Genomic DNA, 57671 nt, shown 5'->3' on the forward strand with positions numbered 1-57671 from the left:
CATCCAACCCCATTCCCCCCAGCCACGCGTTGAACCGTCCAACCTCCCGCTGGAGCAGTCCGATGCCCCTCGTCCGCCGCGTGATTCCATCCGTACTGGCCCTGCTGCTCTGCGCTGTCGCCGGGGTTGCCCAGGCGCAGTCCACCAGGGCCCTCCGGCCCGTCCGGTCGGTGCCACTACTGCAGGTGGCCGGCGCCGAGCAGCCCATCGCGCTGCGCGAGGCCCGCATCGAAGGCGACATCCAGGCCGGCATCGCCCAGACCCGCATCACCCTGGAGTTCCACAACCCGAACCGTCGGGTGCTGGAAGGGGAGTTGCAGTTCCCATTGGCCGAGGGCCAGCAGATCACCGGGTTTGCCCTGGATATCGGCGGCGAACTGCGCGAGGCGGTGCCGGTGCCCAAGGATCGCGGCCGCCAGGTCTTCGAGGAGATCGCCCGCCGTGGCGTCGACCCCGGCCTGCTGGAACAGACGGCGGGCAACCAGTTCCGCCTGCGCATCTACCCGCTGCCGGCCGGTGGCAGTCGCCGCGTGCAGCTGGTGCTGCGCGAGCCGCTGGCCTTCTCGGGCCAGGGTTGGCAGTGGACGCTGCCGCTGCAGTTCGCCGCAGGTGCCGCCTCCGTTGCAGTGAAGGTGCAGGCGCCGGGGGTGATGGCCGCAGGCACCGCACCGTTCCAGATCACGGCGGGCCAGCTGCAATGGCAGGGCCAAGGTTCGCAGCTGCCGCCGCAGCTGCAATGGAACCTTCCGGCCGAAAGAAAGCCGCAGGTGCAGGTGGCGCCGTGGCAGGACGGACACTATCTGCTGGCGCAGGTGCCGGTGCCGGCCAGCAGTACTCCCCGCACGCCGCCGAGCGAGGTTGGCCTGCTGTGGGACGGTTCGGGCTCCTCCGGCCAGCGCGACCGCGCGCGTGAGTTCGCGCTGCTGGATCGTTACTTCGCCGCGATGGGCAATGGCACGGTCGCGCTGACCGTGCTGCGCGACCGTGCCGAGCCGGTGCGCCGCTTCCGTATCCGCGCAGGCAACTGGAGCGAGCTGCGCGCGGCTCTGCAGGCGGTGCGCCCGGACGGTGCCAGTGCGCTGGCCCAGTGGCAGCCGCAGCCGAGCGTGAAGGAGTACCTGCTGGTCAGCGACGGCCTGCTGACGTACGGGCCGGAACAGCTGCCAGCGATGGCGCCGGACCAGCGCCTGTTTGCGGTCAGCAGCGCCGGTGCCCGCACCGACAGCACGCGCCTGCGCAGCTGGAGTGAAGCGCACGGTGGCCGCTTCGTCGCCCTGGAAGCCGACGTCGATGCCGCCGCGCGTGCACTGCTGTCTTCGCCGCTGGATGTGCAGGTCGACGCGGGGCGTGGCGTGCAGGACGTGGTGATCGACCGCCGCAGTGAAGCCGAAGGCTGGCTGTGGCTGCACGCGCGGCTGGCGGCGGAGGGTGTGCCGATGCGGGTGCGCGTTGGCGGTGGTGAGTGGCTGGCGCTGCCGGCCACGCAGAAGAGCGACGACGGTGAACTGCTCGCCGGCTTGTGGGTGCAGGCGCGCCTGCAGCAGCTGGCGGCCGACCGTCGCGGCAACCGCGAGGCGATGCAGCGCCTGTCGCAGCAGTTCGGTCTGGTCGGGCCGGATACCTCGCTGATCGTGCTGGAAACGCTGGAGGATTACCTGCGCTACGCGATCCGTCCGGCGGGCAAGCTGCGCGCCGAGTACGACGCCCGCTTCGCGCGCCAGGTGAGCGACCGCGCCGCTGCCGATCGCCGCCGTCTGGACGACGTGGCCGCACGCTGGAAGGAGCGCCAGCAGTGGTGGAGCCGCAGCTGGCCGAAGAATGCGCCGCCGCAGTTGAAGGGCAGGGCGCTGGAAGTGGCGTCTGCAGATGCTGCGATGGAATCGGCGCCGGTGGCGATGCTGGCGGCCCCCGCTCCGGCAGCCCCGCCTGCGCCGATGGCAGCGGCGGCCGAGCAACGCAGGGAAGCGGGCAGCGCGCGTGCACGTCGCTCGGTGTCCGCGGCGAACCAGGTGCTCGACGCGGTGGTGGTTACCGGTTCGGCGATTGATCAAGCCGGGGCCGCCAACGAGGGCGAGCTCGGCATCCAGCTGGCCGCGTGGCAGCCGGATTCGGCCATCGCCCGGCGCCTGCGCCAAGGGCCTGCATCGCAGTTGTACGACCGTTACCTCGCCGAGCGCGATGCGCATGCCGACAGCAGTGCGTTCTTCCTTGACGTGGCCGACCTGCTGTTGGAGCAGGGCCAGCGCGAGCTGGCGCTGCGTGTACTGTCGAACCTGGCGGAGATGGACCTGGACAACCGCCACCTGCTGCGCGTGCTTGGCTACCGGCTGATGCAGGCCGATGCCCCGGCGCTGGCGGTGCCGGTGTTCGAGCAGGTGTTGGCAATGGGCCAGGAAGAGCCGCAGAGCTTCCGTGACCTCGGCCTGGCGCTGGCCGCCGCCGGGAAGCCGCAGCAGGCGCTGGGGCCGCTGTACCAGGTGGTGGTGCGGCCATGGGACAGCCGCTTCGATGGCATCGCCCTGATCGCGCTGGATGAACTGACCAACCTGGTTGCACGCAGCACGCCCAGGCTCGATACCCGCAGCATTGACCCGCGCCTGCTGCAGGCGATGCCGCTGGACCTGCGCGTGGTGTTGTCGTGGGATGCCGACAACAGCGACATGGACCTGTGGGTGACCGACCCGAATGGCGAGCGCGCGTACTACGGCAACCGCCTGACCTATCAGGGCGGGCAGATGTCGCAGGACTTCACCGGTGGCTATGGGCCCGAGCAGTTCTCGCTGCGCAACGCCAAGCCCGGCAGGTACAAGGTGGAAGCGAACTACTTCGGCAGCCGCCAGCAGCTGGTGACCGGGGCGACCACGCTGATGCTGCGCCTGACCACCCATTGGGGCACGCCGAAGCAGAAGGACCAGAGCGTCACGCTGCGGTTGAAGGACCGCGCCGAGACCGTGCTGGTGGGCGAGTTCGAGGTGAAGTAGAGCCACGCCATGCGTGGCCGTCGCAGGGTCGGGAACGGTCTATCCACGCATGGCGTGGATCTACCGGGGGCCGTCTGGCATCGGCCGGCGTTGGCGCGGAATCCACCGCGCCAGCGCCACGCCGCCACCGAGGACCAACAGCGTGCCGACGGTCTGCCACAGCAGTTCGGTTGCCGGGGCATTGGGCAGCGGGTTGCTGTCAGCCAGCCAATCAATGACCGGTCGCGCCAGCAGGTAGATCACCACCACGCCGACCACGCGTGCTACCGGCCGCACAACGCCCCGTGGATCGACCGGCCAGCCGCGCCACTGCAGCCACGCCACCAGCAGGCCCAGTGCGAGCAGCCGCCCGGCCTCACCTACTGGCACGTAGCGCGTGGTTGCTGCCGCCCAGGCCAGCAGCGTGCCCAGGCCCAGCAGAAGCGGCAACTGCCATCGCCGCGCCGCACGCAGCCCCGGCATCAGCTGCCAGGCCAGCACGGCTACAGTGATGCCGATCAGCCAGCCGGCCAGTACGTCGGCGAGGAAATGCCGGCCCAGGTACATGCGTGACAGCGCCATCAGCAGTGGCCAGCCCAGCGCCAGGGCCCAGCGCAGCCAGCGGCGGCGGATGCCGAAGGCCAGCAGCAGGCCAACGCAGGCGGCGGTGGCCACACCGACGTGGCCGCTGTTGAAACCGTAATCGGCATCAGGTTGCGCGCGCAGCATCGCCGTGGCCTGCGCGTCGGGCAGTGACCAGAACGTATGGCCACCGCCATCCACCACGAACGGATGCGACGGTATCCCTTTATCCAGCACGCGTGCGTCCACGTCCGAAGGGCGGGGCAGGGCGGCACCCTGCTTGAACGCGTGGGTGGCGCAGGCCATCAGCAGCACCGCCAGCATCACGCATAGCCCGGCACGCAGGCGCGCACCGAACGCGCACAGCAGGATCAGCGCGGTATAGGCCATTTCGTAACCGAGCAGGCTGATGAACTGCATCAGCGACAACATCCATCCGCTGTCGAAGGTCTGCTGCAACCACAGGTGCCAATGCGTCTGGAACATCCGTTGTCCTGATTGTCTATCGGTGGGTGAATGGGTAGAGCCGAAACCGCGCGGTGCGTCTGATCAGCGATGCCATGCGCGCAGCCGTCGACAATAGCGGATTGTCGGTGGGTGGACCGGTAGAGCCGAGCCTATGCTCGGCTCATGGCAGACGCAGCCGAGCGTGGGCTCGGCCCTGCATCGGCGCGCAGCCCGAACAGCGGCCGCAGCCAGCGCGTGCGGCGGATCAGCAGTTCGTGGATCAACAGGCAGCCAGCCACCGTGCCGCCCAGCAGCAGGGTCGGCTCCAGCCACGGCCCCAGCTGCAGTGGCTTGAGCCAGAACAGCAGCGCGATGATCAGGCTCTGGTGCAGCATGTACCAGGGGTAGATCGCCTCGGTGCAGTACGGCAGCCAGCGGAAGGGGCGGTCGAGCAGCACCTTGCCCCAGCCGAGGATGGCCAGCAGCGCGGTCCACACATACAGCGACTGGGTGGTCCTGACCTGAAGATCCCAGAACGGTTCGGGCCACTGCCTCAGCGGTGAATCGTCAGGCAGCAGCTGGCCGAGGATGCGCAGGCCCATGTACCAGCCCACCGCCGCCAGGGCCAGCCACAGCGTGGTGCGGCGCAGGGCGACCACCCGTTCCCAGAACATCGGCTCGCGCGCCAGCAGGTAGCCGGCCAGGAACACCGTGGCGTACTTGGCGTGCTGGTACCAGTCGCCCACCAGCGTATTGGTGGACGGGTAGATCGGCTCCAGCCAGATCACCCAGGTCAGCAGCAGGGCGAACGGGATGCCGATCAGCAGGGTCGGCGAGGTAGCCACGCCGGCCACGGCCCTGCGCACCCTGGCCAGGCCCAGCACCGGCATCAACAGCGCCAGCGCCAGCGTGTAGGTCCACAGGTAGGCCAGGTACCACAGATGGTTCCAGGTGATGCCGTACTGCCAGCCGGCAAAGCTGCCTTCCGGCCACGGCCGCACCTGCCAGTAGCGCAGCAGGAAGTGGCCGAAGCCTGGCGCCACGTGGCCGTTGGCAACGCCCTCGCAATAGGGCTGGATCGGCACGATCACGAACATGCCGAACAGCAGCGGCAGCAGCAGCCGCCAGGTACGCAGCCCGGCAAAGCGCAGCAGCCTTCCTTCCGGGCGCATCAGCGCAATGGCGATACCCGAGATCAGGAACAGCAGCGACATCCGCCAGCGGTTGAAGAACAGCATCGGCCACTGCAGCCATTCGGCGGTATGCACGCTCTTGAGGTGGAAGCCCCAGTCGTCCACGTAGGCCATGCCGGTGTGGTAGAGGATCAGCAGCGCGAAAGCGAACACGCGCAGGGCGTCGATGTCGTAGCGTCGGGTCATGGTCGGGCCAGGCCGGGAGGTGGCGCCAATCTCGCCCTCGCCGGTGACTCGGACCATCGCCAGGGGCCTGCCGGGGCGCGTGCAGTGACCAATGGCGGGCGTGATGGGACCAATGGAGCGGCTACCCTCGGTCCCTTCAGGCAGGCTGGAGAGCCACTACACCATGGAAGTTGCAATGGCCCCAGGCCGTCCTCCGCGCTGGCGCACGTCCACCCGCCTGCTGCTGTGGGCCGCGATCCTGTCGGCGTCAGCGGTGACCAATGCGCTGGTCGAGGTGATGGACGCCGCGCGCCGGGGGGGCGATCTGGGGCTGTGGGAGCCCATGATCTGGGAATTCAGCAGCCTCAGCATGGTCCTGTTGACCCTGCCGCTGCTGTGGTGGGGTTGCGAGCGCTGGCCGCTGCATGCCGATACCTGGACGCGGCGTTTGCCGATGTATCTGCTGGCCAGCGTGGGCTGGTCGCTGCTGCACGTGGTGGGCATGATGCTGGTGCGGCATCTGGCCTATGCAGCGCTGGGCTACCGTTACCAGGATGATGCCGGCTGGTTGGAGCGTCTTGCCTACGAGTACCTGAAGGATGTGCGCACGTTCGCGCTGTTCGTGGCACTGGAGCACTTCGCCAGCTGGTTCGGCCGGCGCCGGCAGGGTGAGGCGAGCCTGCTGGCCGAGCCCGATGTGGGCCCGCCGGTGGAGCCGGTCGAGCGTCCGCAGCATTTCCTGGTGCGCAAGCTGGGCAAGGAGTTCCTGGTCGCCACCGGGGATGTGGAATACGCCCAGGCCGCAGGCAATTACGTGAACCTGCGTGTGCGCGGGCATGACTACCCGCTGCGGATCACCATGGCGGTGCTGGAGCAGCGGCTGGACCCGGCGCTGTTCCTGCGGCCGCACCGCAGTTGGCTGATCAACCGTGACCAGCTGCGTTCCATCGAGCCGCTGGACGGGGGCGAAGCCCTGCTGCACATGGCCGATGGCGTCAAAGTGCCGTGCAGCAGGCGACAGCTGCCGCTGCTGCGCCAGGCCTTGGCGGGGGCATGAACGGGCGGGCCGGTCGGCCCGCCCGCGCAGGGATTACTTCTTGTCCTTCTTGATCATCGCGTCAATGCGCGCGGCGCGGGCTTCCGAGCCCGGGTGCGAGGACATCAGGCCGCCGTCGCTGGACAGCTTGCGGAACATGCTGGCCAGGGCGGCCGGGTCGTAGCTGTGGCGCTTCATGAACTGGTAGCCGTACTCATCGGCGGCGCTCTCTTCCTTCTGCGAGAACTGCGCGTTGATGAAGCCTTCGGCCAGTTCACCCAACTGGCCCTGGCTGAGCTGGGTCAGGTTGCCGTTGCCGGAGGCGGCCAGGCCTTCACGTCCGGCCGAGGCCAGCAGGGCGGTGCGCATCTTGGTCTTGCTGTGGCCGAGCTTCACGTGACCGATTTCGTGGCCGATCACGCCACGCACTTCGTCGTCGCTGGCCATGTCCATCAGGCCGGTGTAGACCCGGACGCAGCCGTTGGCCATGGCCCAGGCGTTGACGTCGGCGGTGCGGTAGACCTTGAAGTTCAGGTTCAGGCCGTCCTCGTTGGACAGGCCCTGGGTGATCTTGGCCAGGCGCTGGGCGTAGGGATCGTTGCCGGTGACCACCTGGTTGTCCTTGTCCATGTAGGCACAGGCCTGGTCGGCGGCGGCCGAGACTTCGGCGTCGGACAGGGTCAGGGCCTTGCCGGCCTTCAGGCCGGTGCTGGTCAGGCCCTTCAGGTCGATGGCCGAGGCATTGGCGGCCAGCAGGCAGGCGGCCAGGCACAGGGTGGAACGCATGATCGTCATTGAATTGGTGCTCCTTGGGTTGGGAATGACCGCGTGGCCCCTGTTCCCGCGGCGGTCGGGAAGTCTACCGGGATCGTGCCGGCCCGTGTCCAGCCGTCTGCCCGGCCCGCCGGCGCGCCTCGCCGGGGCAGGGCGGCTGCGGTATCATTGGCAGTCATCTTTTGAATGCACAACCGCCGACATGATCGAATTGAATCCTGTCCGCCAGCGCATCACCGATCTGACCGATCGCGTGCTGTCGCTCCGGGGGTATCTTTGACTACGACGCCAAGAAAGAGCGTCTTGAGGAAGTAACGCGGGAGCTGGAAAGCCCCGACGTCTGGAACAACGCCGAGTACGCGCAGAACCTGGGGCGCGAGCGCTCGAGCCTGGAGAAGACCGTGGGCGGCATCGCCTCGGTGCTCGACGGCCTGACCGATGCGACCGAGCTGCTGGAGCTGGCCGAGTCCGAGCAGGACGAAGAAACCGCGCTGGCGGTGGTCGCCGACCTGGACAAGCACCAGGCGCACGTGGAGAAGCTGGAGTTCCAGCGCATGTTCTCCGGTGAGATGGACAACGCCGCGGCCTTCGTCGACATCCAGGCCGGTGCCGGTGGTACCGAAGCCCAGGACTGGGCCGAAATCCTGCTGCGCATGTACCTGCGCTGGTGCGAGTCGCGCGGCTGGAAGACCGAACTGATGGAAGTGTCCGGTGGCGACGTCGCCGGCATCAAGTCGGCCACGCTGCGCGTGGAGGGCGATTACGCCTACGGCTGGCTGAAGACCGAGACCGGCGTGCACCGCCTGGTGCGCAAGTCGCCGTTCGACTCGGACAACCGCCGCCACACCAGCTTCACCTCGGTATTCGTGTCGCCGGAAATCGATGACAACATCGATATCACCATCAACCCGGCCGACCTGCGCACCGACGTGTACCGTTCCTCCGGTGCCGGTGGCCAGCACGTGAACAAGACCGAGTCGGCGGTGCGTATCACCCACATCCCGACCAACATCGTTGTGGCCTGCCAGACCGGCCGCAGCCAGCACCAGAACCGCGACAACGCGATGAAGATGCTGGCCGCCAAGCTGTACGAGCTGGAGATCCAGAAGCGCAACGCCGAAAAGGACGCGGTGGAAGCCACCAAGTCGGACATCGGCTGGGGCAGCCAGATCCGCAACTACGTGCTGGACCAGAGCCGTATCAAGGACCTGCGCACCGGCATCGAACGTTCGGACACGCAGAAGGTGCTCGACGGCGACCTGGACGAGTTCGTCGAGGCCAGCCTGAAGGCGGGCCTGGCCGTCGGCTCCAAGCGCCTCGATGCCTGATCGACGTGCCTGCGCGGATATCGTCACCCTCGTGCGCAACGCCGAGGGTGGCTGATCAGGCATTCTGTAGAGCCGAGCCATGCTTGGCTGCCTTTTGCGGGTAGCAGATCCGTCGAGCATGGCTCGACGCTAAGACACGTATGGCGGTAGCGATGATGCGCAGCGAAAGTGAACGCAAGGAACTGGGGGGCTTCCTCAAGGCCTGCCGCGCCCGTGTCGATCCGGCCACGCTCGGCCTGCCAGCCGGGCGTCGGCGCACCCCGGGCCTGAAGCGCGAAGAAGTCGCGCTGGCCATCGGCGTCAGCGTCAGCTGGTACACCTGGATCGAGCAGGGCCGTGAAGTGCGTGCCTCGCCCGAGGTGCTTGAGCGCCTGGCGCAGGTACTGCGCATGAGCGACGACGAACGCGCCTATGCATTCGCGCTGTCCGGCTACGGCGTGCCGCTGGAGTCACCGGACGAAAGCGTGACCGACGGCCTGCGCCAGCTGGTGGAGGCGATGCAGCCGATTCCGGCGTACGTGCGCAACACCCGTTTCGACATCCTGGCCTGGAACCCGGCCATCGCCGAGCTGTTCGTGGACTACAGCCAGCTGGCGCCGCATGAGCGCAACACGCTGCGGCTGATGTTCCTGTACCCGCCGTACCGCAGCTTGATCCTCAACTGGGAAGAAATGACCCGCGGGCTGCTGGCTGGTTTCCGCGCGGCGATGGCGCAGGCGCCGGACAAGGCGCCGTTCCTGGCGCTGGCCGAGGACATTGCCGCGCACAGCGAGGAATTCCGCCAGTGGTGGCCGGAGCACGACGTGCGTCGCTTTGACGAGGGTGCGAAGAAGTTGAACCACCCCACGCGCGGGTTGCTGGACCTGCAGTACGTGGCGCTGGTGCCGGAGAGCCGGCACGATCTTTCCCTGGTGACTTACCTTCCGCGTAGGTAGGTTGGTCGGCAGGGCTGCGCCCTGCACCCGCAGAGGCTTCAAGCCAAGGCAACAGCAACAGCAACAGCGAGCATCCTTGGGATGGCGGGGCGGTGTGGGCTGGTAGGACACGCCGTAAACCCATCCATGGCGCCAACGTTCCTGCCAACCCACACCGCCCCGCCTCAGGCAGATTTCGCGCGACTGCTGGTAGGTGTCGACCTTGGTCGACACATCTGTCAGATATTGAAAGAAATTCGGGGGTCAGATCCGTTTTCCTACGGAAAACGGATCTGACCCCAAGAGTATTTCCGACAGATCGCAGAAAACCGTGGAAGGCGGGGTGGGTCCGGTTGCGGGAGTGTCCGCGGCATGGATGCCGCGGCCAAGCCCCCAAGGACGGGTTTACGGCGTCTCCCGCAACCGGACCCATCCCGCCTACGTACAGGGAATCCGCTTTTGCTTCGGCTGTTGATGTTGTCTTGGCTTGAAGCGGGTGCAGGGCGCAGCCCTGCCAAGAGCCCCCAATTCAGGCAGGTAAGTACAGGTCACAGGATAAACAGACGCCTTGTTGCCTTCATCAAACGGGTCCACATTCCTGTGCAGGAGACGGGCCACCGCCCGTCGTCGAGACACCAGGAGCCCTGCATGTCCGCTGCCCTCAGCACTGCCATTTCGCGCGATCCGGCCACCGGTAAACAGATCGCCAGCCATCCTTTCGCCACCGACGCCGAACTGGAAACCATCCTCGACCGCGGTCAGGCCGGCTTCGCGGCCTGGAGCGCCAAGAGCCTCGAACAGCGCGCGGATGTACTGCGCACGATGGCGGGCGTACTGCGCCGCGACCGAGAGAAACTCGCCGCGCTGGCTACCGCCGAGATGGGCAAGGTCCAGGCCGAAGCGCTGGCCGAGATCGAGAAGTGCGCCATGCTGTGCGACTGGTACGCCGACCACGGCGCGCAGTTCCTGCGCGACGAGCCGACCCAGGTGCCCGACGACAAGGCCTACGTGTCCTACCTGCCGCTGGGCGTGGTGCTGGGCATCATGCCGTGGAACTTCCCGTACTGGCAGGTGATGCGTGCGGCGGTGCCGATCCTGATGGGCGGCAACGGCTTCCTGCTGAAGCCGGCCGAGAACATTGTCGGTACCGCGCTGCTGCTCGATGCCGCCTGGCGTGATGCCGGCTTGCCGGAGGGCGCCTTCATCGCCGCCAACATCAGCCGTGAGGGCACCAGCCGCGCGATTGCCGATGACCGCATCGCGGCGGTGACCCTGACCGGCAGCGTGGCCGCCGGCCGCAGCATCGCCGCCCAGGCCGGGCAGGCGCTGAAGAAGGTGGTGCTGGAGCTGGGGGGATCGGATCCGTTCATCGTGCTGGCCGATGCCGATCTCGATGCCGCGGTCGATGCGGCCGTGGCCTCGCGCTTCCAGAACACCGGGCAGGTCTGCATCGCCGGCAAGCGCATCATCGTGGAGGAGGCGGTCTACGACCGGTTCGTGGCGCAGTTCTGCCAGAAGGTGCAGGCACTGGCCATCGGCGACGGCCGCGACCCAGGCAACCGCATCGGCCCGATGGCACGCCAGGACCTGCTTGAACAGCTCGACGCGCAGGTGCGCGCGTCGGTGGACGCCGGTGCGCAGCTGCTGGTGGGCGGCCATCAGCTGGATCGGCCAGGCGCGTTCTATGCGCCCACCGTGCTGGCCGGGGTGGATCCGGGCATGCAGGCCTTCGACACCGAAACCTTCGGTCCGGTGGCCTCGATCAGCCGCGCCCGCGACGCCGACCATGCGGTGGAACTGGCCAACCAGAGCGAGTTCGGCCTCAGCGGCAACCTGTGGACCGGCGACCGCGCCCGCGCGATGCAGCTGGCGCGCCGGCTGCAGACCGGCGGTGTGTTCGTCAACGGCTTCTCCGCCTCCGACCCGCGCGTACCGATCGGTGGCGTGAAGAAGAGCGGCTTCGGTCGCGAACTCTCGCACTTCGGCATCCGCGAATTCGTCAACGCGCAGACGGTCTGGTTCGACAAGCGTTGACGCGCGCCTTTCACCCTCCCTGCAACGATCCACCATCAGTCCAGCGAAAAGGACGGCATTCCCATGTCCAAGGGTTCAGACCTGCTCGTCGCCGCACTTGAGAACGAAGGCGTCGAGCGCATTTTCGGCATCCCCGGCGAGGAGAACCTCGACGTGGTCGAGTCCCTGCGCCATTCCAGCATCGAGCTGGTCATCACCCGTCACGAGCAGGCGGCGGTGTTCATGGCCGCCACCTATGGCCGCCTGACCGGCAAGCCCGGCGTGTGCCTGGCCACGCTGGGACCGGGCGCGCTCAACTTCACCACCGGCGCGGCCTACGCGCTGCTCGGTGCGTGGCCGGTGATCATGATCACCGGCCAGAAGGGCATCGTCGCCAGCAAGCAGGCGCGCTTCCAGATCGTGGACATCGTCAGCACGATGAAGCCGCTGACCAAGCAGGCGCGCCAGATCGTTTCGGCGCGCACCATCCCCACCCTCGTGCGCGAGGCCTTCCGCGTCGCCCAGGAAGAGCGCCCCGGCCCGGTGTTGTTGGAGCTGCCCGAGGATATCGCCGCCGATGAGGTGGAGGGCGTGGCACTGATTCCGACGCACGCGGTGGACCGTCCGATTGCCAGCCCGGAGGCGCTGGATCGCGCGGCGGAGATCATCTGCTCTGCCAAGCGGCCATTGCTGATGATCGCCTCGGCAGCCTCGCGGCCGCAATCCAGCGAAGCGCTGTCGGCGTTCGTGCTGCGCGCAGGCATTCCCTTCTTCACCACGCAGATGGGCAAGGGCGCGGTAGCTGGCGGCTCGGGCCTGTACATGGGCACCGCGGCGCTGACCGAGCGCGATTACGTGCACATGGCGATCGACCAGGCCGACGTGATCGTGACCATCGGCCACGAAGTGACCGAGAAGCCGCCGTTCGTGATGCGCCCGGGGGGACCGACCCTGATCCATATCGGTTACTCGCAGGCGGCAGTGGAGCAGGTGTACTTCCCGCAGGTCGAAGTGATCGGCGATATCGGCCGTTCGCTGACCCAGCTGGCCGATCGCATTGAAGGCGCGGTGCCGAACGCCGATGCGCTGCTGCCGTTGCGCGAAACCATCCTGGAGCATCTGGCTGACCGTGCCGAAGAGGCGGGATTCACACCTCAGCGGCTGGTGCATGACGTGCGCCAGGTGATGCCGCCGGACGGCATCGTGGCGCTGGACAATGGCATGTACAAGATCTGGTTTGCGCGCAACTACCGCACCCAGGTGGCCAACACGCTGCTGCTGGACAATGCGCTGGCGACGATGGGCGCAGGCCTGCCCTCGGCGATCATGGCCTCGATCCTGTATCCGCAGCGGCGGGTGCTGGCGGTGTGCGGTGATGGCGGTTTCATGATGAACAGCCAGGAGCTGGAGACCGCGCGCCGGCTCGGCCTGAACCTGGTGGTGCTGATCCTCAACGATGGCGCCTACGGCATGATCCGCTGGAAGCAGGCGGTGGATGGCTTCACCGACTACGGCATGACCTTCAGCAATCCCGATTTCGTGAAGTATGCGCAGGCCTATGGCTGCAAGGGGCACGAAGTGACCGCCATCGAGCAGTTCCTCCCGACCCTGGAAGCGGCCTTCAACGAGGGCGGGGTGCATCTGGTGTCGGTGCCGGTCGACTACTCGGAGAACCAGCGGGTGCTGGTGGACGAGTTGCGGCAGGCGTTCCCGGGGAACAGGTAACGGCGAAGCAGGGCCGGCCGATCCGCCCGCCAGGTGTCGACCTGGGTCGGCGCGCACAGCGCCAACCAGGGTGGGCGGCTACCGGGACATCGCCAAACGGGCTCAGATCCCCTTGCGCAGCAAAGGATCTGACCCCTCTCCCGGCTGGGGCAGGGCGGTTTTGGTATGCTGGGCAACCGGCTGTGCCGGGCGCAGCATCCCCCCCTCACTACACGATTCCCGCAGATCCATGAGCGAAGCTACCGATACCCCCCCCGTCGACGAAAACAAGTTGATCGCCGAGCGCCGTGAGAAACTCAAAGCGCTGCGTGGGCAGGGCATCGCGTACCCGAACGACTTCCGTCGCCAGGATTTCGCCGGTCGCCTGCAGGAGGAATTCGCCGATGCCGAGCAGTGGACCGCCGAGGCGCTGGAGGGCACCGGCCGCCAGGTGAAGATGGCCGGCCGCCTGATGGCCAAGCGCATCATGGGCAAGGCCAGCTTCGCGCAGATCCAGGACGAGTCCGGCCGCATCCAGCTGTTCCTGCAGGGTGGCGTGCTGGGTGATGCCTACACGGCCTTCAAGGGCTGGGACGTGGGCGACATCATCGCCGTCGAAGGCGGCCTGACCCGGACCAAGACCGGCGAACTGTCGGTCAAGGCCGAGTCGATCCGCCTGCTGACCAAGTCGCTGCGCCCGCTGCCGGACAAGTGGCACGGCCTGGCCGACGTCGAGCAGCGCTACCGCCAGCGCTACGTCGACCTGATCGTGACCCCGGAATCGCGCGCGGTCTTCATCAAGCGCTCCAAGATCATCCGAGCCATGCGTGCGTGGCTGGACAACCGCGACTTCCTGGAAGTCGAAACGCCGATGATGCACTACATCCCCGGCGGCGCGGCGGCCAAGCCGTTCACCACCCACCACAACGCGCTGGACCTGGACCTGTACCTGCGCGTGGCGCCGGAGCTGTACCTCAAGCGCCTGACCGTGGGTGGCCTGGAGCGCGTGTACGAGATCAACCGCAACTTCCGCAACGAAGGCGTCAGCACCCGCCACAACCCGGAATTCACCATGATGGAGCTGTACGAGGCCTATGCCACGTACAACGAGATCATGGACCTGACCGAAGGGGTGATCCGCGATGTGGCCCAGGCCGTCAACGGTGGTACCGAAGTGGAATGGGACGGTGCGAAGATCGACCTGGGCCCGGCGTTCCGCCGCTGGCGCATGGACGAGGCGGTGCGCCACCACAACCCGGAGATCTCCGCCGCCGACTGCACCGACCGCGAAGCGCTGCTGCGCCATTGCGAGCGCTTGAAGATCCGCGTCAAGCCGTCCTACGGCTGGGGCAAGCTGCTGCTGGAGATCTTCGAGGCCACCGTCGAGCACACCCTGATCCAGCCGACCTTCATCACCGATCATCCGGTGGAGGTCTCGCCGCTGGCCCGCGCCAACGACAACGATCCGGGCTACACCGACCGCTTCGAGCTGTTCGTCAACGGCAAGGAGCTGGCCAACGGCTTCTCCGAGCTGAACGATCCGGAAGACCAGGCCCAGCGCTTCCAGGCCCAGGTGGCCGCGAAGGAAGGTGGCGACGACGAGGCGATGCACTACGACGCCGACTACATCCGTGCGCTGGAGTACGGCATGGCCCCGACCGGCGGCCTGGGTATCGGTGTGGACCGCCTGGTGATGCTGCTGACCGGGAGCAGTTCGATCCGCGACGTGCTGCTGTTCCCGTACATGCGTCCGGAGCAGTAAGACGTCTTTCTGACCCCCGTTTGTGCGCGCCGTCGCGAAATGAGACGGCGCGATTGACGCCTATCGCACTAGGCGTATCGTTATTGCACTACCTTTACGTCCTGTATGGCTTGATCGGCGTCGGGGGAGGGCACGGCGCGGAGAGCCCGCTTCACGCCGTGATGACGATCATGAACCGGGACGCATGACACGGGAGTCAGGCCGATGCAGGGTGCGAGCGTTCGCAGCGGCAGAGTATCCTCGCCTGCTGATGATCCAGCATGGTCGAAAAACCAGGCAGAATATGCGTTGAACATCGTCATTGTTGACGACCAGACGTCCGCCAGGACGATGCTGCGCCATGTCATTGAAGACATCGCGCCCGAGCTGAGCGTGTACGACTTCGGCGATCCGCTGACTGCATTGGCCTGGTGCGAAGCGCACCCGGTCGATCTGCTGCTGCTCGACTACCGCATGCCGGAAATGGACGGGCTGGAGTTCGCGCGCCGCTTCCGGCGTCTGCCCAAGCACCGCGACATTCCGGTCATCCTGATTACCGTGGTGGGCGACGAGCCGATCCGGCAGGCGGCGCTGGAAGCGGGTGTCATCGATTTCCTGGTCAAGCCCATCCGTCCGCGTGAACTGCGTGCGCGCTGCTACAACCTGTTGCAGCTGCGCCAGCAGACCGAGAACGTGAAGCAGCGCGCCTTGTCGCTGGAACAGCGCTTGCTGGCGAGCATGCATGAGGTCGAGGAGCGCGAGCGCGAGACCCTCTCGCGGCTGGCGCGGGCGATCGAGTTCCGTGATGCCGGCACCAGTGCCTACCTGGAGCGCATGGCGCGCGTGGCCGGCCTGATCGCCGATCAGCTTGGCCTCCCCGAAGAGGATGTGCGCCTGATCGAGATGGCGGCGCCGCTGCATGACATGGGCAAGATCGCCATTCCCGATGCGGTGCTGCTCAAGCAGGGCAAGCTCAACGACGAAGAGCTGGCGATCATGCGCCGGCACCCGCGTATCGGCCACGAACTGCTCAGCGGCAGCCAGAACCGCTTCATCCAGGTCGGCGCGTTGATTGCGCTGCGCCATCATGAACGCTACGACGGCAGCGGCTACCCCGATGGCCTGGTTGGCGATGCGATTCCGTTGGAGGCGCGCATCGTTGCGGTGGCCGATGTGTTTGACGCACTGATATCGCCGCGCCCGTACAAGGAGGCGTGGACCATGGAAGCCACGCTGGCCTATCTGTATGCACAGCGCGGGCGCCTGTTCGATCCGCGTTGCGTGGACGCACTGCTGCGCGGCCGCGAACAGCTCGAGCACATCTGCGCCGAGCATTCGATGGCGTCGGCGCGGCCGGGGCTCGGCGCGTGAAACGCGCGTGGTCGCGGCTGCGACTGCGCCTGTCCCAGCGGCAGGACAGCGAGCATGGGCAACAGATCGTCCGCATCGTCCTGATCAGCCTGATCCTGGCCTATGTACTGCTGCCGGCGCCGCGCCACGATCTGCCGCACGAGCAGTACGTGGGGGTGCTGGCCATCGTGCTGACCGGCCTGAGCCTGTCGTTGCTGCTGTTTGGCTGGCTGCTGTGGCGTCCCGGCCGCTCCGACCCGCGCCGCGTGCTGGGCATGCTGGCTGATTATGGGCTGATCGCCGCCGGCATGGTGCAGATGGGCGAACCGCTGGCCTGGGTCTACATCGTGGTGATGTGGGTGACGGTCGGCAACGGCATGCGCTTTGGCAACCACTACCTGTACGTGGCGGTGGCCATGGCGATGGTCAGCTTCGGTTCCACCGTGCTGCTCACGCCCTACTGGGAACGCAATTTCCGCCTGGCCATCGGCCTCTGGCTGGGGCTTGCCGCTGTGCCGTTGTATTTCTCGACCCTGCTGCGGCAGTTGACCGAGGCGATGGCCGAGGCGCGCCGGGCCAGCGAGGCCAAGAGCCGATTCCTGGCCAACATGAGCCATGAATTCCGCACGCCGCTCAATGGCCTCAACGGCATGACCGAAGTGCTGGCCACCACGCGGCTGGATGACGAGCAGCGCGAGTGCCTGAACACCATCCAGGCGTCTTCGCGCAGCCTGCTGGCGCTGGTCGAGGAGGTGCTGGACATCTCGGCGATCGAGGCCGGAAAGCTGCGGGTGGTGGCCGAGGACTTCGCGCTGACCGACGTCATCCAGGCCATCGGCCTGATCCTGCTGCCACAGGCCAAGGCCAAGCGCCTGGATTACCGGGTGAAGGTGGCCGACGGCGTGCCACCGCGGCTGCGCGGCGATGTCGGGCACCTGCGCCAGATCCTGCTGAATCTGGCCGGCAACGCGGTCAAGTTCACCGATCATGGCCGCGTCGAGCTCCGGGTGGGCGTGGTCCACGCCGACACCAGCGGCGCGGTGCGGCTGCGTTTTGACATCCTCGACACCGGCATCGGCGTGCCGCCTGCGATGCGGCCGCGGCTGTTCGATGCCTTCGAGCAGGCCGATGTGAGCATGGCGCGCCGCCATGAGGGTACCGGCCTGGGCACGACCATCGCCAAGGGCCTGGTTGAAGCCATGGAGGGTGAGATCGGCTATCTGGACAACCCGCCGCGCGGTAGCCACTTCTGGGTTGAACTGCCGTTCGCGCCGCCTCAGCCGATGGTGCCGGGTGCGGTACCGACCCTGGCCGGAGGCGACGAGACCGTCCAGAGTGGCAATGTGATCGCCTTTGCCGATCCGTTCCTGCGCCATCGCGCGCGGGTGCGCAGCATGCAGATCCTGGTGGCCGACGACCACGAGGCCAACCGCATGGTGCTGCAGCGGCTGCTGCAGAAGGCCGGCCACCGCGTGCTGTGCGTGGACGGCGGCGAAGCAGTGCTCGACGCGCTGGCTGACAGCGAGTTCGATGCGGTGATCGTGGACCTGCACATGCCGGGCATGAGCGGGCTGGACATGCTCAAGGAGCTGCGGGTGATGCAGGCTGGCGGAGGTCCGCGCACGCCGGTACTGGTACTCAGCGCCGATGTCACCCCCGAGGCGATCCAGCGCTGCACCCAGGCCGGGGCGCACGCGTTCCTGGCCAAGCCGGTCGTGGCCGTGCGCCTGCTCGACACCCTGGCCGAGATCGCCAGCAACGCGCAGTTGAAGACCATGGCCGCGCCCGTGGTGCGCTCATCTACCGCGTTGCCGGAGGGTGTGCTCGACAGCAGCGTGCTCGATGAGCTGGCCTCACTGGGCATGGGCGAGGGATTCGAGCGTGAGTTCATCCGCCAATGCCTGGAAGATGCGGCCACCTGCATGGGCAAGGCCGAGCAGTCCGGCGAGGGTGCGCAGTGGGATGTCTTCCGTGAGCAGGCCCACGCGATCAAGGGCGTGGCCAGCAACCTGGGCCTGATGCGCGCAGCCAGCCGCGCCGGCGAGCTGATGCGCATGGCCGATTGGCAGTTGAAGGCGGAGTGGCGCACGCGCCTGTCGATCCTGCAGGACGCCATCAAGGAAGGCCGCCGCGCGCTGGACGCACGGGCCGAGCGCCGACCGCGCAGTGCCGCCGATGACGGTGAGGCGCGGTGACTGCGGGGCCTGGCTGCCGTGCCTGCCATTGCGTGGTTACTTGCCGATGCACGGATGCCCGCCGCGCCTGGCTGCGGTGATCGAGGCCTGCTTCGCCACCAGGGTTGAACGAGGGCGGCAGCGGATAAAAAAAGCCCGGTGGCCAACCGGGCTTGAACCCTTCTGGGGGAGGGTGAATCAGGCCGCGTCGAGGCTGGCGCGACGGGTCTGGGCCTTGATCAGTCGATCCATCGTGCGCAGCGAGCGGTCGCCGAGGACGAGGGCGGAATCGACCCAGACCTTGGTGATTTCCAGCAGTTCGTCGTAGCTGACCGGCTGGGCGATGGCACGCGCGGCGTTCATTGCCAGGTACGACTGCGGGATGCGCTGCTGCTGCCGGATCAGGTCCTCCACCGCCGCACGTCCTTCTCCCTTCTTCACCAGTACGTCCACCACGCCCATCGCGTACATCTCCTCGGCACTGTAGACGCGTCCGTCGAGGATGATCTTCTCGGCCAGGTGCGGGGAGACCCGGCGGCACAGGAAGGAATAGGCGCCCATGCCCGGGAACAGGCCGAACAGCACCTCGGGCAGGCCCAGGCCGCTGCCCTCCTCGGCGACGATGGTGTGGCAGGCCAGGGCCATTTCCAGGCCGCCGCCCAGCGCGTCGCCCTGGATCAGGGCGATCGAGCGGATGTCGCCGCCGAAGCCGGTGTGCAGGTGGTGTACGCCCTCCACGCAGCGCTGGGCATAGCTCAGCAGAAGATCGCGGTTGCCTTCACGGATCAGGCGGGTGAACAGATCCAGGTCGCCGCCCAGGTTGTAGGCGGCGGCGTCGGAGGCCAGCACGAAATGGCGCAGCTTGCCGCTGTGGCGTTCAGCCGGGCCACGGGTGATGGCGGCCATGTAGCTCCACATTTCATCCAGCATGTCCTTGCGGCAGCAGGGGCGGATGCCGGTGGCGGCGTCGGCGTGCATGAACAGCCAGTGGGCAGCGCCATCGGCGCTGTCTTCGGTACGGATGGTGGCAAAGGGGGAGCCGCTGGTGGGCAGCTTTTCAATGGTACTCATGGAAGATTCCTCGGCATGCGGCCCGCAGAATGAGGTGGGTGGCCGGCGGGCCGGACGGTCCACACATGCGGCGATGCTACACCGCCCCCGGGGCGGCGCATGCGAAAGGGCCCGGGACGTTTCCGTCCCGGGCCCCATGCTCATCCAGGCAGCCGCAAACGCTTACTGGGCGGGCGTATCGCGCAGTTCGCGGCGAAGAATCTTGCCGACATTGGTCTTCGGCAGCTCCTTTCGGAATTCAACGATTTTGGGGTGCTTGTAGCCGGTCAGGTTGGCCCGGGCATGTTCCTTGACCATTTCAGCGGTCAGGTTGGGGTCCTTCTTCACGATGACCACCTTGACCACTTCGCCGGACTTCTCATCCGGCACGCCCACAGCGGCCACCTCCAGCACACCCGGCATCATCGCGATGACGTCTTCGACTTCGTTCGGGTACACGTTGAAGCCGGACACCAGGATCATGTCCTTCTTGCGGTCGACGATGTAGCAGAAGCCGTGCTCGTCCATTTTTGCCATGTCGCCGGTGTGCAGCCAGCCATCGGCGTCGATGGCCTTTGCGGTCTCGTCCGGCCGCTGCCAGTAGCCCTTCATGACCTGCGGGCCCTTGATGCACAGCTCGCCCACCTCGCCCAGCGGCAGGATGGCACTGTTGTCGTCCTTGATGCAGGCATCGGTGGACGGAATCGGCAGGCCGATCGAGCCGTTGTACTCGGTCAGGGTGAGCGGGTTGATGCAGGCTGCCGGCGAGGTTTCGGTCAGGCCGTAGGCTTCCACCAGGGTCACGCCGGTCACCTTCTTCCAGCGCTCGGCCACGGCGCGCTGCACGGCCATGCCGCCACCCAGGGTGACCTTCAGTGACGAGAAGTCGACCGTATCGAAGCCGGGGGTATTGAGCAGGCCGTTGAACAGCGTGTTGACGCCGGTGATGGCGGTAAAGCGCACCGACTTGAGCTCCTTGACGAAGCCCTTCATGTCGCGCGGGTTGGTGATCAGGTGGTTGCAGCCACCGAATTTCATGAAGACCAGGCCGTTGGCCGTCAGCGCGAAGATGTGGTACAGCGGCAGGGCGGTGATGATCCACTCCTTGCCCATCTCGATGCCCGACGCACTGATCCAGGCCGAGGCCTGCTGCATGTTGGCGATCAGGTTGCGGTTGGTCAGCATCGCGCCCTTGGCCACGCCGGTGGTGCCGCCGGTGTACTGCAGGAAAGCGATGTCGTCATGGTCGATCTCGACCTTGGGCAGGCTGTGGCGGCTGCCCAGCCTGAGCGCCTGCTTGAAGCGCACCGCACCCTTGAGATGGTAGTTGGGCACCATCTTCTTGATGTACTTCAGCACGAAGTTGACGATGGCGCCCTTGGGCCCGAGCAGGTCGCCCAGCCCGGTAGTGATCACGTGCCTGACCGGCGTATCGGCGATGACCTGCTCGACGGTGTCGCCGAAGTTGTCCACCACCACCAGCGCGGCCACGCCGGCATCCACCAGCTGATGCTTGAGCTCGCGCGCGGTGTACAGCGGGTTGACGTTGACCACGGTCAGGCCGGCGCGCAGTACGCCGAAGGTGGCGATGGGGTACTGCAGGCAGTTGGGCATCATCAGGGCGACGCGGTCGCCCTTCTTGAGCTTGAGCTCACCCAGCAGGTAGGCCGCGAACTGCTCGACCAGCGCGTCGGTCTCGCCGTAGGTCAGCACCTTGCCGAAGCTGGAGTAGGCGGGGCGGTCGCGGAACTTGGCCACGGAAGCGTCGAAGACCGAAGCGACCGAATGGAATTCGTTGACGTCGATTTCGGCGGGAACGCCTTTCGGATAGCTCTGCAGCCAGGGACGATCCAGACTCATATTCCCCCTCCAGGAATCGTGATGTATTAGTTGCGGCCCTGAGCGTAGCGACAACGGCCGTTCATTGCAGCATACCCCGCCGTAGGGAAAACGCGAAGAGGGGGGCGCGGAGGCTGCAACGGTAGGTGCCGACCTTGGTCGGCACGGGATAGCGAGGGGGCACTGTGGAGACGTGCCCACCAAGGTGGGCACCTACCGGTTTGGGGTGTGGGTCGGCAGAAGGGCCGCCTGCGTCAACCCTGCTTGCGAACGGGCGCGCCGTTGGCCTTGTAGTACGGCGCGGTGCTGCGGGCCAGCGGAGTACGGCCACGGATCACGTCGGCCAGCTTCTCGGCCATCATGATGGTCGGCGCGTTGAGGTTGCCGGTCACCACCTGCGGCATGATCGAGGCATCGACGATGCGCAGGCCTTCCAGGCCGTGCACGCGGCCCTGGTCATCGACCACCGCCATCGGGTCGTCGGCATGGCCCATCTTGTTCGAGCACGACGGGTGGTAGGCGGTCTCGGCATGCTCGCGCACGAACGCATCGATCTGCGCGTCAGTCTGCAGCGCGCTGCCCGGCGAGATCTCGCGGCCGCTGTACGGGGCCAGCGCCGGCTGCGCGAAGATCTCGCGGGTGATGCGGATCGCCGCACGGAACTCGCGCCAGTCCTGGTCGTGGGACATGTAGTTGAACAGGATGCTGGGATGTTCGCGCGGGTCTTTCGAGCGCACGTGGATGCGGCCGCGGCTGGGCGAGCGCATCGAGCCGACGTGCATCTGGAAGCTGTGCGCCTTGATCGGGTTGGAGCCGTTGTAATTGATCGCCACCGGCAGGAAGTGGTACTGCAGGTTCGGCCAGTCGAATTCGGCGTCGCTGCGGATGAAGCCACCGGCCTCGAACTGGTTGCTGGCGCCGATGCCGGTACCCAGGAACAGCCACTCGGCACCGATCGCCGGCTGGTTGTACAGCTTCAGTGCCGGCGCCAGCGACACCGGCTTCTTGCATTCGTACTGCAGGTACATCTCCAGGTGATCCTGCAGGTTGGCGCCGACGCCGGGCAGGTGGTGCACCAGGTCGATGTCCAGGCTGCGCAGCAGGTCGGCCGGGCCGACGCCCGAGCGCTGCAGGATCTGCGGCGAGGCGATGGCGCCACCGCACAGCAGCACTTCGCGGCGCGCAGTGGCACGCTGCGGCTGGTCGTTGTGCAGCCACTGCACGCCCACCGCACGCTTGCCCGAGAACAGGATGCGGTCGGTCAGTGCGTGGGTGACGATGGTCAGGTTCGGGCGCGGCTTGGCCAGGTCCAGGTAGCCGCGGGCGGTGCTGGAGCGGCGGCCCTTCGGGGTCACCGTGCGGTCCATCGGGCCGAAACCTTCCTGCTGGTAGCCGTTGAGGTCGTCGGTGCGCGGGTAGCCGGCCTGCACGCCGGCTTCGACCATCGCCGCAAACAGCTCGTTGTTGCCGGCCTTGGGGGTGGTCACGCGCAGCGGGCCGTCACCGCCGTGGTAGTCGTTGGGGCCGATGTCGCGGGTTTCGGCCTTGCGGAAGTAGGGCAGGCAGTCCAGGTAGGTCCAGTCTTCCAGGCCGGGCATGCTGGCCCAGTTGTCGTAGTCCATCGCGTTGCCGCGGATGTAGCACATGCCGTTGATCAGCGACGAACCGCCCAGGCCCTTGCCGCGGCCGCAGTCCATGCGGCGGTTGTTCATGAAGGGCTCCGGATCGGTCTTGTACGCCCAGTTGTAGCGCTTGCCCTGCAGCGGGAAGGCCAGTGCGGCCGGCATCTGGGTACGGAAGTCGAGCCGGTAGTCCGGGCCACCGGCTTCCAGCAGCAGCACGCTCACATCGGCATCTTCGGTGAGGCGGGTCGCCAGCACGTTGCCGGCCGAACCGGCGCCGATGATGATGTAGTCGTACTCGTTATGGGTGCTCATGGGTGTCTCCTGCAGGCCGGGGCGCGCTGCATGCAGGCGTCCCGGCGGAATGTCGGATCGGCGCGGTGGCCGGACGAGGGGGCGTGCCCGGGGCGCGCCGGTCAGAACACGCTGGCGTAGTCGCCCAGCTCGACCTGCACCGACTTGATGCGGGTGTAGTGGCCGAGGGTGGAGATGCCGTTCTCGCGGCCGACGCCGGATTCCTTGTAGCCGCCGACCGGCATTTCGGCCGGCGATTCACCCCAGGTGTTGATCCAGCAGATGCCCGCTTCCAGGCGGTGGATGATGCGGTGGGCGCGGCTGATGTCCTTGCTGACCACGCCGGCGGCCAGGCCGAAGGTGGTGTCGTTGGCACGACGCACCACTTCGTCTTCGTCGTCGTAGGCGAGGATGCTCATCACCGGCCCGAAGATCTCTTCCTTGACGATGGTCATGTCATCGCGGCAGTCGGAGAACACGGTCGGCAGCACGTAGGCGCCCTTGGCCAGTGCGCCTTCGGTGGCACGGCCGCCGCCGGCCAGCAGGCGGGCGCCTTCGGCCTTGCCGCTTTCGATGTAGCGCAGCACGTTTTCCATGTGCGGGAAGCTGGTCAGCGGGCCGAAGTTGGTCTCGGCGTCCATCGGGTCGCCGATGCGGATGCGCTTGACGCGCTCGACCACGGCGGCCTCGAAGGCAGCCAGCATGCTGCGCGGCACGAACACGCGGGTGCCGTTGGTGCAGACCTGGCCGGAGCTGAAGAAGTTGGCCATCACCGCGATGTCGGCCGCACGGTCGAGGTCGGCGTCATCACAGATCACCAGCGGCGACTTGCCGCCCAGCTCCATGGTCACTTCCTTCAGCGACGAGGACGCGGCGCTGGCCATCACCTTCTTGCCGGTGGCGACGCCGCCGGTGAAGGAGATCTTCTCGATCACCGGGTGCTCGGTCAGCCACTGGCCGATCTCGCGGCCCGGGCCCTGCACGACGTTGAACACGCCGGCCGGCACGCCGGCTTCGGTATAGATCTCGGCCAGCCTGATCGCGGTCAGCGGGGTGACTTCGGAGGGCTTGAACACCATCGCGTTGCCGGCGGCCAGGGCCGGGGCCGACTTCCACATGGCGATCTGGATCGGGTAGTTCCAGGCACCGATGCCGGCGACCACGCCCAGCGGTTCGCGCCGGGTGTAGAAGAAGCTCGATTCGCGCAGCGGCAGCTGGATGCCTTCGATGGCGGTGGCCAGGCCAGCGTAGTACTCGACCACGTCGGCGCCGGTGACGATGTCCACGGTGGTGGTCTCGGCCAGCGCCTTGCCGGTGTCCAGGGTTTCCAGGTGCGCCAGTTCGTCGTTGCGCTCGCGCAGGATCTCGACCGCACGGCGCAGGATGCGCGAACGCTCCATCGCGGTCATCGCCGCCCACACCTTCTGGCCCTCGGCCGCGCTCTGCACGGCGCGCTCGACGTCGGCCTGGCTGGCGACCTGCACCTCGGCGATCACCTCACCGGTGGCCGGGTTGACGGTCTTGAAGGTCTTGCCGCTGGTGGCATCGACGCGCTGGCCGTGGATGTAGAGCTGTTGGACGGGCAGGGTGGTCATGGGGCGTACTCCTTGGAAGGGGGCGGGTGCTGAAGCGCTTATAGCGCGACAGCCTGCAACTGGAAGTCGATGTAGCCGTAAGCGATGCGCCGGGACTTCTCGGCATTGAACTGGCCGCCGACCAGGCTGCCGCGCAGCCACAGGCCGTCGATCATCGCGGCCAGGCCGCGGGCGGCCAGGCGGGCCTGCGGGTGTGGCAGCAGGCGGTTGAACTGGTGGCACAGGTTGGAGAACAGGCGCTGGTCGTTGGCGCGCTGCAGCCGGGCCAGTTCCGGCTGGTGCATGCTCGCGGCCCAGAAGGTGAGCCAGACGCGCATGGCGGTACCGTTGATCTGGCTGTCATCGAAGTTGCCGTCGACGATGGCGCGCAACTGGTCGCGCGGCTCATCGCCGGCCTCGGCGCGGTAACGGGCGACCGCGTCCTTCAGTTCACGCAGGATCTGCCGCATTGCAGCATTGAGCAGGCCGTCCTTGTCGCCAAAGTAGTGGGCGACGATGCCGCTGGACAGCCCGGCCTTCTTCGCGATGGTGGCGACGGTCGCATCGGCCATGCCGATCTCGTCGATGGTCTGGAAAGTGGCCCGGATCAGCTGCTCGCGCCGTACCGGTTCCACGCCTTTCTTCGGCATTGTCTCTCCACGGATTGCGACCCGAAGGATCGGGCTGCCCACCATTATGCTTTTTATTGATTGAACGTTCAATCAATAAACCCTAGGATGCGCTCGCGCCCCACGCCATGGGCCCGGTTTACCGGTCCGGCCCCGCCCATGTGCTCCCCCGGACTGATGAGACGACCCCATGTCTTCCCTGGCTCATCCCAAGCGTTCGCCCCTGCGCTTGAACCGTTTTGTCTTCTTCAGCTCCTCGGTGTCGATCGGCATCCTCGGGCTGCTCACCGTTCTCTATCCCGAAGGCAGCGAGCACTGGCTGCAATGGGCGCAGGCCGAGGTCTCGGCGGCGTTCGGCTGGTGGTACATGCTGCTGATCGTGCTGTGCCTGGGCTTCGTGCTGTGGCTGGCGTTCTCGCCGTATGGCCGCATCCGCCTGGGCCACAACGAGGAGTCACCGGCTTTCAGCTACGTCGCCTGGGTGTCGATGCTGTTCTCGGCCGGCATCGGCATCGCGCTGCTGTACTACGGCGCCTACGAGCCGCTGGACCATTTCCTGCACCCGCCCGGGCAGCCCGGCGGGACCGTAGCCGCCGGCCGCGAAGCGATGGTGCTGACCTTCCTGCATTGGGGCCTGCACGGCTGGGCGCTGTACGCGCTGGTCGGCGTGGCACTCGGCTATTTCGCGTACCGCCGCGACCTGCCGCTGGCGCTGCGCTCGGCGCTGTATCCGATCTTCGGTGAGCGCATCCACGGCCGCATCGGCGACATGGTCGATGGCTTCGGCATCCTGGCCACGCTGATCTCGATGGTGACCAACCTCGGTATCGGTGCGTTGGTGGTGCAGTCCGGCCTGGTCTACCTGTTCCACATCCCGGATACGCCGCAGGTGCTGGTGGCGATCGTGCTGGTGATGATGGTGGTGGCCACCATCGGCGTGGTGGCAGGCGTGGAAAAGGGCATTGCCTGGCTGTCCAACCTCAACGTGCGCCTGCTGTGCGGGCTGCTGCTGTTCGTGCTGGTCACCGGCCCGACCCTGCACCTGTTCGATGGCCTGATCCAGAACACCGGCGATTACCTCGGCGCGTTCGTGCGCAAGAGCTTCGACATGTACCTCAACGACCCCAAGGGCCGAGAGTGGATGGGGTCGTGGACGCTGTTCTACTGGGCCTGGTGGATCGCCTGGGCGCCGTTCGTCGGCCTTTTCGTGGCGCGCATCTCGCGCGGCCGCACCATCCGCGAAGTGATCATGGGCGTGCTGCTGATCCCGCTCGGCTTCACCCTGGCCTGGCTGTCGATCTTCGGCAACACCGCCATCGACCTGGTGCTCAACCACGGCCAGGCGATCCTGGGCGACGTGGCCCAGTACGATGCGGCGATGACGCTGTTCAAGCTGCTGGAGTACCTGCCCGCCGCGCCGTACGTGGCCGGTGCTGCGGTGGTGATCGGCTTCGTGCTGTTCCTGACCCCGGTCGATTCGGGCACGCTGATGATCGCCAACCTGTGCACCCGTCGCGTTGACGATGGCGTCGAAGACGGCCATGACGCGCCGATCTGGCTGCGCGTGTTCTGGGCGGCCGGCATTACCGTGGCCAGCGTCGGCCTGCTGCTGGCTGGCAATTTCAGTGCGATGCAGACGGCGGTGGTGCTGTGCGGCCTGCCGTTCTCGTTCACCCTGGCGTTCTACATGTGGGGCCTGCTGAAGGCGCTGCGCACCGACCCGGACGCACCCCGCCGCTGAGTGCTTGTGTAGAGCCGAGCCCATGCTCGGCTGCTGTTGGCGCAGAAGCAGCCGAGCGCAGGCTCGGCTCTACAGGGGGCATCGCAAACGCAAAGGGCCGGATCCGCAAGGATCCGGCCCTTTCCTCAATCGGGCGCAACCGCGCCGTTACTTGGCTGCCAGCTGGCGCAGCACGTACTGCAGCAGGCCGCCATGACGGAAGTACTCGACTTCCTTCGGGGTCAGCAGCATAACCGAGACCTCGAAGGTCTTCTTCGTGCCGTCGGCCTTGGTCGCGGTGACCGTAGCGCGCTTGCTGGCACCGTCCTGCAGGCCGGTGATGTCGATCACCTCCGAGCCGTCCAGGCCCAGGGACTGCGCGTTCTCGCCGTTGCGGAACTGCAGCGGCAGCACGCCCATGCCGACCAGGTTGGAGCGGTGGATGCGCTCGAAGCTTTCGGCGATGACCGCCTTCACCCCCAGCAGCAGGGTGCCCTTGGCCGCCCAGTCGCGCGACGAGCCGGTGCCATATTCCTTGCCGGCCAGCACTACCAGCGGCACCTTGTCGGCCTTGTACTTCATGGCCGCATCGTAGATCGCCAGCTTCTCCGGCTGGCCACCGCCGGCCGGGTAGTACAGGGTGTTGCCACCTTCCTCGCCACCGAACATCAGGTTCTTGATGCGGATGTTGGCGAAGGTACCGCGGACCATCACGTCATCGTTGCCGCGGCGGCTGCCGTAGCTGTTGAAGTCGGCCGGCTGCACGCCGCGCTCCTGCAGGAAGCGGCCTGCCGGCGAGTCCTTCTTGATGTTGCCGGCCGGGGAGATGTGGTCGGTGGTGATCGAATCGCCGAACAGGCCCATCACGCGTGCACCGTGCACGTCGTCGATGCTGCCGGTCTGCATGGTCATGCCATCGAAGTACGGCGGGTTCTTGATGTAGGTGGAGGCGTCGCTCCACTCGTACAGATTGCCGTCCGGCGAGGCGATGGTGTTCCAGCGGGTGTCACCCTTGAACACGTCGGCGTAGTTCTGCTTGAACATCTCCGGGCCGATGGTGGCGGCGATGACATCGCCGATTTCCTTGTTGCTCGGCCAGATGTCGCGCAGGAACACCGGCTGGCCATCACTGCCGGTACCCAGCGGCTGGGTGGTCAGGTCGATGTCGGTGGTGCCGGCGATGGCATAGGCCACTACCAGCGGCGGGCTGGCCAGATAGTTCATCTTCACTTCGGGATGCACGCGGCCCTCGAAGTTGCGGTTGCCTGACAGCACCGAGGTAACCACCAGATCGCCGGTGGCGATGCCGGCGCTGACTTCGGTCGGCAGCGGGCCGGAGTTGCCGATACAGGTGGTGCAGCCGTAGCCGACCACGTAGAAGCCGATCTTCTCCAGCTCCTTCAGCACGCCGGCCTTTTCCAGGTAATCGGTGACCACGCGCGAGCCTGGGCCGAGCGAGGTCTTCACCCACGGCTGCCGGTTCAGGCCCTTGGCGGCCGCGTTGCGGGCCAGCAGGCCGGCGCCGATCATCACTGCCGGGTTGGAGGTGTTGGTGCAGGAGGTAATGGCCGCGATCACCACCGCGCCATCTTTCAGCCGCACCTTGCGGCCTTCGATCTCGATGTCGGCAAAGCCCTTGGCCAGCTGCTCGTTGCCGACCGCAGCGCCGCCGCCTTCGTTGACGAAGGTGGCAACATCCTCGCTGCGCTTGTCGCGGTTGGCGGTCATGCCGACCAGTGCTTCGCGATAGTTCTTCTGCACGTCTTCCAGCAGGACGCGGTCCTGCGGACGCTTCGGGCCGGCCAGCGACGGCTTCACCGTGGCCATGTCCAGTTCCAGCGTGGTGCTGTACTGGGCGTGTGCGCTGCCCGGCTCGTGCCACAGGCCCTGCGCCTTGGCATAGGCCTCGACCAGATCGATCTGCTCTTCGCTGCGGCCGGACAGGCGCAGGTAGTTCAACGACTCGGCGTCGATCGGGAAGATGCCGCAGGTGGCGCCGTATTCCGGGGCCATGTTGCCGATGGTGGCGCGGTCGGCCAGCGGCAGGTGCTGCAGGCCGTCACCGTAGAACTCGACGAACTTGCCGACCACGCCCAGCTTGCGCAGCATCTGGGTGACGGTCAGCACCAGGTCGGTGGCGGTGGCGCCTTCGGGCAGCTTGCCGGTCAGCTTGAAGCCGACGACCTGCGGGATCAGCATCGACGATGGCTGGCCGAGCATGGCGGCCTCGGCTTCGATGCCACCCACGCCCCAGCCGAGCACGCCGATGCCGTTGATCATGGTGGTATGGCTGTCGGTACCGAACACGGTGTCGGGGTAGGCAATGTCCTTGCCATCCTTCTGCGCGGTCATCACCACGCGGGCCAGGTTTTCCAGGTTCACCTGGTGGACGATGCCGGTGTTGGGCGGCACCACCTTGAAGTTGTCGAAGGCCTTCTGGCCCCAGCGCAGGAAGCCGTAGCGTTCCTGGTTGCGCTGGAATTCGATCTTGCCGTTGAGGTCCAGCGCGTCGGGCTTGCCGAACACATCGACCTGTACCGAGTGGTCGATGACCAGTTCGGAGGGGATCTGCGGGTTGATCTGCTCAGGCGAGCCGCCGAGCTTGACCACCGCATCGCGCATCGCGGCCAGGTCGACCACGCAGGGCACGCCGGTGAAGTCCTGCAGGACCACGCGCGCCGGCATGAAGGCGATTTCGGTGTCCGGCTCGGCGGCCGGGTTCCAGCGGGCCACGGCCTCGATGTGGTCCTTGCCGACAGTGATGCCACCATCCTCGTGCCGGAGCAGGTTCTCCAGCAGGATCTTCATCGAGTAGGGCAGGTGGGAGATATCGAAGCGCTGGCCCAGCGCGGGCAGGCTGAAGTAGTCGTAGGTCCTGCCGCCGACGTTCAGCTGGCTGCGGGTGGAGAACGAATCGCTCATGCGGGGTAACTCCTTCTTGCGGATGGCTTGCAGTGGCCCGCGCATGGGCGGGCCTGCTTGCGGTCGCCGCGGGCCTGGTGGCCCCGGAGGTTCCAGTATGAACCCGAAACTGAATGGATTCACCCGGGGCCGGGTCCGGCCTGCGGCATCGGTTCCAGACTACAGGGGAGGGTGTATGGCGTATGTCACGTTTGTGGCCGATCCTTTGCGTGGCAAGGGGTGGCGGGTCGCCGGTCCGGTTCAGGGTGGAAGTATGCCCGGGGAAGTATGTATAATTTGTGCATACTCTGGAGGGCCTACCGATGGAAGCCACTGTTGCAGAACGCGGACAGATCACCCTGCCCAAGGCGGTGCGTGATGCCCTCGGCCTGACCAAGGGCACGCTGCTGAAGGTCGAGCTGGACGGCAGCCGCATCATCCTGCGCAAGAGTGTTGACGATGCCATTTCACGGGCGCGCGGCAAGTTCGCGCTGGACGGCTTCGAATCGTCCGACGCCGCCGTGCGTTCGGTGCGCGACGAGGACTGATCCGTGATGATCGCCGTCGATTCGCCGGTGCTGGTCGAACTGCTCAGCAATGGTCCGCAGGCCGATGCGGTGGAAGCCATCCTGCGGCAGAGCCTGGTCGGTGGCCGCGTGGTGGTCTGCGGCGCGACCCTGGCCGAGGTCTGCGCATCGCTGCGCGGCGGCGCCGAAGTGCTCGAAGCGCTGGAAGAAATGGGCGTGCACTTCAACCCGATGGAAGCCAAGTCGGCGCTGCGCGCCGGCGAGATGCACCGCCGCCATCGCCAGCGCGGCGGCAGCCGGCGCAGCCTGGACGAATTCATGGTCGGCGCCCACGCACTGCTGCAGTGCGATGGCCTGATCACCTGGAACGACACGTTTTACCGCGACTACTTCAAGGGCCTGAAGCTGATCGTGCCGCACGCCTGAGCCCACTTTGTTATTTCAACCTACGCATTACCCGGGAGTTGTCATGTTGGAAGCCTACCGCCACCACGTCGCCGAGCGCGCTGCGCTTGGCATCCCGCCGCTGCCGCTGAGCGCGCAGCAGACGGCCGATGTCATCGAACTGCTGAAGAACCCGCCGCAGGGCGAGGCCGAGTTCCTGCTCGACCTGCTGACCCACCGCGTGCCGGCCGGCGTCGATGACGCAGCCAAGGTCAAGGCTTCATACCTGGCCGCGATCGCCCTGGGCAGCGAGCAGAACCCGCTGATCAGCCGCGAGCGCGCCACCGAACTGCTGGGCACCATGCTTGGCGGTTACAACGTGGCCCCGCTGGTGCAGCTGCTGGACGACGCCAGCGTCGGCACCATCGCTGCCAACGGCCTGAAGAAGACCCTGCTGGTGTTCGATGCCTTCCACGATGTGCAGGAAAAGGCCAAGGCCGGCAACGCCAACGCCCAGGCCGTGCTGCAGAGCTGGGCCGACGCCGAGTGGTTCACCAGCAACCCGGAAGTGCCGCAGAGCCTGACCGTCACCGTGTTCAAGGTGCCGGGCGAAACCAACACCGACGACCTGTCGCCGGCCCCGGACGCAACCACCCGCCCGGACATCCCGATGCACGCGCTGGCGATGCTGAAGAACAAGCGCGACGATGCGCCGTTCACCCCGGAAGAAGACGGCAAGCGCGGCCCGATCCAGCAGATCCTCGACTTGAAGGACAAGGGCCACCTGGTCGCCTATGTCGGCGACGTGGTCGGTACCGGCTCCTCGCGCAAGTCGGCCACCAACAGCGTGCTGTGGTGGACCGGCGATGACATTCCGTTCATCCCGAACAAGCGCGCCGGTGGCGTCTGCCTGGGTTCGAAGATTGCCCCGATCTTCTACAACACCATGGAAGATGCCGGCGCACTGCCGATCGAGCTGGACGTGTCGAAGATGGAGCACGGCGATGTGGTCGAGCTGCGTCCGTACGAAGGCAAGGCGCTGAAGAACGGTGAAGTGATCGCCGAGTTCCAGGTCAAGTCCGACGTGCTGTTCGACGAAGTGCGTGCCGGTGGCCGCATTCCGCTGATCATCGGCCGTGGCCTGACCGGCAAGGCGCGCGAAGCGCTGGGCCTGGCCCCGACCGACCTGTTCCGCCTGCCGGTGCAGCCGGCCGATACCGGCAAGGGCTTCTCGCTGGCGCAGAAGATGGTCGGCCGCGCCTGTGGCCTGCCGGAAGGCCAGGGTATGCGCCCGGGCACGTACTGCGAACCGAAGATGACCTCGGTCGGCTCGCAGGACACCACTGGCCCGATGACCCGTGACGAGCTGAAGGACCTGGCCTGCCTGGGCTTCTCGGCCGACCTGGTGATGCAGTCGTTCTGCCACACCGCCGCCTACCCGAAGCCGGTGGACGTCAAGACCCACCACACCCTGCCGGAGTTCATCTCCACCCGTGGCGGCGTTTCGCTGCGCCCGGGCGACGGCGTGATCCACAGCTGGCTCAACCGCATGCTGCTGCCGGACACCGTCGGCACCGGTGGCGACTCGCACACCCGTTTCCCGGTGGGCATTTCGTTCCCGGCCGGCTCGGGCCTGGTCGCCTTCGCCGCGGCCACCGGCGTGATGCCGCTGGACATGCCGGAGTCGGTGCTGGTGCGCTTCAAGGGCAAGATGCAGCCGGGCGTGACCCTGCGTGACCTGGTCAATGCGATCCCGCTGTACGCGATCAAGTCGGGCCTGCTGACCGTAGCCAAGGCGGGCAAGAAGAACATCTTCTCCGGCCGCATCCTGGAAATCGAAGGCCTGCCGGAGCTGAAGGTCGAACAGGCGTTCGAGCTGTCCGACGCCTCGGCCGAGCGTTCGGCGGCCGGTTGCTCGGTGCGCCTGAACAAGGAACCGATCATCGAGTACCTGACCAGCAACATCACCCTGCTGAAGTGGATGATTGCCGAGGGTTACCAGGACCCGCGTTCGCTGCAGCGCCGCATCGAGAAGATGGAAGCGTGGCTGGCCAACCCGCAGCTGCTGGAGCCGGATGCCGACGCCGAGTACGCCGCCGTCATCGAGATCGACCTGGCCGACATCCACGAGCCGATCGTGGCCTGCCCGAACGATCCGGACGACGTGAAGACCCTGTCCGAAGTGGCCGGCGCCAAGATCGACGAAGTGTTCATCGGTTCGTGCATGACCAACATCGGTCACTTCCGCGCGGCTGCCAAGCTGCTGGAAGGCAAGCGTGACCTGCCGACCCGCCTGTGGGTGGCCCCGCCGACCAAGATGGACGCCTCGGAGCTGACCAAGGAAGGCGTGTACGGCACCTTCGGTGCCACCGGCGCCCGCATGGAAATGCCGGGCTGCTCGCTGTGCATGGGCAACCAGGCGCAGATCCGCGAAGGCTCCACCGCGATGTCGACCTCGACCCGCAACTTCCCGAACCGCCTGGGCCGCAACACCAACGTGTACCTGGGCTCGGCGGAACTGGCGGCGATCTGCTCGCGCCTGGGCCGTATCCCGACCAAGGAGGAGTACATGGCGGACATCGGCGTGATCAACGCCAATGGCGCGGAGATCTACCGCTACATGAACTTCGACCAGATCGAGGAATACCAGGACGTGGCCAGCACGGTCGCCGCCTGAGGGGAGTGCCGGCCACTGGCCGGCATCCCGTTGAAATGAAGAACCCCCGGTGAAGGCCGGGGGTTTTTTGTGTGTGATGGCGTATGGCACCGAGGCCATGCTCGGCTGCTGTTTCCCCTGCCTGCGCGTCAGCAGGACGGTGCCAGCGAGAGTGAGCGCTGCAGCCACGCATCGAGCTGGACGCTGACGAAGGCCGGATTCTCCAGAGTGGCAACATGGCCTGCATCGGGGATCGACTGCAGGCGGCATCCGATTATCCTGGCCATCTGCTGCGCCTCAGTCAGCGGGCGCGGCAGATCCTGCTCTCCGCTCAGGATCAGCGTTGTTTCCGGGTCAAGATCCTTCAACGCCAACAGCCGGTCCGGGCGGCCGAAGATCAGCCGGCCAAGCGGCACCACCGCGTTCAGGAGCCGCTCGCGGCGCCAGGACAGCAGTCGTTGCAGGAACCGCATCCGGATCGGGTCGTCGCCAGCGATGCCGGGACGGAAGAACAGGGGCACGATCTGCTCGGCCATGGCTTCGGGGATGTACCCGAGGCGTTCAATCATGTCGAGCATGCCAAAGTAGCGTTGACGGGATGCTTCGGGTTCCGCGCCGAGGAAGGTGTCCATCAGGATCAGTGAACGGATCTGCTCGGGACGCTGCAGTGCCAGTTCTGCCGCCCACATGCCGCCGACCGACAGTCCGGCCACCGCGCATTGCCGGATACCCAGTGAATCGAGCAATCGACCGACGTCACGTGCCAGGCACGCGGGTGTGGTCAAGGCGGCGGACAGTGGCAGATCGTTGTCGTGGCCGGGCAGCTCCGGGATGATCAGGCGATAGCGACGTGATAGCAGCTCGATCTGGGGTTCCCACATGTTGCGGTTCCAGAGATAGCTGCCTCCGAGAACAATGGGAAAACCGCTGCCAATATCGTGGTGGGTGAGGACGGGCAAGAGAAGTCTCCGTGGAGGGAGCCTCACGCTGAGCGCGCACGGAAAGCACGTCCAGTGCGACGGATCGACGAGGACCCGTCTCAGTGCGGATGGGGGCGATTACGCCATATAGATGCGGAATCGACATTATTGGAACGTTGATGTCCGACGGCATTGCCGGATCGAACGGGTTGAATGCGACGCTTCTTGTTGGTTGTGTCCAGCCGGGTTCGAAGCCGAGCGTGGGCTCGGCTCTCCAGTTGCCCGATCAGCTGCGGGCGAGGGCGAGCAACCGCTCGGCGATCCGCTCCAGCGGCACCTGTTCCTCGGCCGCGCCAAGCTTGAACGCGGCGCCGGGCATGCCCCACACCACGCTGCTGGCCTCGTCCTGCACCAGTGTTGGCGCGCCGGCCTGGCGCATCTCCAGCAGGCCGCGTGCGCCGTCGTCACCCATGCCGGTGAGGATGGCACCGATGGCATTGCCGCCGGCACTCTGCGCGACCGAGCGGAACAGCACGTCCACCGCCGGCTTGTGGCGGTTCACCGCCGGGCCGTCGTCGACCCGGCAGCGCCAGCGTGCACCGTCGCGGATGATGCGCAGGTGCTTGCCGCCCGGCGGCAGGTAGGCATGGCCGGGCAGTACCGCTTCGCCGTCGCTGGCCTCGCGCACGGCCATCGCCGAATGCCGGTCCAGTCGCTCGGCAAAGGCACTGCTGAAGCTGGCCGGCAGGTGCTGGGTCATCACCACCGCAGGCGCATCGGCCGGCATGCCTTCCAGCACCACGCGCAGGGCCTCAGTGCCGCCGGCCGAGGAGCCGATCGCAATCAGCCGGTCGGTGGTGCGGAACTGCGGCGCGGCCGGGCGTATCGCGGGCGCGGCGTCCAGCATGAGCTTCGGCGCGGCAGCGCGCACCAGTGGGCGGACCCGCGAGCGCGCCGCCATCTTGACCTTGGCGATGATCTCATCGGCGTAGCCCTGAAGGCCACGCGCCACGTCCAGCTTCGGCTTGGACACGAAATCCACCGCACCCAGCGCCAGCGCCTGCAGGGTGGTGTCGGCGCCGCGTTCGGTCAGCGAGGAGATCATCACCACCGGCAGCGGATGCAGGCGCATCAGGTTTTCCAGGAACGCCAACCCGTCCATGCGCGGCATTTCCACGTCCAGGGTGATCACGTCCGGGGCCAGGCGCTTGATCTTCTCGCGCGCCAGCAGCGGGTCGGCGGCGGTGCCGACCACGTCGATGGCCGGATCGCTGGACAGGATCTCGGTGAGCATCTGGCGCACGACGGCGGAGTCGTCGACGATCAGGACCCGGCAGGGGGCGTTGCCGGCCATGGTCATTCGAACAGCTCCACGCCACCGGTGACCGGGGCCTTGGACAAGCGCGCACGCACGGCCGATTCGGTTGCGGCTACCTCGGCTTCGTGGGCATGCGGCAGGCGCTGCACCACCACGCGGCCGGTGTCGGCGAAGAACCAGATCTTGCGCGGATGGATGCCGCACAGGTCCTCGGCGATGATCGGGATGTGCTCGGCCTGCAGGTACTGGCGCACGAACTCGGCGTTGCGGGTGCCGACCGGGTTGCTGGTGAAGCCCTTGAGCACGTTGGCGCCGCCGAACACCTTCGCTTCGATGCGCTTGCGGTGCGCGCCGCGCTTGAGCATGTCGTTGATCAGCAGTTCCATCGCATAGCTGCCATAGCGCGCGGGTGCGCCGTCGCCGGCGTTGCCTTCGGGCAGCAGGAAATGGTTCATGCCACCGATCTTCAGCACCGGGTCGCGCAGGCAGGCGGCCACGCAGGAACCCAGCGTGGTAGTCAGCGCGGTGGTGTCGTCCACCACCAGGTACTGGGTCGGCAGCAGCTTGGCGGCGATGGTCTTGAAGCGCGCATCCTGGTAGCGCATCACATCATCGGTACGCAGTGAGGCGTTCATGCGCCGGCCTTTGCCGAACGGCGATACAGCGTCCGGCCGCAGGGCTGGATCAGGTCGGCAGCGTGCAGGTAGTTCTCCGAGTGCCCGGTGTAGAGCAGGCCATCATCGGACAGGTGCTGGACCAGGCGACCGAGGATGGCGCGCTGGGTCGGCTTGTCGAAGTAGATCATCACGTTGCGGCAGAACAGCGCATCGAATGGTCCGCCGACGTCGTAGCGCGGCGCGAGCAGGTTCAGCGGGCGGAACTCGATCAATTCGCGCAGCGCCGGCAGCACGCGGCACTGGCCCTCGTTGGGGCCGCTGCCGCGCTGGAAGTAGCGTCGGCGCAGGTCCGGATCGAGGTTGGTCACGCGATCGATGTTGTAGACACCACGGCCTGCGGTGGCCAGCACCTGGGTATCGACGTCGGTGGCGATGATGCGTACCGGCGGTTTCAGGGTGCCGAAGGCCTCGCAGGCGGTGATCGCCATCGAGTAAGGCTCTTCGCCGGTGGACGCCGCGCACGACCACAGCAGCAGCGGGGTGTGGCTGGAGCGCCGCTGCAGTTCCTCGCGCAGCTTGTCGAAGTGGTGTGGTTCGCGGAAGAACGAGGTCAGGTTGGTGGTCAGCGCATTGGTGAACGCCTGCCACTCGTCGCCGTCGTCCTGTTCCAGATGGTCCAGGTACTGCTGGAAGCTGCGCATGCCCAGCGTGCGCAGCCGGCGCGACAGGCGGCCATACACCATGTCGCGCTTGGCCGGGGCGAGGGCGATGCCCACGCGCTGGTAGATCAGGTCGCAGACGCGGCGGAAATCACGGTCGGCGAACTCGAATTCGCGCGGGCCGGTGACGATGGGGGTGGGACTTTGCACGGGGGACGTGTCCATCGGCGAGGGCGGTGGCCGCAGCCACCGCAGGTGGGTCTCAAAATTCCTGCCAGTCGCTGTCGCTGGCAACGAACGTGCTGGCGTTGCTGCTGCGACGGGCTGGCGCGGGCGTGCTGGCCGGCTGTGGACGTGGCACGGCGGCGATGCGCGGCGGTTCCACGCGTGCGGCCGCAGCCTTCACTGCAGCGGACACCTGGTTGTCGAGGCGGAATATCGCCACCGCGTCGGCCAGCTGTGCGGCCTGGTCTTCCATCGCGCGCGCGGCGGCGGTGGCTTCCTCGACCAGCGCAGCGTTCTGCTGGGTGGTTTCGTCCATCTGCACCACGGTCTGGTTGACCTGCTCGATGCCGGCACTCTGTTCCTGCGAAGCGGCGGAGATCTCGGCCATGATGTCGGTCACACGCTGCACCGAGGCAACGATCTCGCCCATGGTGCTGCCGGCCTGGTGGACCAGGCTGGAGCCCTCGGCGACCTTGCCGACCGAATCGTCGATCAGGCCCTTGATCTCCTTGGCGGCGGCGGCCGAGCGCTGGGCGAGGGTGCGCACTTCGCTGGCGACCACGGCAAAGCCACGGCCCTGTTCGCCGGCACGGGCCGCTTCCACCGCGGCGTTCAGCGCCAGGATGTTGGTCTGGAAGGCGATGCCGTCGATGACGCTGATGATCTCGGCGATCTTCTTCGACGAAGCTTCGATGGCCGACATGGTGGTGACCACCTGGCCGACCACCTCGCCGCCCTGCGAGGCGACACCATGCGCGCCGATGGCGAGCTGGTTGGCCTGGCGGGCGTGTTCGGCGTTCTGGCGCACGGTGGAGGTCAGTTCCTCCATCGAAGCAGCGGTTTCTTCCAGGTTGGCGGCCTGCTGCTCGGTACGGCGCGACAGGTCGCTGTTGCCGGAGGCGATTTCGCCGGCTGCCAGGGTGATGCTGGAGGCGCTGGCCTGGATCTGGCCGACGATCTGGGTCAGCTGCGCGACGGTGGCGTTGGCATCATCACGCATGCGCGCGAACACGCCCTGGTAATCGCCGTGCATGCGCGCGGTCAGGTCGCCCTCGGCAATGGCCGACAGCAGCTGCGACAGCTTGCCGAGGTTGTCATCGCTGACCGCCATCATCGCGTTGAGGTTGTCCAGCATCAGGCGGAAGTCGTGGTCGAAGCGCTGGGCATCGCCTCGGCGGCTGAAGTCGCCGGCAGCCGCGGCGCTTGCCAGCAGCTTGATCTCGGCGTTGATGCGGCCGAGGTTGGCCTTGACCGTATCGACGGTGGTGGTCATGGCGGCCTTCTCGCCCGGATAGCGCGCGATGTCGCGGCTCAGATCGCCCACCGCGTACTGCTGCACCACCTCCAGCACATCGTGCAGGGTCTGCACGTGGCTGCCGACCAAGGCATTGGTCTCCTGCACCATCAGGCCGTACTCACCGGGGAAGGCGTGGGCGTCGATGCGGTAGCTCAACTCGCCCCCCTCGTGCCGACGGGCCATCTCGCGCTGGCCGTTGATGACCGCATGCAGCTGCTGCTGCATGCCCGACATGGCCTCCAGCAGGCGGCCCGGCTCGTCGTGCGGCTGCGGGCCGATGTGGCTGTCCAGCTTGCCGCGGGCGATGCCTTCGGCGACGGCGGTCGCCTGCTTCAGCGGGCGCGCGATGCGGTTGCCGATGACCCAGCTCAGCGCCAGCACGATCAGCACCAGCACGCCGCCGGCAACGGCCATGATGGCGGTGAACACCAGCGCCTGCTTCTGCACGTCGTCCATGTAGACGCCGCTGCTGACCACCCAGTTCCAGGGCGCGAACAGGCCGGCGTAGGCGACCTTCTCGACCTCGCCCTTGCTGCCGGGCTTGGCCCAGCGGTAGCTGACGAAGCCGCCGCCAGCCTTGGCTGCTTCAACCTGGTCGTAGTAGATGCGCACGCCGTCGCCGGTGCGGAAGTCCTTCATGTCCTTGCCGACCAGGTCCTTGCGGAACGGGTGCATCAGCAGTCGGTAGCCGGTGTCGTAGAGGTTGAAGTAGTACGCATCATTGTCGGCGCGCATCACTTCCAGTGCCTGCAATGCAGCCGCCTTGGCGGCGTCTTCGCTCAGTTCGCCGGTACCGGCCAGGCGGTGGTAGTGCTGCAGGATGCCGTAGCTCAGTTCGACCTGGGTCTTCAGCGCGCTCTTGCGGGTCTCGGTCAGGTCCAGGTACTGCATGCGGGCGGCGATCACTGACAGCGCGATCACGCCGAGCGCGATGAGCAGCGTCAGCAGGTTGAGCTTGCGCCGGACGGAGAGATTGCTGAAGTAGTGTTGCCAGCGATGCAGGAGATTCATCGAGCAGGACCCGGTTGAAGCAGGCGGGCGGCGCCGAGCCGGTCACGGCAGGACAGACTGTGACAACCCCGTTATCGGCCGTGCGGGCGGGGGATTGAGGTGGGGTGTTCGAACGTATTCAGGTTTCCTTGCAGCGGCGGCTGCGGCGCTGCCTGCGGCAGGCTGGTTTTGAAGCAACAGCAACAGCAACGGCAACGGCAACGGCAACGGCGCTCGGTCGGTGGTCAGGGGTTGCGAGAAGGGCCGGGCCAGGATGGGTTGGCGGGGGACGCCGTAAACCCGTCCCTGGGGGCTTGGCCGCGGCATCCATGCCGCGGACACCCCCGCCAACCCACCCTGGCCCGGCCCATTCGATATCCTGGCGTCGGACGGCAAGAGCGTTGGTTTCCAAGTGGAAAGAGGGGTCAGATCCGTTTTCCTGTGGAAAACGGATCCGACCCCGGAAGCACGGCGGACGGCGAGCACTGGGTTTCCAAGTGGAAAGAAGGGTCAGATCCGTTTTCCTGCGGAAAACGGATCCGACCCCGGAAGCACGGCGGACGGCAAGAGCACTGGGTTTCCAAGTGGAAAGAGGGGTCAGATCCGTTTTCCTTTGGAAAACGGATCTGACCCCGGAAGCAACCCGGCTTCTGCTTTTTGTTCTTTTTCTTCAATCCGGGGTGGGACAACGGGAACTGTCCGTGGCCGGGAGGGTGGGTTGCGCAGGGGCGTAAGCGCCATGGATGGCGCGACCGAGCCTACAAGGACGTATTCACGGCGGCTCCTGCGCAACCCACCCTTCCGGCCAACCCTCAGCAGCCGGCTTTTCAACCGACCCACCCCGAGGGGCTTCGCCGTTGGCTGGATACCCCGATACCCCGTAAACGAAAACGCCCCGGCGCACGGCCAGGGCGTTCTCGCAGATCAGGTCAGGCAGGTATCAGAATTCCTGCCAGTCGCCGTCGGCCAGTTCGGTGGCCATCGGGCGACCACCTGCCGTGCGGCGGGCGGGCGGGGCAGCCGGAGCCGGCGCCGGTGCAGCAGCACGCGGGGCCGGGGCAGCGGCGCGCGGCGGGACAACCACCGTCTCGGCTTCGTCCACCACGAAGATCGACACGGCCTCGCTGAGGTGGCCGGCCTGTTCTTCCATCGCGCGCGCGGCAGCAGTGGCTTCTTCCACCAACGCGGCGTTCTGCTGGGTGGTTTCGTCCATCTGCACCACGGTCTGGTTGACCTGCTCGATGCCGGCGCTCTGTTCCTGCGAGGCGGCGGAGATCTCGGCCATGATGTCGGTCACGCGCTGCACCGAGGCGACAATCTCGCCCATGGTCGCGCCGGCCTTGTGCACCAGCGCCGACCCGTCATTGACCTTGCCGACGGAGTCGTCGATCAGGCCCTTGATCTCCTTGGCGGCGGCGGCCGAGCGCTGGGCGAGGGTGCGCACTTCGCTGGCGACCACGGCAAAACCGCGGCCCTGTTCGCCGGCACGGGCCGCTTCCACTGCGGCGTTCAGCGCCAGGATGTTGGTCTGGAAGGCGATGCCGTCGATGACGCTGATGATCTCGGCGATCTTCTTCGACGAAGCTTCGATGGCCGACATGGTGGTGACCACCTGGCCGACCACCTCGCCGCCCTGCGAGGCGACGCCATGCGCGCCGATGGCGAGCTGGTTGGCCTGGCGGGCGTGTTCGGCGTTCTGGCGCACGGTGGAGGTCAGTTCCTCCATCGAGGCGGCGGTTTCTTCCAGGTTGGCGGCCTGCTGCTCGGTGCGGCGCGACAGGTCGCTGTTGCCGGAGGCGATTTCACCAGCGGCGGAGCTGATCGCGCGGCTGGACTGCTTGATGCGGGTGACGATCTCGCTCAGCTGCGCGGCGGTGGCGTTGGCATCGTCGCGCATGCGGGCGAACACGCCCTGGTAATCGCCGTGCATGCGTACGGTCAGGTCACCCTGCGACAGCGCGGCGAGCAGGCCGGAAATCTGTTCGATGCTGCCGGCGTTGGCGTCCAGCAGGCCGTTGATCTGCTGGGCCAGCTGCAGGAAGAAGCCTTCCTTGTCGCTGGCGTCGATGCGGCCAGACAGGTCGCCGGCGGCGGCCTGGGCGATCACGCGGGCGACTTCGGCCTCGACCTGCGCTTCCTGGGTGCGGTCACGCCATTCCACCACGTAGCCGACGGTGTCGCCGCCTTCGTTGCGGATGGTCGACACCACCTGGGCAAACTGGGCATCGCCATACTGCATCGGTCGACGGGCCACGCCGTGCGCCTTCAGGTTGCCCAGCAGGGTCTGGTCCATCTCGCCACGGTGCTCGAGCACGGTGACCGGCTTGCCGATCAACGAGGCCTGGGCGTCGAAGTCGGGCAGGTCGCGGCGCACGTCATCCTGGTACTGGCTCAGGGTCTGCTGCAGGGCGCGGTTGGTGTAGACGATGGTGTTGCTGGTGTCGGTCAGGTACACGCCGGTGGAGCTGTAGTCCAGTGCGGTGCGGATGCGCAGGTTCTCGCGGGCGATGGCCTGGTCTGTCTCGATGCGTTCGCGCAGGTCGCGCTGCATGCGCTGCATGGACTGCATCAGTTCGCCCACTTCGTCCTGGCGGCTGACATCGATGTGGCCATCGAGCTTGCCGCCGGCCACGTCGTTGGCCACCGATACGGCGCCACGCACGCTGCCGACCAGGGCACGGGCGAACAACCAGACCAGCACCAGGCCGAGCGCGGCGCCACCCAGCAGGGCGATCACGGTCAGCACGGCCGAGGCGGAATAGGTGGTGGCCGCTTCATCGCGCGAGGCGCGGGCGAGGCGGTTGTCTTCGGCGATCAGCGCTTCCAGCGCCGAGGCGGCCTTGCGGTGCTTGGTGCGGGTTTCGCCGACGAAGGTGTCGATGGCATCGTCCGGCAGGTCCAGTTCCAGCATCTCGGTGACGCTGTCATAGGAGGCCAGGGCGTCCTTCCATTCCTTGGCGAAGGTGTCGAACAGCTTCTTCTGCTGTGCGTTGTCGACCAGCTTGGGATAATCCTTGATCGACTTGTCCATGCTGGTGCGCAGGTCGCTGGCCTGCTTGCGCGCGTCGGACTTGACGTCATCGCTGGCGCGGATCAGCTGCTGGTAGGCGGCATTGCGGTACTCACCCAGCATGCCGCGCATCTCGCCGGCCATGCGGATGCTTTCCATGCGTGAACCGGCCAGTTCGGTGGTGACATTGTTGAGCGAATGCAGGCCACGATAGGCGACGATGCCCTGCAGCAGCATCACCAGCAGGATGACGCCGAAGGTCAGCATCAGCTTCGGCATCAGTTTCAGGTTGTTGATCCACGGCATGGGCGTTGCGATCTCCTAAGGCAGACGCGTCCGGGCATCGGGCCCGGTTGCAGCAGAAACCACGCCGGTACAAGGTCCGGCGTGGCTCGACGGACAGCGGATTACTTGATGTTGGCCAGCTTCAGGCCCGACGGCGAGCTGACTTCGATTTCCGCGCGCGATGCGTCGCGCTGGATCTTGCCGATCACGCAGACGGTCTTGCCTTCCAGGGTTTCCAGCGGGAAGGAGAACTTGCCGCGGTTCTCGCCGGCGATGCGGGCCGAGAAGGTGTGACGCGGGAAGGCGCCGCCCATGTACAGGAAGGTCGGCTGGCCTTCGGAGCCTTCTGCGTAACGGGCCTTTTCAACCTTGCCGCAGACCATGCCGTCCTTGCCGACCGAACGCGGTGCCAGTTCCGGCGGAATCATGTCGGCCGACTGCGCGAAAGCGGAGGCGGCGGTGGTGGCCAGGACAGCGGCCGAGACGAACGCAAGCAGGGACTTCATCGAGGGGTATCTCCGGGGATGGTAACGGTCGGGCCGGTCCTGCGCGTTCCTGCGCGGCCGGCTTCTGTCCCCCTATCGGCACGGCCGCGGGGAACTGAAGGGTTTTGTGACCAGAACGTGAAGCAGGTCCGCCTGCTCAGGCGGCGACGTCTTCCACGGCGCTGGGCTGGCCCATGTCGGCGCTGTCGAGCAGGGTCTCGATGTCCAGCAGGATGAGCATGCGGTCGTCATGGGTGCCGATGCCGGAAATGAAGCGGGTATCGACCGCGGCGCCAAACTCCGGCGTCGGGCGGATCTGCTCGGCCGACAGCGGGATCACGTCGGACACGCTGTCCACGACGATGCCGACCACGCGGTCTTCCACGTTCAGCACGATCATCACGGTGAAGGCGTCGTAGCGGGCGTTGTCCAGGCGCAGCTTCAGGCGCAGGTCGATGACCGGGACGATGGTGCCGCGCAGGTTGATCACGCCCTTGATGTAGTCCGGCGCATCCGGCACGCGCGTCACTGCATCGTAGCCGCGGATTTCCTGCACCTTGAGGATATCCACGCCGTAGTGCTCGGCACCGAGGGTGAAGCTGAGGAATTCGCCACCGGCGCTGGCGGTGGAGCGGGTCTTGTCGTTCATCGAGGGGTCCTGGTTCTGCCGGAAGTCCCGGTGTCAGGCTCGATATCGGCCCCGCGTGGGGGGACTTTAGGCGCCGGGCGGTACCGTGGATGGGATCAGATCCCTTTTCAGGGAAAAGGGATCTGACCCCGGCATGCGTTCCAGGGTTGCCGGCCGGCGGCCGGCACTACCGGTCGGACGGCCTCAGAGCTCGCCGTTGCGGCGTGCCTTGCGCTGGCGGTCGATGCGGAAGATGTAGCGCTGGATGGCACTGTCGCCACCGCGCGGCAGGCTGTCGAAGCGCATGCCCACGCGCTTGACCTCGATGCCATTGGGCTGGCGCTGTGGCAGCAGGTTGCAGACCACCAGCTCGATGTCCAGATCCGGCCCATCCGGTAGCGAAAGCCGTGCCGGGTAACGCTTCTGCAGGCCGAACACCGCGCAGTCATTCGGCACGACCACCGCCAGGCCGCCGCCACTGATGTCCACCACGCGCATCGACAGGGCTTCGGCGCGGGCCGCACCGGGCGGCAACAGCAGCTGCGGGGAGTCGGTCACCGGGGTCTCCAGCCGGTACAGCTCGCGGCGTTGAAGGTGCACCAGTTCGTCCGGCAGCGGGGCACGGAAGGCGACGTGCCCGTCGTTGTCCACGCGCTGCAGCTGGTGCAGGCGGAAGCGGACCAGCACGCGTTCGAGCTGGGCGAAACACAGCAGGTGGTCGGACTGTTCGGCCGCACGGTTGGACGCTTCCTGCGGGCTGCCATCGAGCAGCAGGACGTCCTCGTCCTCGTCCAGGTCGAGCAGTGCGGTAGGGAACGAGCGGTCTCGGCCGTCAATATGCGCGTTGATCAACGAACGCTGGTCGATCAGCGAGCGCAGCAGCTGGCGCAGCTGACGGGGATTGCGAACCAGGAATCGTTCGTCGGCGGCGTCGGCCGCATGGACTTCATGCACTGCAGTGTCGTTGCCGTCGGACATGGAATCTAGGTTCAAGGGCGGGCGCCAGCACGCGTTGGCGCGAGGCTCGATGGGGATATCGGCCTCTGCACCGGATTATGAAGTGGGATTTGCATCACTTTCCATGCGTAAGGGGTCAGATCCCTTTCCCGCAGGAAAGGGATCTGACCCCGCGGTTCTGTCAGAACTCCTGCCAGTCGCCTTCCGCGGCCAGCGCCGGCTGGGCCGTTGCCGTGCGCAGCGCACGTGCCGGGGCCGGCCTTGCGGCTGGTGCGGCGGCTGCCACCTGTCGCGGTACCGGTGCGGCCAGCGGGCGTGACGGGATGGCCGCCGTGCCCTGCGATGCAAGCCGGAAGCGCGCCACGGCCTCACCCAGTTGCACGGCCTGGTCTTCCATCGCGCGCGCGGCGGCGGTGGCTTCCTCGACTAGCGCAGCGTTCTGCTGGGTGGTTTCGTCCATCTGCACCACGGTCTGGTTGACCTGCTCGATGCCGGCGCTCTGTTCCTGCGAGGCGGCGGAGATCTCGGCCATGATGTCGGTCACCCGCTGCACGGAGGCAACGATCTCGCCCATGGTGCTGCCGGCCTGGTGGACCAGGCTGGAGCCCTCGGCGACCTTGCCGACCGAATCGTCGATCAGGCCCTTGATCTCCTTGGCGGCGGCGGCCGAGCGCTGGGCGAGGGTGCGCACTTCGCTGGCGACCACGGCAAAGCCGCGGCCCTGTTCACCGGCACGGGCCGCTTCCACCGCGGCGTTCAGCGCCAGGATGTTGGTCTGGAAGGCGATGCCGTCGATGACGCTGATGATCTCGGCGATCTTCTTCGACGAGGCTTCAATGGCCGACATGGTGGTGACCACCTGGCCAACCACCTCGCCGCCCTGCGAGGCGACGCCATGCGCGCCGATGGCGAGCTGGTTGGCCTGGCGGGCGTGTTCGGCGTTCTGGCGCACGGTGGAGGTCAGTTCCTCCATCGAGGCAGCGGTTTCTTCCAGGTTGGCGGCCTGCTGCTCGGTACGGCGCGACAGGTCGCTGTTGCCGGAGGCGATCTCGCCGGCTGCCAGGGTGATGCTGGAGGCGCTGGCCTGGATCTGGCCGACGATCTGGGTCAGCTGCGCGACGGTGGTGTTGGCGTCATCGCGCATGCGGGCGAACACGCCGTTGAACTGGCCTTCCATGCGCGCGGTCAGGTCGCCGGCGGCGATCGACTGCAGCAGCTGCGAGAGCTGGCCGAGGTTGCCGTCAGCCACCTGCATCATGGTATTGAGGTGCTCGATCATCAGCTTGAAGTCGTGCTGGAAGCGCTCGGCATCACCGCGCTGGCTGAAGTCACCTGCGGCCGCGGCGGCGGCCAGCTGCTGGATCTGGGTGTTGATCGCCAGCAGGCTGGCCTTGGCTGCATCCATCGATTCATGCAGGATCGCGCGGCTGCCCGGCAGGCGGCGCGCGTCCGGGGCGAGGTTGCCGGCGGCGTACTGGTTGAGCACCTCGATGGCATCGACGATGGCGTCGAGGTGCTCGAAGATCACGGTGTTGATGCCGTTGGCCAGCTGGCCGTACACGCCGGGGAAGTCTTCCGGAATGCGATGGCTGATGTCCGGGCCGGCATGCATCTGTGCCATCAGCTGGGTCTGCTCGCTGAAGCGGCGCAGCATCGCGGTCATCTCGGCGGTGGCGGCCAGCATCTTGCCGGCTTCGTCCTTGCTGGTGGCCTGGGTGTTGACGCTGAGGTCGCCACGGGCGACGGCCTGGATCGCGTGCACGGCCTTTCCGAGCGGACCGGTGACGGCGCGGGAGATGACCACGGCCAGCGCGGCAGCCACCAGCGACAGCAGTACGACGCAGCCGATGATGGCGATCATGCTGTTGCGATGGGTGGCGTTGGCGTCGGCGATCTTGCCGTCCATCTGCCCGGCGATGTGGGTGCCCAGTGCCTTCATTGCTGCGAACAGGTCGCGACGCGCCGGACGTGACTGCTCATCGGAGATCAGCTGGGCATGCGCGCCATCGCCGGCGGCAACCGCTTCGCGCATCGCCTTGTTGGCGGCGAAGTAGCGATCGAGCTGCACGCTGGCGGCGCGATACAGCTCACGCTCCTTGTCCAGCGCCGGCAGCGCCGTGTACGCCGCCAGTTCGTCATGCACGGCCTTTGCGGTGTCGTCCATGCGCTTGTTGTAGTCGGCGACCTTTTCCGGCTGGTCGAGCATGCTCAGCTGGGCCAGTTCGTAGGTGCGGAACTCACCGAGCTGGGAGCGCGCTTCGCCCAGGTGCTGGACCGAGGGGATATCGTTGCCGGCCATCTCGCGCAGCTGCGCGTTGGCTTCGCTCAGGCGCAGCAGGGCGAACGCGCCGAGCACCAGGGTCATCAGGGTGGTGAGGGTGAACCCCACGGCCAGCTTGCGGGCGATGGGCAGATCTTGGAACCACTTCATGCAGGGTGCTCCAGGTGGGCAGAGTGCCGGCGTCTGTGCGCCGGTTTGGGGGTGGTTGCAGAGCGAACGGTGGTGCCCGGTGGGGTTCGGTGACGGCCGTCAAAGCGAAATAGCGGCGCGGTCCGGATGGACTTTATGGACGCAGATCACATTCGGTTGCGTAGGGATGACGGCGCGAAAGTGCTGGCCTGGCGGGGCTTGCGCTCGGATGACGTGGTTGCGCGCGAAACCATCGCCCCGACGGAGTTCACAGAAGGGATGGGGCCAGATCCCTTTCCCTGAAAGGGATCTGGCCCCGGCTGGAATGGAGCACACAAACAAAAACCGCCGCCCCGAAGGGCGGCGGTCCGGTACACGCATGCAGCGTGGATCAGGCGGCCTGCGGCATCCGCAGCGAGCGCACCAGGCCGCCGATGTCGACGATCAGGGCGACGCGGCCATCGCCGAGGATGGTGGCCCCCGAGACTCCGCCGATGCGGCGGTAGTTGTTCTCGATGTTCTTCACCACCACCTGCTGCTGGCCCACCAGTTCATCCACTTCCAGCGCGATTTTCTGGCCATCGCCTTCGACAACCACCACCAGCGATTCGCTGCCGGGTGCACGGTTGCCGTAGCCGTAGTACTCGCTCAGCGACAGGATCGGCAGGTACTCGCCACGGACCCGCAGTACGCGGCCTTCGCCGGCCATGCTGCGGATGTCCTCGGCTTGCGGCTGCAACGCCTCAAGCACATAGGCCAGTGGCAGGATCAGGGTCTCACCGGCCACGGCCACGGTCATGCCATCGAGGATGGCCAGGGTCAGTGGCAGGCGGATCAGCGTGCGGGTACCGGCGCCGAGGCTGCTTTCGATCTGCACCTCGCCGCCCAGCGCCTGGATGTTGCGACGGACCACGTCCATGCCGACGCCGCGCCCGGACAGGTCGGTGACCGCATCGGCGGTGGAGAAGCCCGGCTGGAAGATCAGGTCCCAGACCTGCGAATCGGTCGGGTTGTCCGGTACCGCCAGGCCGCGTTCATGCGCCTTGGCCAGGATCTTGCTGCGATCCAAGCCGCGACCGTCATCGCTGACTTCGATCACGATGTGTCCGCCCTGGTGCGAAGCGGCCAGGGTGATGGTGCCGGTTTCGTCCTTGCCCGCGCCGCGGCGCACATCCGGCATTTCCAGGCCGTGATCGATCGAATTGCGCACCAGGTGCACCAGCGGATCGGCAATCTTCTCGATCAGGCCCTTGTCCAGCTCGGTGCCTTCACCGACGGTGCGCAGGCGCACCTGCTTGCCAAGGCGGCTGGACAGGTCGCGGACCAGGCGCGGGAAGCGGCGGAACACCGCATCGACCGGCAGCATGCGCACGCCGATCACCGCTTCCTGCAGGTCGCGGGTGTTGCGCTCGAGCTGGTCCAGGCCGGCGAACAGGCTCTCGGCGTGGACCGGATCCAGTGCATGCGAGACCTGCTTGAGCATGGCCTGGGTGATGACCAGTTCGCCGACCAGGTTGATCAGCGCATCGACCTTGTCGACGCTGACACGGATCGAGGTTTCGGCTTCCTGGCCGGCAGCGCCGCTGGCGGCGGGCGTTGCAGGCGTTGCCGGTGCGGCGGCAGCGGGTGTGGAAGGGGCTGCTGCAACGGGGGCCTGGGTCGCAAGGCTCGGCGGTGCGGCCGGACGGATGTCCAGCTCGCAGTCGTCCAAGACCCAGGCAAAGGTGTCTTCGATCTTGCTGCGCGGCACCTTGCCGACCAGGCCCAGGTCCCAGGCCAGGTGGGCCTCGAGTGGGTCGAGCTGGGCAAAGCCCGGCAGGCGTTCCAGGCGCGCGGCCACCTGCAGCGAACCGAGGTGTTCCAGTTCGCGGATGATGCGCAGCGGGTCGTTGCCGCTCATGAACAGCGACGGTGCCGGGGTGAAGCCGATCTGCCAGGCTTCCGGTGTGTCGTCGGCCTTGGCCGCTGCCGGCGCGGGCGCGCTTGCCGCCGCCTGCCCGGAGAGGACCGCTTCCAGGCGCGCCTTGACCGCAGCCACTGCGGCAGGGTCGGCGGCCTGGCCGTGTTCGGCTTCGCGCAGCAGTGCGCGCAGTACGTCCACGGAGGACAGCATGGCGTCGACGGCGTGGCCTTCCAGCGCACGCTTGCCGGCACGCAGCTCATCGAGCAGCGTTTCCAGCACGTGGGTCAGTGCAGCGATCGCGTCGAAGCCGAAGGTGCCGGCGCCGCCCTTGATCGAGTGGGCGGCGCGGAACACCGAGTTGATGATCTCCGCGTCCTGCTGCCCCGATTCCAGGGCCAGCAGGCCAGCCTCCATCGCGTCGAGGCCTTCGCGGCTCTCCTCGAAGAAGGTGGCGTGGAAGCGTTGCAGGTCCATGCTCATGGCAGTGGTGGTCCGGAAGCGAAGAGGGGGAGCGGCGGTGGGCGATCAGCCCAGCACTTTCTGCACGGTGGCGACCAGCTGTTCGGGATTGAACGGCTTGACCAGCCAGCCGGTAGCGCCGGCGGCCTTGCCTTCGGACTTCTTGTCGGCGGCCGATTCGGTGGTCAGCATCAGCAGCGGGGTGAACTTGTAGTCCGGCAGCTGGCGCAGTTCGCGGATCAGCGCGATGCCGTCCATGTTGGGCATGTTGACGTCGGTGACCACCGCGTTGAAGCGTTGGCCCTTGGCGCGACCGAGCGCGACTGCGCCGTCTTCGGCTTCTTCGACGGCAAAACCGGCCGAGGTGAGGGCGAAGGAAACCATCTGGCGCATCGACGCCGAATCGTCCACCACCAAGATACGTGCGCTCATGCAGCGTTCTCCACAGATTTCAGGTTGTCATGGGGTACGTCCAGGCCCAGGGCCTGGGTGACGCCCAGCAGGCGCGCGGCGTCACGGAAGGTTGCGGTGCAACCGTGGAAGCCGGTGCCCAGGCCTGCCTCGCGGCGAGCCTGCACGAATGCACACAGCACCTGTACGGCGGCCGTGTGGATGCGGGCGACCTGGCTGGCATCCAGGGTCAGCTCGCCTGCCTGCGCCACCAGCGGGGCGAGGCGGTTCTTGAGCTCGGTGCTGCTCTCGATGCCGAGATCCTCACCCAGTTCGACAGTGCTCATCGTTGCTCCGGACAAACGGTTCCGTGATCCATAACGGCAAGATCCGCGGCTTCTTTAGGGGAATCGACGCGGCGCGTCGATGCGGTCCCGGCGCGGCCATCATCAAAAAGGGGACGGAGGGGATTAAGTCGTAATTGGGTCGGCGCTTGGCGCCGACGCGTTGCCTGTCGTGGACGCAAGGAGTCGATCCGTTGGATCGGCCCCTTGCGTCCCCACTGCGCGGTCGCCGTTGTCGACGGTGGCTGCAGGAGAAGCGGATCGATTGCGGCTTAATCCCCTCCGTCCCCTTTTTTGTTGCGGCTCAACTCAACAGCCGGGTGGCGTCGAGCAGGATCATTGGCCGCTGGCTGACGCGGGCGACGCCACGGAACAGGTCGTTGGAGATCTGGCAGATGCGCGCGGTGTCGGGCGGCTCGATCTGCGAGTCGGTGAGGTTGGCGACGTCTTCCACCGCCGACACGCGCAGGCCGATGGTCTCGCCGTCCTCCTCCAGCACCACGATGCGGGTCTGGGCGTCGTCTTCCGCCGCTGCGGCGCCCAGGTGCAGGCCAAGGTCCATCACCGGCACCACCTGGCCGCGCAGGTTCATGATGCCGAGCATGGCCGGGGCGGTGCCCCGCAAGGGCAGCAATGGCACCGGCAACACCACTTCCTGCACCTTCAGCAGTTCCAGCGCGTAGGCCTGGGTGCCGCAGCGCAGGCGCAGCCAGCGCGAGGTGCGTTCGGCGGCGCGGCGGTTCTGTGGATGCGGGCTGCTGGCGGGCTGGTGGGCCTGCGCCTGCAGTTCCTGCCAGGTGCCGGGGCGGTTGCCTGCGGGTGCATCGACGGCGACGCGCGGCGGCGGTGTGGCGGCGCGTGCGGCCGGGGCCGGTGCAGGACGTGGCGCCGGGGGTGCCACCGGCGCTGCGACCACGGCGGGCGGCGGCGCAGGCACGTCTTCGCCACCAGCGGCCGCCTCGAAGGCGGCCTGCAGGCCGGGGCTGTCGGTGTGGGCGAGACGATGGCTGTCCGCCGCGTCGGTCTCGTAGATCACTTCGTCCGGCAGGTCATCCCAGGTGGGTTCCGGGCCGGTCGTTGCGGCAGCCGCTGCAGGTGCCGGCGCGGTTTCGTGGATGACCTCATCGGGCAGGTCATCCCAAGTGGGCTCGCGTTCGCCAGAGGCGGCCTCGAAAGCGGCCTCCAGCACGGCGTCGTCCTTGCCCGCGCCCGCAACGACGGCGTCCGTTTCGTAGATCACTTCGGCCGGCAGATCGTCCCAGGTCGGCTCGCGCTCTGCGGCCGCTTCGCTGGCCGTGCCCGGCGCGACGTTGATCGGCGCCTGCACGGCAGCGGTGGCCGGGGCGATGGCCTCGCCCAGCAGTTCATCCAGATAGTCGTCGAGTACGCCGGTACTGTTCATGCCGCCTGCTCCAGCGCACGGGCGTCCTCACCGAGAATCCAGTTCAGCGCACGGCGATAGGCCGCCAGGCCGCGCCCCGGATAGTCCTCGCCGATGCTCGGCAGGGTCAGGCCGGCGGCGTTGCTGATACGGGTGTCGATCGGAATCGCGTCTTCCCAGACGCGTGCGCCGTGGCGATCCTGCATGGTGCGCAGCGATTCGTTGCCGGCGCGCGTACGGCGGTCGAACAGGGTCGGCAGGATCGAGATCGGCAGCGGGCGGCGGCGCGAGCGCTCGACCATCTCACCGGTGCGGACCATGCCATCCAGCCCGTGCAGGGCCAGCGGCTCGGCCTGGGTCGGGATGATCAGGCGGTCGGCTGCGGCCAGTGCATTGATCATCAACAGGCCGAGGGTGGGCGCGCAGTCCAGCAGGATGTAGTCGTGCTGCCCCTGGTGGCGCGCCAGCGCGTTCTGCAGTGCCAGGCCGAGCCCGGGCTGGTTGGCGCTGCGGCGCTCCAGGGTGGCCAGCGCGGACTGTGCACAGACGTAGTCCAGGCCGTGGATGCTGCTGGCGTGGCAGAGGCCGGAAAGATCGGCCGGAGGCGTGCCGAACAGTTCAAGCACGCCGGCCGGCGGCGGGTCCACCGGCACGCCGAAGGCGCGGCTGAGCGAGGCATGCGGATCGAGGTCGATCAGCAGCACGCGATGGCCGAGTGCGGCCAGGCCGCGGCCGAGGGCGAGGGTGGTGGTGGTCTTGCCGACTCCGCCCTTCTGGTTGGCGACTGCCCAGATGCGCATCGGATTACTCCTTCATTGCCGGGGGAACGGCGGCGCCGACACGGCTGCCAGCCGGCACCGGTGGCAACGTCACCGGCGCGAGGGGGGAGGTGGGGGCGGTAGCCGGCGTTGCGGCGGCTTGTTCAGGGGTGGTCCTGTCAGCGGCACCGGCGGCGGCATTCAGGCGTTGGCCGAGTGGGTCCACCGAATGGCTGGTATCGGCCAGGATGATGACCATCACTCGCCGGTTGCGGTTGCGCCCCTGCGCGCTGTCGTTCTCCTCGCGCGGGCGGAACTGGCCGTAGCCGACCATCGCCAGCCGCGACGGCTGCACGCCCTGGTCGGCGAACAGGTGCACCACGCTGGCCGCGCGCCCGGCCGAGAGTTCCCAGTTGGACGGGAAGGTGGCGGTGGCGATCGGCACGTTGTCGGTATGGCCCTCCACGCGCACGCTGTTGGGTACGTCGCGCAGCACGTCGGCCAGGCTGGCCAGGGTCTGCCGCGCGTGCACGTCCAGCGCCGCCGAGCCGGTGGGGAACAGGATGTCGCTGTTGATCTCCACTTCGATCCACAGCTCGGTGCGGCGCACGCTGATCATGCCGCGGTCAATCAAGGGGGCCAGCGCGGCGGTGAGGCGGTCGGCGATGCTGTTGAGCTGGCGCTCGGCGCGCGCGATCTGCTCCTGGTTGTGCACCGACACCGGCATGCGCATCTGCGAGGCCATCGACGGCAGCAGCGTCGGGTCGTGCGAAGGCGCCGGCGCCGAGGGGCCGATCTTGGTGCCGGACTTGATCACCGACGGGCTGTCCCAGCCGCCACCCTGCACCTGCTTGTTGCCGACCTGCACCGGATTGATGGTGCGCGGTGCACCGCCGAAGGCGTCGGTGAGCGCGTCGGCCATGATCCGGTACTTGCCCTCGTTGACCGAGGAGATTGCATACATGACCACGAAGAAGGCCAGCAGCAGCGTCATCAGGTCGGCATAGGGAATCGCCCATGCTTCATGGTTGGCGTGCTCTTCGTGGTGCTTGCGGCGGGCCATGTCAGTGCAGGAAGCCGGAAAGATTGGTTTCGATGTTGCGCGGGTTCTCGCCCTGGGCGATCGAGATCAGGCCTTCGATGACCATTTCGCGGTCGCGCGTGTTGTGCGAGATCACACTCTTGAGCTTGGCCGCGATCGGCAGGAACAGCAGGTTGGCCGAGGCAATGCCATAGATGGTGGCGGTGAACGCGGCGGCGATGCCATGGCCGAGCTTGCTCGGGTCAGCCAGGTTCTTCATTACCGCGATCAGGCCGAGCACGGCGCCGATGATGCCGAGGGTGGGCGCATAGATGCCCATCGCCTCGAACACCTTGGCGCCGGCCTGGTCCTGGTGTTCCTGGCTGCCCAGCTCGATTTCCAGCATGTGCCGCATCGATTCGGGCTCCACGCCGTCCACCAGCAGCTGCAGCCCCTTGCGCAGGAACGGGTCCTGCTGTGCTTCCACCTGCGACTCCAGGCCGAGCAGGCCCTGGCGGCGGGCGATATTGCTCCATTCCACGATCTGGCGGATCAGCTCGTGGCGATCGCTGTTCGGCGGGCGCACGACCCAGCGCACGATCCTGAACGCGTGCTTGAACACCGCCGGCGAGGTGTGCAGCAGGATCGCCGCGACGGTGCCGACGATGACGATCACAAATGCCGCAGGCGACCACAACGACGCCAGGCCGGCGCCCTTGAGGATGCTGCCGCCGACCAGCGAGGCCAGGGCGAGAAAGAGTCCAATGAGGCTGAGTCTATCCATGGATCCGGTATCGGCTTGTGTGAATGGGACTTGAGACACCGGGAGGTCGCGTGCAGACGGTAGTCACAGTTTCTGGGGTTGCCGGGCAGAACCCGGCGGGTTCAGCGCAGGCCGTCCACGTCCAGGATCAGCGCCATGCGACCATCGCCGATCAAGGTTGCACCGGCATAACCGCGCAGGCCGCGCAGGGCTTTGGGCAGCGGCTTGATGACCACTTCCTCGCGCCCGCGCACCTGGTCCACGACCAGCCCGAAGCGCGCCTCACCGGCCTGCAGCACCACGATGGTCAGCAGGGTGGAGGCGGCGGGCGTCACATCCAGCCACTGGCGCAGATCGACCAGGGGCAGGGTGTGTGAACGGCGATCGAGCACGGCGCGGCCATCGAACCAGCCCAACGAGGTGCGCGGTGCGTGCAGCACTTCCATCACGCGCGCCAGCGGCAGCGCATAGACATCCTCGCCGGCCTGCACCAGTAGGGTCGGCAGGATCGCCAGGGTGAGCGGTACGCGGATCAGGAAGCGGCTGCCACGGCCCAGCTCCGACTGGATCTGGATCTGGCCGCTGAGTTCGCGGATACGGGACTGCACCACGTCCATGCCGACGCCGCGGCCGGAGATGTCGGTGACCTGCTGCTTGGTCGAGAAACCCGGCAGGAACACCAGGTGCAGGCATTCCTCGCTGCTCAGGCGGGCGGCGGCCTCCGGATCGATCAGGCCCTTCTCGCGCGCCTTGGCGCGCAGCTTTTCCGGGTCGATGCCGGCGCCGTCGTCCTGCACTTCGATGCTGACGTAGTCGCCTTCCTGCTGTGCGGACAGGCGCACGTGCCCCATCCGTGGCTTGCCCTGCGCCTCGCGCAGGTCGGGCATTTCCACGCCGTGGTCGATGGCGTTGCGGACCAGGTGCACCAGCGGGTCGGCCAGGGCTTCGACCAGGTTGCGGTCCAGTTCGGTTTCCGCACCGATCAGCTCCAGGTCCACTTCCTTCTTCAGTGAACGGGCAACATCGCGGGCGACCTTCGGGAAGCGCGAGAACACCTTGCCGACCGGCTGCATGCGGGTGCGCATGACCGCCGACTGCAGGCGCGCGGTGGCGATGTCCAGGGTGGACACGGCACGGTCCAGCTCTTCATCGCGCAAGCGTGCGCGCAGCGTCTTCAGGCGATTGCGTGACAGGACCAGCTCGCCGATCAGGTTGACGATCGCATCCAGGCGCTTGGTATCCACGCGCACGGTGTGCTCGGCTTCGGCCAGCGGCTTGGCGGCAGGCTTGGCCGCCGGTGCCGGTGCAGCGACCGGGCGCGGGGCTGCAACCGGCGCCGGTGCCACGGCAGCGGCAGGCTTGGCACCCGGTGCGGCGCCACCGTGCAGCTGGTCGAGCAGGGCTTCGAACTCGTCTTCGCTGATCAGGCCGTCGTCGGCCTTTTTTGCCGGACCGACCGCGGTCGGTGCATTGCCACCGTGCAGCTGGTCGAGGAGGGCCTCGAATTCGTCGTCGGTGATCAGGTCGCTCCCACCCGCGGCGGGCGCTGCGGCGGCCGCAGGTGCGGCCACGGCACCGCCGTGCACGTCGAACTGGGCGATCAGATCCGGCGGCGCATAGCCCGGCTCGGTGCCGGACGACACGGCATCCAGCATCGACTGCAGGTAATCCAGCGACTGCTGTGCCGCGTCGAAGTGATGGGCCTGCAGCACGGCCTGGCCGGCACGCGCGGCGCCCAGCGCTTCTTCGGCGGCGTGGCACAGCTCGACCATGGCAGTGACGCCGAGGAAGCCGGCGCCGCCCTTGAGCGTGTGGTAGCCGCGGAACACCGCGTTGAGCTGGTCGCTGTCCTGCGGTGCCTGCTCCAGCGACACCAGCTGTTCGCCCAGGCGATCCAGGATTTCCTGCGCCTCGATGATGAAATCGGCAGTGATGTCGTCGGATACCGCGCTCATGCTTACAGCCCCAGGTCCGACAACAGGTCGTCGGCGTCGTTCTGCGAGACCGCGTGGCGGTCCAGTCCCTTCAGTGCCGGCCCGGCCAGTTCCGGGTCGGTGCGATGCTGTTCCGGCGGCAGGCCGAGCGCGCCGAAGCCTTCGTGCACGCGGCGGACGATGCCAACCACGCGACGGATGATCTGTCCGGTCAGGTCCTGGTAGCTCTGGGTCAGGGCGATCTCGGTGAGGTTGTGGCGGATGCGCTCAAGCTGCGCGTCCTGGCCCGGCTGCAGGCCTTCGGCGCGCAGCTGTTCGGTCAGGCTGCGGCATTCCTCGGCCAGGTCCAGGGTGCGGTGGGTGGCCTGTTCGGTCATCGCCACCACGTGGTCCAGGCGCGCGCAGGCGTCGTCCAGTTCGCCGGCCTCGCTGGGCACGGTCGGCAGTTCACCCAGGGCCTGGCCCAGCTCGCGGGCCAGCCGCGAAAGACCGCTCATCATCGGCTGCGTGCGCAGCGCGACCAGTCCGTCGATGCGCTGCCGCCAGGCAGCCTCGTCGCCGGACTCCAGCGCGTCCAGGGCTTCCTGCAGGCGCAGGGCGAGGGCGTTCTTGTCGACCGTGGTATCCATCAGGCGCTGGCCGCCAGGCGTTCGAAGATCTTGCCCAGCTTTTCTTCCAGCGTCTGCGCGGTGAACGGCTTGATGATGTAGCCGTTGACGCCGCTCTGGGCCGCTTCGATGATCTGCTCGCGCTTGGCTTCGGCAGTCACCATCAGCACCGGCAGGGTCTTCAGCTTGGCATCGGCACGGATCGCCTTGAGCAGCTCGATGCCGGTCATCACCGGCATGTTCCAGTCGGTGACCACGAAATCGAACGGCTGGCTCTGCAGCAGCGACAGCGCGGCATGCCCGTCCTCGGCTTCGGCGGTGTTGGTGAAGCCCAGATCGCCCAGCAGGTTCTTGACGATTCGACGCATGGTCGAGAAGTCGTCGACGATCAGGATGCGCATGTTCTTGTTCAAAGCCGAGTTCCTTTGTTGTTCATTCCGGGCGGCCGGGGGCAGCCGCCTCGGGGATGTTCATTCTTCGAGGCCGGCGTCGACGGCCTCGAAAATCTTCAGGCGGCCGCGCAGGCGCAGCACCGCCTGGCCATGGATCTGGCAGACCCGCGACTCGCTCACGCCGAGCACCGCGCCGATCTCCTTCAGGTTCAGCTCCTGCTCGTAGTAGAGCGAGAGCACCAGCTGTTCGCGCTCGGGCAGATGGCCGATGGCCTTGCCCAGTTCGCGGCCGAACTCGCCGCGCTCCAGCACCTGCTGCGGGGTCGGTCCGCCCTGGGCC

At 67.0% G+C, this 57671-nt stretch carries 43 protein-coding genes and 1 pseudogene (1 of these 44 running past the window's edge); 14 read left to right on the forward strand and 30 right to left on the reverse strand.

Annotated features, from left to right (window positions below):
• The first annotated feature begins 62 nt into the window (after positions 1-62).
• Complete coding sequence (locus ARC23_RS05970; RefSeq protein WP_057496393.1) at positions 63-2981, forward strand: VIT domain-containing protein; 2919 nt, start codon at positions 63-65, stop codon at positions 2979-2981.
• Positions 2982-3041: 60 nt separating this feature from the next.
• Here the strand turns inward: ARC23_RS05970 and ARC23_RS05975 are convergent, their stop codons facing one another.
• Together ARC23_RS05975 and ARC23_RS05980 are read right to left on the reverse strand one after the other, a co-directional pair.
• Positions 3042-4028: a phosphatase PAP2 family protein gene (locus tag ARC23_RS05975; protein WP_057496394.1), complete on the reverse strand. Its 987-nt coding sequence runs from the start codon at positions 4026-4028 to the stop codon at positions 3042-3044.
• A gap of 131 nt (positions 4029-4159) precedes the next feature.
• Positions 4160-5368 carry an acyltransferase family protein gene (locus tag ARC23_RS05980; protein ID WP_057496395.1) on the reverse strand — a complete coding sequence of 403 codons (1209 nt, stop codon included), beginning with the start codon at positions 5366-5368 and terminating at the stop codon, positions 4160-4162.
• Positions 5369-5543: 175 nt separating this feature from the next.
• Here ARC23_RS05980 and ARC23_RS05985 point away from each other — a divergent pair, with 175 nt between their 5' ends.
• On the forward strand, positions 5544-6404 hold the full coding sequence (locus ARC23_RS05985; protein WP_057496396.1) for a LytTR family DNA-binding domain-containing protein: 861 nt from the start codon (positions 5544-5546) through the stop codon (positions 6402-6404).
• Positions 6405-6437: 33 nt separating this feature from the next.
• Here ARC23_RS05985 and ARC23_RS05990 read toward each other — a convergent pair whose 3' ends face one another.
• Positions 6438-7178, reverse strand: a complete 741-nt coding sequence (locus ARC23_RS05990; protein WP_080393032.1) for a M48 family metallopeptidase — start codon at positions 7176-7178, stop codon at positions 6438-6440.
• Between the two features lie 85 nt (positions 7179-7263).
• On the opposite strand from ARC23_RS05990, the gene ARC23_RS21055 reads away from it, so the two are divergent.
• The 8 genes from ARC23_RS21055 to ARC23_RS06025 all read left to right on the forward strand — a co-directional run bounded on the left by ARC23_RS21055 (position 7264) and on the right by ARC23_RS06025 (position 18402).
• Positions 7264-7437, forward strand: a complete 174-nt coding sequence (locus tag ARC23_RS21055) for a hypothetical protein (protein WP_203226341.1) — start codon at positions 7264-7266, stop codon at positions 7435-7437.
• A protein-coding gene (gene prfB, locus ARC23_RS05995) for a peptide chain release factor 2 (RefSeq protein ID WP_107232471.1) occupies positions 7360-8485 on the forward strand; the annotation gives its coding sequence in 2 pieces (ribosomal slippage) (positions 7360-7434 and positions 7436-8485; 1125 coding nt in all). The genes ARC23_RS21055 and prfB overlap by 78 nt, the downstream gene beginning before the upstream one ends.
• 152 nt (positions 8486-8637) lie before the next feature.
• Positions 8638-9420, forward strand: coding sequence for a helix-turn-helix transcriptional regulator (locus tag ARC23_RS06000; RefSeq protein ID WP_057496397.1), 783 nt, complete (start codon positions 8638-8640; stop codon positions 9418-9420).
• A 627-nt stretch (positions 9421-10047) separates the two neighbouring features.
• On the forward strand, positions 10048-11433 hold the full coding sequence (locus tag ARC23_RS06005) for an NAD-dependent succinate-semialdehyde dehydrogenase (RefSeq protein WP_057496398.1): 1386 nt from the start codon (positions 10048-10050) through the stop codon (positions 11431-11433).
• 63 nt (positions 11434-11496) lie between these two features.
• The gene (locus tag ARC23_RS06010) at positions 11497-13137 is read left to right on the forward strand and encodes an acetolactate synthase large subunit (protein ID WP_057496399.1); all 1641 of its coding nucleotides are present in this window, start codon (positions 11497-11499) and stop codon (positions 13135-13137) included.
• Positions 13138-13366: 229 nt separating this feature from the next.
• Positions 13367-14878, forward strand: coding sequence for a lysine--tRNA ligase (gene lysS, locus ARC23_RS06015; RefSeq protein ID WP_057496400.1), 1512 nt, complete (start codon positions 13367-13369; stop codon positions 14876-14878).
• 204 nt (positions 14879-15082) lie between these two features.
• Positions 15083-16228, forward strand: a complete 1146-nt coding sequence (locus ARC23_RS06020) for a response regulator (RefSeq protein ID WP_057496401.1) — start codon at positions 15083-15085, stop codon at positions 16226-16228.
• Complete coding sequence (locus ARC23_RS06025; RefSeq protein WP_057496402.1) at positions 16225-18402, forward strand: response regulator; 2178 nt, start codon at positions 16225-16227, stop codon at positions 18400-18402. The genes ARC23_RS06020 and ARC23_RS06025 overlap by 4 nt, the downstream gene beginning before the upstream one ends.
• Positions 18403-18579: 177 nt before the next feature.
• Here the strand turns inward: ARC23_RS06025 and ARC23_RS06030 are convergent, their stop codons facing one another.
• The 5 genes from ARC23_RS06030 to betI form a co-directional block, all read right to left on the reverse strand.
• Positions 18580-19452 carry a crotonase/enoyl-CoA hydratase family protein gene (locus ARC23_RS06030; protein WP_057496403.1) on the reverse strand — a complete coding sequence of 291 codons (873 nt, stop codon included), beginning with the start codon at positions 19450-19452 and terminating at the stop codon, positions 18580-18582.
• Positions 19453-19614: 162 nt separating this feature from the next.
• Positions 19615-21291 (reverse strand): long-chain fatty acid--CoA ligase, encoded by a 1677-nt coding sequence (locus ARC23_RS06035; RefSeq protein WP_057496404.1) that lies wholly within the window; start codon positions 21289-21291, stop codon positions 19615-19617.
• Positions 21292-21524: 233 nt separating this feature from the next.
• The gene (gene betA, locus ARC23_RS06040; RefSeq protein WP_057496405.1) at positions 21525-23207 is read right to left on the reverse strand and encodes a choline dehydrogenase; all 1683 of its coding nucleotides are present in this window, start codon (positions 23205-23207) and stop codon (positions 21525-21527) included.
• Between the two features lie 101 nt (positions 23208-23308).
• Positions 23309-24781 carry a betaine-aldehyde dehydrogenase gene (gene betB / locus ARC23_RS06045; protein WP_057496406.1) on the reverse strand — a complete coding sequence of 491 codons (1473 nt, stop codon included), beginning with the start codon at positions 24779-24781 and terminating at the stop codon, positions 23309-23311.
• Between the two features lie 38 nt (positions 24782-24819).
• Positions 24820-25410 carry a transcriptional regulator BetI gene (gene betI / locus ARC23_RS06050; RefSeq protein WP_057496407.1) on the reverse strand — a complete coding sequence of 197 codons (591 nt, stop codon included), beginning with the start codon at positions 25408-25410 and terminating at the stop codon, positions 24820-24822.
• Positions 25411-25579: 169 nt separating this feature from the next.
• Between betI and ARC23_RS06055 the strand changes: the two genes are divergently transcribed.
• Positions 25580-27130 (forward strand): BCCT family transporter, encoded by a 1551-nt coding sequence (locus tag ARC23_RS06055; RefSeq protein ID WP_057496408.1) that lies wholly within the window; start codon positions 25580-25582, stop codon positions 27128-27130.
• 147 nt (positions 27131-27277) lie between these two features.
• Here ARC23_RS06055 and acnA read toward each other — a convergent pair whose 3' ends face one another.
• Complete coding sequence (acnA, locus tag ARC23_RS06060; RefSeq protein WP_057496409.1) at positions 27278-30031, reverse strand: aconitate hydratase AcnA; 2754 nt, start codon at positions 30029-30031, stop codon at positions 27278-27280.
• Between the two features lie 302 nt (positions 30032-30333).
• Between acnA and ARC23_RS06065 the strand changes: the two genes are divergently transcribed.
• Genes ARC23_RS06065 through acnB form a run of 3 tightly spaced genes read left to right on the forward strand, consistent with a single transcriptional unit; the run spans position 30334 to position 33598 of the window.
• Positions 30334-30558 (forward strand): AbrB/MazE/SpoVT family DNA-binding domain-containing protein, encoded by a 225-nt coding sequence (locus ARC23_RS06065; RefSeq protein ID WP_008268694.1) that lies wholly within the window; start codon positions 30334-30336, stop codon positions 30556-30558.
• 6 nt (positions 30559-30564) lie between these two features.
• Positions 30565-30963 (forward strand): type II toxin-antitoxin system VapC family toxin, encoded by a 399-nt coding sequence (locus tag ARC23_RS06070; RefSeq protein WP_005416402.1) that lies wholly within the window; start codon positions 30565-30567, stop codon positions 30961-30963.
• 43 nt (positions 30964-31006) lie between these two features.
• Entirely contained in the window at positions 31007-33598 is a 2592-nt protein-coding gene (gene acnB / locus ARC23_RS06075) for a bifunctional aconitate hydratase 2/2-methylisocitrate dehydratase (protein WP_057496410.1), read from the forward strand.
• A 128-nt stretch (positions 33599-33726) separates the two neighbouring features.
• Here acnB and ARC23_RS06080 read toward each other — a convergent pair whose 3' ends face one another.
• The 21 genes and pseudogenes from ARC23_RS06080 to ARC23_RS06180 form a co-directional block, all read right to left on the reverse strand.
• Positions 33727-34536 carry an alpha/beta fold hydrolase gene (locus ARC23_RS06080; protein ID WP_057496411.1) on the reverse strand — a complete coding sequence of 270 codons (810 nt, stop codon included), beginning with the start codon at positions 34534-34536 and terminating at the stop codon, positions 33727-33729.
• Positions 34537-34783: 247 nt separating this feature from the next.
• A complete protein-coding gene (locus tag ARC23_RS06085; protein ID WP_152985212.1) occupies positions 34784-35857 on the reverse strand; it encodes a protein-glutamate methylesterase/protein-glutamine glutaminase in 1074 nt (357 codons plus the stop codon).
• The gene (cheD, locus tag ARC23_RS06090) at positions 35854-36450 is read right to left on the reverse strand and encodes a chemoreceptor glutamine deamidase CheD (RefSeq protein ID WP_008264676.1); all 597 of its coding nucleotides are present in this window, start codon (positions 36448-36450) and stop codon (positions 35854-35856) included. Before cheD ends, ARC23_RS06085 begins: the two co-directional genes overlap by 4 nt.
• Positions 36447-37316 (reverse strand): CheR family methyltransferase, encoded by an 870-nt coding sequence (locus ARC23_RS06095; RefSeq protein WP_057496412.1) that lies wholly within the window; start codon positions 37314-37316, stop codon positions 36447-36449. Before ARC23_RS06095 ends, cheD begins: the two co-directional genes overlap by 4 nt.
• A gap of 37 nt (positions 37317-37353) precedes the next feature.
• Positions 37354-39624, reverse strand: a complete 2271-nt coding sequence (locus ARC23_RS06100) for a methyl-accepting chemotaxis protein (RefSeq protein WP_057496413.1) — start codon at positions 39622-39624, stop codon at positions 37354-37356.
• Between the two features lie 1080 nt (positions 39625-40704).
• Positions 40705-42919: pseudogene (locus tag ARC23_RS06105) on the reverse strand (methyl-accepting chemotaxis protein); the annotation flags it as partial.
• A 101-nt stretch (positions 42920-43020) separates the two neighbouring features.
• Positions 43021-43404, reverse strand: a complete 384-nt coding sequence (locus ARC23_RS06110) for a hypothetical protein (protein ID WP_057496415.1) — start codon at positions 43402-43404, stop codon at positions 43021-43023.
• A 136-nt stretch (positions 43405-43540) separates the two neighbouring features.
• On the reverse strand, positions 43541-44032 hold the full coding sequence (locus ARC23_RS06115; protein ID WP_057496416.1) for a chemotaxis protein CheW: 492 nt from the start codon (positions 44030-44032) through the stop codon (positions 43541-43543).
• Between the two features lie 183 nt (positions 44033-44215).
• Positions 44216-44989 carry a flagellar brake protein gene (locus ARC23_RS06120; RefSeq protein WP_057496417.1) on the reverse strand — a complete coding sequence of 258 codons (774 nt, stop codon included), beginning with the start codon at positions 44987-44989 and terminating at the stop codon, positions 44216-44218.
• Positions 44990-45149: 160 nt separating this feature from the next.
• Entirely contained in the window at positions 45150-47399 is a 2250-nt protein-coding gene (locus ARC23_RS06125; protein WP_057496418.1) for a methyl-accepting chemotaxis protein, read from the reverse strand.
• A 370-nt stretch (positions 47400-47769) separates the two neighbouring features.
• Positions 47770-49761, reverse strand: coding sequence for a chemotaxis protein CheA (locus tag ARC23_RS06130; RefSeq protein WP_057496419.1), 1992 nt, complete (start codon positions 49759-49761; stop codon positions 47770-47772).
• A gap of 45 nt (positions 49762-49806) precedes the next feature.
• Positions 49807-50172, reverse strand: a complete 366-nt coding sequence (locus tag ARC23_RS06135; RefSeq protein ID WP_005409521.1) for a response regulator — start codon at positions 50170-50172, stop codon at positions 49807-49809.
• Positions 50169-50477: an STAS domain-containing protein gene (locus tag ARC23_RS06140; RefSeq protein ID WP_057496420.1), complete on the reverse strand. Its 309-nt coding sequence runs from the start codon at positions 50475-50477 to the stop codon at positions 50169-50171. Before ARC23_RS06140 ends, ARC23_RS06135 begins: the two co-directional genes overlap by 4 nt.
• A 301-nt stretch (positions 50478-50778) precedes the next feature.
• Positions 50779-51876, reverse strand: a complete 1098-nt coding sequence (locus ARC23_RS06145) for a chemotaxis protein CheW (protein WP_057496421.1) — start codon at positions 51874-51876, stop codon at positions 50779-50781.
• Positions 51873-52655: a ParA family protein gene (locus tag ARC23_RS06150; protein ID WP_057496422.1), complete on the reverse strand. Its 783-nt coding sequence runs from the start codon at positions 52653-52655 to the stop codon at positions 51873-51875. The genes ARC23_RS06145 and ARC23_RS06150 overlap by 4 nt, the downstream gene beginning before the upstream one ends.
• A gap of 4 nt (positions 52656-52659) precedes the next feature.
• Positions 52660-53676 carry a flagellar motor protein MotD gene (gene motD / locus ARC23_RS06155; protein ID WP_057496423.1) on the reverse strand — a complete coding sequence of 339 codons (1017 nt, stop codon included), beginning with the start codon at positions 53674-53676 and terminating at the stop codon, positions 52660-52662.
• Position 53677: 1 nt separating this feature from the next.
• Positions 53678-54418, reverse strand: coding sequence for a flagellar motor protein (locus ARC23_RS06160; RefSeq protein ID WP_057496424.1), 741 nt, complete (start codon positions 54416-54418; stop codon positions 53678-53680).
• A 101-nt stretch (positions 54419-54519) separates the two neighbouring features.
• Positions 54520-56352, reverse strand: coding sequence for a chemotaxis protein CheA (locus ARC23_RS06165; RefSeq protein ID WP_057496425.1), 1833 nt, complete (start codon positions 56350-56352; stop codon positions 54520-54522).
• Positions 56353-56354: 2 nt separating this feature from the next.
• The gene (locus ARC23_RS06170; protein ID WP_006442968.1) at positions 56355-56960 is read right to left on the reverse strand and encodes a protein phosphatase CheZ; all 606 of its coding nucleotides are present in this window, start codon (positions 56958-56960) and stop codon (positions 56355-56357) included.
• On the reverse strand, positions 56960-57352 hold the full coding sequence (gene cheY, locus ARC23_RS06175; RefSeq protein WP_006365466.1) for a chemotaxis response regulator CheY: 393 nt from the start codon (positions 57350-57352) through the stop codon (positions 56960-56962). The genes ARC23_RS06170 and cheY overlap by 1 nt, the downstream gene beginning before the upstream one ends.
• Before the next feature lie 57 nt (positions 57353-57409).
• On the reverse strand, positions 57410-57671 hold the 3' end of the coding sequence (locus ARC23_RS06180; RefSeq protein WP_057496426.1) for an RNA polymerase sigma factor FliA. The gene runs 482 nt beyond the window's last position; 262 of the gene's 744 nt are visible here — the last part of the coding sequence; its start codon lies beyond the right edge, outside the window; it ends in the stop codon at positions 57410-57412.

Source organism: Stenotrophomonas beteli (assembly GCF_001431665.1).
In the GTDB taxonomy this organism is placed as follows: Bacteria; Pseudomonadota; Gammaproteobacteria; order Xanthomonadales; family Xanthomonadaceae; genus Stenotrophomonas; species Stenotrophomonas beteli.

What these genes read in the sequence shown, in the direction of transcription:
- betA (WP_057496405.1), bottom strand. Translation starts at nt 23,207, where the DNA reads ATGAGCACCCATAACGAGTACGACTACATCATCATCGGCGCCGGTTCG.
- ARC23_RS06110 (WP_057496415.1), bottom strand. Translation starts at nt 43,404, where the DNA reads ATGAAGTCCCTGCTTGCGTTCGTCTCGGCCGCTGTCCTGGCCACCACC.
- ARC23_RS06020 (WP_057496401.1), top strand. Translation starts at nt 15,083, where the DNA reads ATGCAGGGTGCGAGCGTTCGCAGCGGCAGAGTATCCTCGCCTGCTGAT.
- ARC23_RS06125 (WP_057496418.1), bottom strand. Translation starts at nt 47,399, where the DNA reads ATGAAGTGGTTCCAAGATCTGCCCATCGCCCGCAAGCTGGCCGTGGGG.
- ARC23_RS06065 (WP_008268694.1), top strand. Translation starts at nt 30,334, where the DNA reads ATGGAAGCCACTGTTGCAGAACGCGGACAGATCACCCTGCCCAAGGCG.
- ARC23_RS06010 (WP_057496399.1), top strand. Translation starts at nt 11,497, where the DNA reads ATGTCCAAGGGTTCAGACCTGCTCGTCGCCGCACTTGAGAACGAAGGC.
- ARC23_RS06055 (WP_057496408.1), top strand. Translation starts at nt 25,580, where the DNA reads ATGTCTTCCCTGGCTCATCCCAAGCGTTCGCCCCTGCGCTTGAACCGT.
- ARC23_RS06135 (WP_005409521.1), bottom strand. Translation starts at nt 50,172, where the DNA reads ATGAGCGCACGTATCTTGGTGGTGGACGATTCGGCGTCGATGCGCCAG.
- ARC23_RS06095 (WP_057496412.1), bottom strand. Translation starts at nt 37,316, where the DNA reads ATGGACACGTCCCCCGTGCAAAGTCCCACCCCCATCGTCACCGGCCCG.
- ARC23_RS06085 (WP_152985212.1), bottom strand. Translation starts at nt 35,857, where the DNA reads ATGACCATGGCCGGCAACGCCCCCTGCCGGGTCCTGATCGTCGACGAC.
- ARC23_RS06030 (WP_057496403.1), bottom strand. Translation starts at nt 19,452, where the DNA reads ATGAGTACCATTGAAAAGCTGCCCACCAGCGGCTCCCCCTTTGCCACC.
- ARC23_RS06140 (WP_057496420.1), bottom strand. Translation starts at nt 50,477, where the DNA reads ATGAGCACTGTCGAACTGGGTGAGGATCTCGGCATCGAGAGCAGCACC.
- cheD (WP_008264676.1), bottom strand. Translation starts at nt 36,450, where the DNA reads ATGAACGCCTCACTGCGTACCGATGATGTGATGCGCTACCAGGATGCG.
- acnB (WP_057496410.1), top strand. Translation starts at nt 31,007, where the DNA reads ATGTTGGAAGCCTACCGCCACCACGTCGCCGAGCGCGCTGCGCTTGGC.
- betB (WP_057496406.1), bottom strand. Translation starts at nt 24,781, where the DNA reads ATGACCACCCTGCCCGTCCAACAGCTCTACATCCACGGCCAGCGCGTC.
- ARC23_RS06000 (WP_057496397.1), top strand. Translation starts at nt 8,638, where the DNA reads ATGATGCGCAGCGAAAGTGAACGCAAGGAACTGGGGGGCTTCCTCAAG.
- ARC23_RS05990 (WP_080393032.1), bottom strand. Translation starts at nt 7,178, where the DNA reads ATGACGATCATGCGTTCCACCCTGTGCCTGGCCGCCTGCCTGCTGGCC.
- ARC23_RS06160 (WP_057496424.1), bottom strand. Translation starts at nt 54,418, where the DNA reads ATGGATAGACTCAGCCTCATTGGACTCTTTCTCGCCCTGGCCTCGCTG.
- ARC23_RS06115 (WP_057496416.1), bottom strand. Translation starts at nt 44,032, where the DNA reads ATGAACGACAAGACCCGCTCCACCGCCAGCGCCGGTGGCGAATTCCTC.
- lysS (WP_057496400.1), top strand. Translation starts at nt 13,367, where the DNA reads ATGAGCGAAGCTACCGATACCCCCCCCGTCGACGAAAACAAGTTGATC.
- ARC23_RS06165 (WP_057496425.1), bottom strand. Translation starts at nt 56,352, where the DNA reads ATGAGCGCGGTATCCGACGACATCACTGCCGATTTCATCATCGAGGCG.
- ARC23_RS05985 (WP_057496396.1), top strand. Translation starts at nt 5,544, where the DNA reads ATGGCCCCAGGCCGTCCTCCGCGCTGGCGCACGTCCACCCGCCTGCTG.
- ARC23_RS05970 (WP_057496393.1), top strand. Translation starts at nt 63, where the DNA reads ATGCCCCTCGTCCGCCGCGTGATTCCATCCGTACTGGCCCTGCTGCTC.
- betI (WP_057496407.1), bottom strand. Translation starts at nt 25,410, where the DNA reads ATGCCGAAGAAAGGCGTGGAACCGGTACGGCGCGAGCAGCTGATCCGG.
- motD (WP_057496423.1), bottom strand. Translation starts at nt 53,676, where the DNA reads ATGGCCCGCCGCAAGCACCACGAAGAGCACGCCAACCATGAAGCATGG.
- ARC23_RS06005 (WP_057496398.1), top strand. Translation starts at nt 10,048, where the DNA reads ATGTCCGCTGCCCTCAGCACTGCCATTTCGCGCGATCCGGCCACCGGT.
- ARC23_RS05975 (WP_057496394.1), bottom strand. Translation starts at nt 4,028, where the DNA reads ATGTTCCAGACGCATTGGCACCTGTGGTTGCAGCAGACCTTCGACAGC.
- ARC23_RS06100 (WP_057496413.1), bottom strand. Translation starts at nt 39,624, where the DNA reads ATGAATCTCCTGCATCGCTGGCAACACTACTTCAGCAATCTCTCCGTC.
- ARC23_RS06035 (WP_057496404.1), bottom strand. Translation starts at nt 21,291, where the DNA reads ATGAGTCTGGATCGTCCCTGGCTGCAGAGCTATCCGAAAGGCGTTCCC.
- acnA (WP_057496409.1), bottom strand. Translation starts at nt 30,031, where the DNA reads ATGAGCGATTCGTTCTCCACCCGCAGCCAGCTGAACGTCGGCGGCAGG.
- ARC23_RS06170 (WP_006442968.1), bottom strand. Translation starts at nt 56,960, where the DNA reads ATGGATACCACGGTCGACAAGAACGCCCTCGCCCTGCGCCTGCAGGAA.
- ARC23_RS06145 (WP_057496421.1), bottom strand. Translation starts at nt 51,876, where the DNA reads ATGAACAGTACCGGCGTACTCGACGACTATCTGGATGAACTGCTGGGC.
- ARC23_RS05980 (WP_057496395.1), bottom strand. Translation starts at nt 5,368, where the DNA reads ATGACCCGACGCTACGACATCGACGCCCTGCGCGTGTTCGCTTTCGCG.
- ARC23_RS06130 (WP_057496419.1), bottom strand. Translation starts at nt 49,761, where the DNA reads ATGAGCATGGACCTGCAACGCTTCCACGCCACCTTCTTCGAGGAGAGC.
- ARC23_RS06150 (WP_057496422.1), bottom strand. Translation starts at nt 52,655, where the DNA reads ATGCGCATCTGGGCAGTCGCCAACCAGAAGGGCGGAGTCGGCAAGACC.
- ARC23_RS06120 (WP_057496417.1), bottom strand. Translation starts at nt 44,989, where the DNA reads ATGTCCGACGGCAACGACACTGCAGTGCATGAAGTCCATGCGGCCGAC.
- ARC23_RS06070 (WP_005416402.1), top strand. Translation starts at nt 30,565, where the DNA reads ATGATCGCCGTCGATTCGCCGGTGCTGGTCGAACTGCTCAGCAATGGT.